Origin of the sequence: Halogeometricum limi, assembly GCF_900115785.1 — an archaeon.
Taxonomy (GTDB): domain Archaea; phylum Halobacteriota; class Halobacteria; order Halobacteriales; family Haloferacaceae; genus Halogeometricum; species Halogeometricum limi.
Genome location: NZ_FOYS01000005.1, coordinates 342,071 through 387,304, shown reverse-complemented (window position 1 = coordinate 387,304; position 45,234 = coordinate 342,071). Strand labels below are relative to the sequence as shown.

Below are 45,234 nucleotides of genomic sequence, written 5' to 3'. Positions count from 1 at the left end.
CCCACCCCACGTTTCCGTCGTTCTCGGTCGGAGGAGGGGGGGTCCGTCGTCGGCGGAGTGAGTCGAGGGCCGGAGAACGGTGGGCGTACGGGGAGACGGCGTGACCCTCGGGTTTCGTTCAGACCGCTTTAAGACGGTGTTTGGACCCGTTGAGACGACGTTTGGAGCCATTCAAACAACGTCCATCGACGATTCACGAGGCCGCGGCATCGACTACTCCAACATTCTCCGACGACACCTCCACTCGCATCGCCACCTGAATCTTCACTCGAACCTCTACCCCTAGTAAGTCGGAACCTATACCTAGCAAGTCGAAAGCCGACTCTAGCAATATTCAGACGCACTTTCACAGAAACGTTTATTGCTCTTCCGTGGAAAACAGTCCAGTAGCTGCCTTATGCTAAAAAGAGAAGCACTCTGTGCTTCTCACCCCCTCCCCCTCTCTCGAACTGGAACGACGGAAACGCGGGGTGTGTGTGTCACCCCACCCCGAAAACGACGGAAACGTGGGGTCGACTCGTTTACGGGACTGGACGATTCTGTGACGCGTTCGAACGAAGAACGACGGAAATCCGGGGTGTCTGACGGACGAACCGAGTACGTTACGAGGTCGCTTCCAACAGTTCGACCAAGTTCCCTTCCGGGTCGCGGACGAACAGGATTCGACTCCCGCTTTCGGTCGTCTGCGGTTCGCTGAGTGTCTCTACCTCCGAGGGAAGGCCCTCGTAGAACGCGTCGACGTCCTCGACGGTGAGACCGAGATGTGTCGCGCCCGGACGGTCGACCATGAGGTCACCGACCGCTTCGCCCTCCGGGTCGTACTCGACGAGTTCGACGCGGACGTCGCCACCGTCGAGGTGTGCGAATCGCCCCGTCGCACCCGCGACGCCGACAGCAGTCGCGAAATTCTCACCCGACACGGAGAACCGGTCGAGTACCGAGAGGCCGAGCGTCTCGTCGTAGAACTGAACGGCGCGGTCGAGGTCGGCGACGGTCACGCCGACGTGGTGAACGGAGAGGTCGGTCACGTCGGACGCTACGGGGAGGACAGGGGAATAGCCTCCGACTCGCCGTCTGTCGGAAGACTGCGGGCGACGGGTAACGCTCGCTCGAAACGCATCCGGAAATCGTCAAACCATTCGGGAGACCACGTCGTCGACGAACCCGTTCGTCGCGTACTTGGCGCAGGCGCTTCGACGAGACGACCAGACGCACGGGCGAGACGAGTAATCGACGGACGGAGAGAATCGAGACGCTCTCGCCCTCCGCCCTCGTCTCCGTTGGCCGTCTGGTTCGCTGCGGTCGCTTCAGCGACCCGAAACTACTCCCCGCTTCGGTTGGTTGTCTCTCACATGCAGACGCGCGCACTCGGACAGACGGGACACGACAGCACGATAACCACGTTCGGTGCAATCGCGCTCAACTGGCTCACGCAGGAGGGGGCGAACCAACTGGTCGAACTCGCTCTCGACCACGGAATCAACCACTTCGACGTCGCTCCGACGTACGGCGACGCCGAACTCAAACTCGGCCCGAAACTCCGACAACACCGCGACGACATCTTCCTCGGCTGTAAGACGCAGGAACGCGACTACGACGGCGCGCGCCGAAAACTCGAACAGTCGCTGAACCGACTCGGCGTCGACTCCATCGACCTCTATCAGGTCCACGGCCTGGAGTACGAAGAGGAACTGGACGCTATCACCGCCGACGACGGGGCGCTCGCGGCGTTCCGCGACGCGAGAGACGAGGGCCTCGTCGACCACATCGGCCTGACCAGCCACGGGTCGCCACAACTCATCCTCGACGCCGTCGACCGCATCGACGACATCGAATCGTTGATGGTCCCGATGAACCCCGTCGTCGCCGGGAAAGACGGCGACGAGTACGACTACGAAGCCGTCCTCGAACGGGCCGACGAGGAGGACATCGGCACGCTCGGAATCAAAGCGTTCGCGAAGGGGTCGTGGCCGGCGACCGACGAACTGGCCGAAGACGACCGTCCGTACGCGAACTGGTACGAACCGGTGGACCGCCCCGAAGAGATACGCGAGCGGTTCGACTTCGCGGCCGCACAGGGGTTGACGAGCGTCGTCACGCCGGGCGACCCGAAACTCGTCGCGATGGTGTTCGACGCGGGAAGTCGCTACGACGGGATGGACGAGGCCGAACAACGGTCACTCGTCGAGCGACTCCGGCACGAGGACAGCCCCGTCCCCGAGCAACTCCACCACTGAGGCGCTCGAGCGCTCACTCGAATTACATCCAAACCTTCGGGCGATGTATTGCTGTATCAGCAAACTTCGTCGGGTACTGTTGGCTTTATCTCGCTCGAACGAGACACGGGCACCGTTCCCAACAGATGACACACCGAACGTCCTCCACCTCGCCGCCGGGCCGGTCTACGGACGAACGACTCAGAACGTGGGGTATCATCGTCGGCTTGAGTCTCGTCTCTACGGGCCTCGCCGCGTACGAAATCGTCCCCGCGAGCGTGACGCCGATACTCCGCGACTCGCTTCAGATCAGCCCGACGAAGGCCGGACTCGTGGTCGGTGTCATGTTTGGGACCTCCGTCGTCGCCAGTCTCCCGGCGGGTGCGGTTCTCGACCGAACCGACTCCCGGAAGGTCATTGCCGTCGCCGTGTTCGCACTGTGCGGCGTCGGCGTCTGGGGCTGGTACGCCGCTCGGATCGGTGACTATCGCTCTATCATCGCGTCGCGCGCTGTCGGTGGCGCGGCGTACGTCGTCGTCTGGAACGTCGGTATCGACCTGGCGAGTCGGGCCGTGACGCCGGACCGTCGTGCGACGGCCGTCGGCATCTTCACCGCGAGCGGTCCCGTCGGTTTCGCACTCGGTCAGGGGACTGGTCCACTCGTCGCCGAATCGTTCGGCTGGCCCGCGATATTCCTCGTGTACGCCGCGCTCGCACTCGTCGGACTTCTCGTCTTCTGGCCGTTGAGCCACGGCCTGGGCCGCACGGAAAGTAACGCGCCGTCGCTCTCCGAGTTCGGTGCCGTCCTCAAAAACGGGGCCGTCTGGCAGGTCGGATTGCTGGGATTTCTCGGCTACTCGCTCTATCTCTTCGTGAACAGTTGGGGCTCCTCGTACCTCACCGAAGAGGTCGGTCTCTCGCTGGGACTCAGCGGACTCCTCGTCGCCGTCTTCCCCGCCGTCGGTATCTTCGCGCGAGTGAGTAGCGGCGCGCTCTCCGACCGGGTGTTCGGCGGCCGACGTCGCCCGGTCGTCCTCGGGTCGTTCGCCGCCGCGGCCCCCTTGCTCGTCGCCTTCACGCAGTTCGACTCGCTCTTCGTCCTCCTCGCGTTCCTCCTGCTCTCGGGCTTCGCGGTCCAACTCACGCTCGGACTGTCGTTCAGTTACGTCCGCGAGTTGGTCGACCCGAACGTCGCGGCGACGGCGGTGGCGTTCCAGACGAGCATCGGACTCGCGGGTGCGTTCATCGCCCCTATCGCGGGTGGAGGCGTCGTCAGCGCCGCCGGATTCGACGCGGCGTTCCTTCTCGCGGGATGCCTCGCAGTCGCCGGTATCGCACTCGCGTGGCAGGCACCCGAACCGGCCTGAGACGGCGAGAGAGGCCGGACGAACACCGTGTTGTTACTGGCTGCAGTGCGATAATTCTCAACCGAACATCACGTCGTCCGCGTTTTCGACGCCCCGAACCGACGCGGGCGCGATTACCTCGACTGCGGCGTCGAACTGCGTCTGCGTGACCGCTCTCTCGGCATCACTCCCTGTGGCTATCTCGGCGTCGACGGCCCGCATCGCCGCCTCCCGACAGACGGCCGCCAAGTCGGCTCCCGAGTAGCCGTCGGTCGCTTCGGCGACGGTACCGAGTGAAACGTCCGCCGCCAGCGGCGTCTCCCGCGTGTGGATGGCGAGGATGGCTTTCCGTGCCTGTTCGTCGGGAAGTCCCACTGCCACTTCACGCTCGAACCGGCCGGGACGGACGAGGGCGTCGTCGACCGCGTCCGGTCGGTTCGTGGCCGCGAGGACGAACACGTCTCCCGTCGGCTCGACGCCGTCGAGTTCGGCGAGCAACTGCCCGACGACTGTATCTCTCCTCGAATCGCCGCTCCCGCGAACCCCGGCGAGGGCATCGAGTTCGTCGAAGAAGACGACACACGGCGCGTTCTCGCGGGCTCGTTCGAAGAGGCCGCCGATAGCCTCGACGGCCGACCCGACGCCACCGGCGAGGAGTTCCGAGCCCTTCACGGAGAGGAACGTCGCCTCGGCCGCGTTCGCGACGGCCGTCGCCAACCGCGTCTTCCCCGTTCCCGGCGGGCCGTGCAGGAGCACTCCGCTCGGCGGCGTCACCCCGTACGTCTCGAACGTCTCGGCGTACTGGGCGGGCCAGACGACCGCCCGTTCGAGGACGTGTTTCGCTTCGGCCTGTCCGCCCACGTCGTCGAATCCGACGTCGGGGACGGCGACGCGGAACTCCCGCATCGACGACGGTTCGATGCGGTCGAGTGCCACCTCGAAGTCCGCGCTCGTGACGCGGAGCGGTGACTCGCCGACGCGAACGTCGATTCCGCCGTCGACGCGGCGGGCCGTCACGCGCGTCGCTTCCGTCACCAACTCGGCGAGATCGGCACCGGTGAACCCGACCGTGCGCCGCGCGATGTCTGCGAGGTCGACGCTCTCGTCGACCGGGGTGTCTCGGGTGTGAATGCCGAGAATCTCCTCGCGACCGGTCTGCGTCGGCGGTCTGACCTCGATTTCGCGGTCGAACCGGCCGGGACGGCGGAGCGCACGGTCGATGTCGTCGACGCGGTTGGTGGTCGCGACAACCATCACGTCGTCCTCACCTTCCAAGCCGTCGAGCAGGGTGAGCAGTTGCGTGACCACCCGGTCCTCGGGGCGTTTGCGGCCACCCCGCGAGCGCGCGATGGCGTCGAGTTCGTCGACGAAGACGATGGCGGGCGCGTTCCGCCGCGCTCGCTCGAACACCTCGCGGACGTTCGCTTCGGACTCGCCGAACCACTTCGAGAACACCTCGGGACCTCGGATGGACTCGAAGTGTGCGTCGACCTCGGTGGCGAGGGCTCTCGCGAGCATCGTCTTCCCCGTCCCCGGCGGGCCGTACAAGAGGACGCCGCTCGGCGGCGTCGCACCGAGGTAGTCGTACAGGTCGGGGTTCCGAAGCGGTCGCTCCAGCATCTCTCTGACCTGTTCGACGGCGTCGTCGATACCACCGAGGTCGGCGTACGTCACCTCGCCGTCGGTCTCTGCGTCCCGTTCGGACTCGACGTCTTCGAGGTCGACGAACTCCGTGTCCGTGTACTCGCGGATGGTCACGAGTTCCTCGCCGGGGCAGTCGACGACGGTGACCGCGACGGAGTCGCGCACGCCCGCAGAGAGCGGGATTCGGAACGACCAGTCTTCGCGGACGGCGCGTCCGGCGAGGCGGCGACGGAGTTCCACGCGGACGACGGGGTCGCTCGGGACGCCGTCGACGACGGCGACGGTCACGCGGTGGGCGGCGTCGAGCGACACCGGTTCGACCGTGACGGTGTCGCCAGCGTCCAGACCGAGCAACTCCCGGGTCCGGGTGTCGAGCGCGACGATGTCAGTCTCGTCCGCGTCGACGGTCGGGCGGATGGCGACGACGACGGACTCGCGGTCGTCGTTCGTGACGCCGAGGTGGTCGTCGTTGTGGACTCCGAGGTCGGTCATCTGGCTCTGCGGAATCGCGGCGATGGCGAACCCTTCGAGACGCGGCGCGAGACGCTTGACGGTGAGTTGCATAGGTGTGGCTGTGTCAGGAGTTGTTTCGGTACGGTTCGACCGATAGCCGACTGGAGTGACGCCGATACGGAGTCGAGACTCAGTCCGTCGCGGGGACCACGTCGCACGTCGCGACGTAGTACATCGCTTCCGTCTCGTCCACTCGGAGGCGGTTCGGCGCGAGGCGAACCGGGTCGAACGAGAGGCGGACCACTCGACCGGCGTCGTCGACGCCGACGACGTCCAGCGAACGGAGGGCGGTGGGTACCTCCTCGTGCGAGATGCCTTCCTCGAACGTAATCCGCGCTTCGTCACCGTCGACGCCCGTGCTGTCGACGCCGCCGCAGTCGGCCGCGGCGTCCGAGAGTGCGTCGGCGAGCGATTCGAGCGAGTCGGGGACGGAGACAGTGTGGGATGTGTGCTCATGGTGGATTCGGCCACGGAACGCGACCGATACGACACGCTTTCGCGGGAGGGACCCTCGTTCTCCCGGTCGACCGTCTGGATAGAACAGACGATATAGACGATTCAGACAATCGTTCGGAAGCGTTCGGGTGTCGGAAGAGAACGAGTCAGCGCTGCACCGACCGGGTGAGGGTGAAGACGAACACTCCGACGAGGAACACGCCGAGGAACCCCTCCATCTGCGCGAGGAGGTGCAGACCGGGCGTGAGTCCCGCGGGTCCGTTGAGGACGAGCGTGACGAACGACTCCATACTGAGGATGACGTACCCCGCGAACCCGGCCCCGTACGGCCCGTTATCGAACCCGACTCCCGGCGGGAGGACGACGGTGTCGTAGACGTAGTAAGCGGCGGTCCACAGCGAGACGATGAACAGCGAGACGCCGACGACGCGTTGTGGTTTCTCGCCGTAGCCGGTGACGAGCCACAAGAAGACGTTCGAGAGCCAGGCGTAGAGATTTCGGCAGAGTCGGTACGAGTGTTTCCCGACTTCGGGCCAGCGGCTCTCGGCGTACTGGCGCTTCAGAGTCCACTTCTGACTCACGCCAGTATCGAGACCGGACAGAGGATTAGCTTCAGCATCGATGGACTTGTTTTTTTGAGGGGGTCGAGGCCCAGTCGCCGCCTCTGGTATTTTCCCGTTTTGTCCACGTTCGCTAGCGCCGTCGTTCCGCTTAGCATCTCTCTTATTCACGCGTGGGTCTGAGACGTCCGCATCGACGAACTCTTGACTGTGCTCTTCGTGTTTCGTCGTTGTCTCGCCACCGTTCGGTGCTTTTGGGACCGATCTTTTCGGAGAGCCGTCTGACGAATTGTTTGTTTTGCCACCCCACGCGATGCGTAGGTCGGCAGCCGAAGCGAGCACTCGCTGCCAGTGCTGGAGGCGCGCATACTTCATTTCTCGGATGAAGAAACTAGCTGCAGCGGCGTTCTCGCCCTCGCCTATTGCTCCTTTCTTCGCTTTAGCGAACGTCGCCTCTAGCGTGTTTAGATCCAGTCTACGTTCTTCGAGTGGGGTTGAACTGGCGTTGTCGAGAATCGCATCGGCGACGGCGACTGTGAGTTGCTCGAAAATAATCCGTGCCGCTTCTCCTGGTGGATAATCGTCACGGCCGGTGTTCAACTGGTACTCCAGGGCATTGGCAAGACCCGCAGATCGCTTTCGAGAGTTGGCGAAACTGACGGAGGACGGCCGGTCAGACGGGTCATCACAGAGTGAAAACCAGAGTCGCCGAATAGGCTGCTGCACGTCCTCAAGCGCGTTCTTTTCTATTCGGACGCTGGGGGCGTCTGCGAGTTGTTCGAGAATGTCCGTGCTCTCTGATTTCCACGACTCGTTAGTCCGGTGAGTGAGAAGTGCAGACACGATTCGACGAATAACTGATTCTTTCTCAAAACAAATATGGTCGGATTCTTCAATAGCGTCTGCGAGACGTTCTCGATGCAGTTGCGCGCATCGACCAAGTGCTGGCCAACCATTCGGCGTTGTCTGAGGATCGGACCACAGTTCGAGGACGAGGCGAATCTGGCTCCAGTCGGAATTTGAGAGGTATAATGCACTCTCACCGTCAACCGGTCGACTAGACTTGACAGCCGCACCCGTTTCCACTGAGACATCGCACGTCCACTGCTGAATAGTTCTTACTGCATTCGAGAGGGGGTCGTCTATCCAGTCCGTGGGGCTGTTGTTGGTGGTAGGTCTCCCACCTGTGTCTTCGAGATGTGCACTAACGAAGTCGGACACGAGTTCGACCGCACCAGACATATCATTTGAATGTCTCATCTCTTCGCAGAACTTTTCGAGCGAGGCGTCCTGTTCGAGGAGGTCACTAAGAACCGACCGCGCGACGACGACGGCTGTCCCCTCGGGGACGGTCGACTCACCGAGCGACGGAGAGCGTCCGAGTATTGTCGCCGCGCGTCCGATAGACCGTTCTCCCTGATCGCGGAGTCCGACCAAATCCCACCCGACATTGTGAAACGACTGCCTGTTTTTGGAAAACTGAAATCCGTCGAACTCCGTTTCGACGAACCGGACGTACTCGAATGTCTTTGCACCCGGTTGTGGTTCTTTGACGTTCACCTTCCCGAGGGTCGCATCTCGAAGATCGTAGACCGTTCTCTCGGTCGAGCTAACGCCGGACGTCTCCGATATCGACTGAGCAAATCTTCCGGCCGTGACCGACGCCCCTCGGAGAAGAACGGTCGTCCCGGTGGGGTATGTCGATTCTCTCAGATCAAGCGTTAGCTCTCCCTGTACTGTCGAGTGAGAGAGGTCGATTGGCCCTCGAATTCCTCGCCCACCAGTAAACCGAACGGAGTCAATGGCCAGATCTTCTTTAAAAACGGTATCGATGAAAGAACACGGACCTCCAACTGTCACTGGTGCGAACGAGCAATCGCTCGCGTGAGTACTACCAGAGACTGTAAACGGCCCGTTGATTCGAGTTCTGATGATTGCTAGGTCTCCGGCCACACTCACTTCTTTAATAGAAGTGGGCCCTCCGAAATCAGCGTTCATCGCGATGACGTCTTCTTCTATATCAACTTTCGAGAGACGAACTTCTGCTCCAGAATCTGTGCCCGCTAGATTCACGCTCCCTCCAATGCTAGAGCGAGCGATACTTATGTCCAGTTCGATACTCGCCCCAAGCAGTGACACGTAACCCTCGATGGTCGTTTCCACGAGAGAAACCTCTGCTCCAACGTCTGTACCGAGCCTCACGTCACCCCCCACGTTCGAACTAAGGATTCGTACTCCTTCCCCGACTGTTCCTTCGTCACAGACTACATTATCTGCGATTTCTGCATTACCGAGCCGTAAAGCACCTCTGACAGTTGCACTCCAGAGGTTGATTTCCCCGTCGATTTTGACGTTTCCGAAGTTAGCATCTCCCCCGATTTCCGCCTCTCGAAGTTCGATGTCTCGGTTGATTAGGGCCGATTGCAGGTTGAGGTCAGAGCCGACGCGAACGGCTTCGAGTGTTAGCCCTCCGCTCAGCGTTGCATGCTTCAAAACCAATTCGTCCACGAGAGCCACATCCGCCTTGATGTCGTGGTTGACGAGTGCGTTCGAGAGGTCCACTATTCCGGCCTGGCAGCCTCGGATATCTATTGGATATCTGTTCGTAGCATCGAGGCTTTCGTACGTTAAGTTGATATCACCGAACTGGGCACCAATGAACTGTTTCCGACGCCGCGAAACCGAGTCTCCGTTAGTTGCTTCGGAGTTTGGCGGAGCGGTTTCACAGATCGGGAGATCGGTCTCGTCTGATGGACCGCCGTCGAAATCAGGAGGTGATTGTTTCGATAGCGACCCGTTCACCGCCGCGAGAAACAACTGCGCGACGCCCGCGTCGTCGACGTCACACTCCGCTGGTGACTGGTGGAACAGACATTCGTCTTCGCCGCTCCGAGTCCGCCGGTGACACCGCCAGACGTAGTCCGCGTCGGCGTGCCGTCCGTTTCGGTCCGGTTTCTCGAGCAACCGTCGCTCGTCGTCGCCGAACGTGAACTCCCGGTCGGAGTCGGGGACCTCCGCACGAAGACGCTCCTCGTCCTCGTACACGGGCACCTCGAACGAACAGACGCGTGCGGCGGGCGAGAGGACCGGTAAACCCATTCACTGTGCGGTCGTCGATTGCACGTATAACGGTTCGCCTCTGATTTTCACCTTCGAGAATCAACGCCAATGGAGGAACGCCGGTCGGTATCGCCTCCGGCCGAATCCGGCCTTGATGGCGTCGAACAGCTGTTTTCAGTTTTTAACTGCTTCGGACGAATCAGTGCGACCAACGTGGCGAAAGTATAATATCTAGTAACTAGAGACGTATAGAGAATGAAGAACATCGTCGAGGTCCACATCATCCCCATCTGGGACGGGTTCGACGAAGCGCTCGCACCGGTCGAGAAGCACCGACCGGACGTGGTCTACCTCTTAGAAGACGAGAACGCGGAGATGCCCGCGAGATACGATGGGCTCCGACGAGACATCGCCGCGAACGTCCGCGAACTCCACGTCGGGCGACTCGACCTGTTCGACCTCTACGACGTGATGGGGTTCGTGACGACGCTCGCGGACGGCCACCGCGGCGACACCGTCCGGGTGAACATCTCGGCGGGGACGGCCGACTCCGCCCTCGGTGCGACGATGGCGTGCATGGACGACCGAACCGAGGCGGACCCGTTCCGCGTCCTGCCGGCGGACCCGACGCCGGGCGAGGAAACGGGCGAGACGAGACTCGTCGAGGGCGACGGATTGAACGTCTTCCCCATCGACTCGCCGACGCGCGACCAACTCATCGCCCTCGCCGTGATAGAGGCCTGCAACACCGACGGTCGACAGACGAAACTGAAGACAATTCTCGAACACGGGCGGACGCACGGGATGGACTGTCTGCAGGGCGTCGAGGGGAAGGGTCGATACAACAAACTCCGCGCGTACGCGACGGACTTCCTCGAAGAGAAGGGCTACGTCGAGATTACGGAGGTTTCCTCGCAGACGAAACACGTCGCGGTAACGGAGACCGGACTCCAGACGCTTCGGGCGTTTCGGCACCGTATCGAGGACGTCATCCGCGCCCTGGAGAACAGCGACGACGAGCGAATTCACCTCGACCTCGACCACCCGGCCGAGACGTTGGAACGGTGGACTCCAGACGGTGGGGCGCGACGGCGTGCGTCACAGTAACGAGGTCGAATCGTCTCGAACTGAGTCGGAAAAAGCGCGGAGGAGTCCGTTACCGACGAGCGACGACGGCGGCGAGCAAGACGACCAAGAGGCCGCCGATGACCGACTGTTCGAGCGTCACGCCGCCGAACGAGTCGTCGTCAGTGTTGGTGTCTGCGTCGGCGTCCGACGCGGTGGACTCCTCCGTCGCGGGGAGTTCTTCGGAGGCCGACTCCACGTCGAACGTGAACGTCAGCCCGTCGAACTCCTGTGCGAGTTCGGGGTGGCCCGCGGGCCAGTAGCTGATGTCGGCGATGACGGTGCGCTCGCCGGTGTTCGTGCTGTAGACGTTCGCTCGTACGTCCTTGATGCCCGAGGACTGGTCGACGGTGAACGTCCCGGAGACCATCCCCGCGCCACCGCTGATGGCGTCGGACGCTCCGGAAATCTGCATCCCCGAGGGAACCTGCATCGTCACGCGGACGACGACGTCGCAGTCGACGCCAGGAGCGACTTGGAACCCGCCGGCGACGTGCCCCGGCGACCCCGTCTCGACGACCTGTTTCTGGGCGTACAACCGCTTCTGCGAGAGCAGGTCGGTGTCGGCGTCGACGTTGCAGACCGACGCGTCGTCAGCGTCGGGCGTCGCGGTAGCGGTGGACGCTTCGGTCACGGTGGGGGTCGATTCGGGCGTGGCCGTCGGTGCCTCGGTAGTCGCCGGCGTCGACGTGGGAGTCGCCGTCTGCTCGGGCGTGGAGGTCTCTGTCGCCGTCGCGGTCGGCGTGGCTGTCGACGGCGCGACCGTCGTGGTGTTCGTCTCGGTGGTCGTCGCCGTCTGGTTCGTGTCCGCGGCGGCCGCGGGCACGGCGAGCAGACTGGTCACGACGACCAGCGTCAACAGGAGCGTACTGGTGGAGTTGGACTTCATGGCTGCGTCTGAACCGACGGCGGACCACGCATTGGCGACTCTTCCGTGACCGTCAGCGGTCGGTTGACCGGTTCGTTACCGACCGAACCGGTTCGACGAGAGAGGACCGGTCTGTTACCGGGCTGACCACCGTGACTGTCACGGAGGAGTCCCGAATACCGGACACTCCGTCGCTTCGAGTATGCAGAACGCTGTCCAATCGAGCGAGAACGGAACCGAATCGCGTGGGAGGACGACCGGAAGTGTGAGCCACGGCGAACTGCACACGGCGAGACGCCGTCTGCCTGCCATCGGTCGCCGTCTGACCGCCGCGGGTGGCCGTCTCGCAGTCGTCGTGTGTGTGGTCGTCCTCGTTCTGTCGACCCTGCCCGGCGGTGTGGTCGCGAGCGAACCGCCGACGGCGTCGTTCACCTACACGCCGTCGACACCGCACCCCGACGAGACCATCACGTTCGACGCCAGCGGCAGCAGCGACCCCGACGGCGACATCGTCGACTACGACTGGTACGTCGGCGGCGGCCGCTACGCCGACGCCGACGGCGAGACGGTCACGTGGACGTTCGACGAGGGTGGTTCGCACACCATCACGCTCGAAGTCGAGGACGAGCGGGGGAACGTCGACCGGTACCAGGAGACGGTGACCGTCGAGAACCCCGCGCCGGAGGCCGACGTCGACGTCACTCCCGCGTCGCCCGCACCCGACGAGACGGTTCACTTCACCGCGAGCGGCTCCACCGACGCGGACGGACGCATCGTCGACTACGACTGGTACGTCGGCAGCGACGACTACACCGACGGCGACGGCGAGAACTTCGAGACGTCGTTCGACACCGCGGGCACCTACACGGTGTCGCTGGAAGTCGAGGACAACGGCGGGAAGACCGACCGCGTCTCGGAGACCATCGTCGTCGAGAACGCGGCCCCGAAGCCGTCGTTTTCGGTGTCGCCCGCGACGCCGCATCCCGACGACGAGGTCACGTTCGACGCCAGTGAATCGACGGACGAAGACGGCCGTATCGTCGACTACGACTGGTACGTCGGCAGCGACGACTACACCGACGGCGACGGTCAGACGTTCACGCACACGTTCGACGAGGGCGGCGTCTACGACGTTCGCCTCGTCGTCACCGACAACGGCGACGTGACCCGCGAAGTCGAGCAGGCGGTGAACGTGACGAACCCGGCCCCGGTTCCGTCGTTCACGACGCGGAGTTCGCCCGACGGACTCGACGTCACGTTCGACGCCAGCGAATCGACGGACGAAGACGGCCGTATCGTCGACTACGACTGGTACGTCGGCGACGACTACCGCATCGGCTCCGAGCAGACGTTCACCTACGAGTTCGACGAGAAGGGCACCTACGAAGTCCGTCTCGTCGTCACCGACAACGGCGACGTCACCCGCGAACTGACGCGGGACGTGGCGGTCAGCCAGCGTCCGACCGCCGCCGTCGACTACGCCGGTCGAGCGCTCCCCGTCGGCCACACCGTCGAACTGTCGGCCGTAGACTCCGTCGACCCCGACGGCAACCTCACGTCGTACGTCTGGACGCTCCCGGACGGCACCACGAAACACGGCGAGACGGTCACCACCGCCGTCGCAGAGACGGGCGAACACGACCTGACGCTCACCGTCACCGACGAGACGGGCAACAGCCACACGGTCACGCGGACCGTCGTCGCGAAGGAGGCACCGACCGTCGCCGTGACGTGGTCGCCCGACACGCCGCGAGACGACCTCGACGTGACGTTCGGGGTGAACGCCTCGAAACCCGTCGAGACGGCCTCCTGGGACTTCGATGGCGACGGCGCGTTCGACGACGCCACCGGCGAGGTGGCTGTCCACGCCTTCGAGGATACCGGTAAGAAACAGGTCGGCGTCCGCGTCGTCTCCACCGACGGCGTCGCGACCACGCACACCGACGTCGTGCCCGTGCAACAGAGCGCGGCCTTCGAACTCACGTCGGTGAAAACCGACGTCGCCGAGGGGGAGACGGCTGTCGTGACGTTCAGCGCGAGTAACCTCGTGCGCGACACCCCGATGGACGTGAAACTCGCGCTCGACCTGCCCGACTCGGGGGCGTCCATCACGAGCGTCGATGGTGCCTCCGCCGCCGGACCGGGCGAGACGACGTTCGTCACCGTCGAACCGGGCCAGAAAGAGGAGGTGCGCGTGCGCATCCAGTTCACCGAGGCTGGGAGTTACGAAATCGGCGGTGACGCCGTCTACTACTTCGGCGACGACTCGTCGGCCGACCGCCGGACCGAAACCGTCGACACGATTGCCGTGACCGCGACGGGCGACGAAGCGTCCAGTGAGTCCCCGGCTTCCTCGACGCAATCGGAGGGCCTCGAAATCCCCGGTTTCGGTATCCGTGATGTCGGTATCGGCGTCGTCGCACTCCTCGTCGTCGGCACGATTCTCCGGCGGTTGTAGTCGGCAACAGCCAGAACGTGCAGTATTTTATGATAGTTGTAGAGAGCGATACGTTTAGAACCCGATACGAACGATTCGAACCAACTCGCCACACCACATTCAATGACGACTACTGAATCCACCCAAACCTGCGCCTACGTCGCGAAGAAAGACGAACCAAAGAACTGGAACGGTGAGAGCCCCAGTGACTGGATGCTCGATGAGGAGTCGTGGTCGTGTCCACACGAGGTGTTCGAGCACGAAGATGTCGAAGACGAGGAACACTGTGTCTTCCACACGGACCCTGAAGACCTGCCGGACGATGTGGACGAAGCGGCAGCGTTCGTGGAGGCTATCGAGGACGCGAACGACGGTGCCGAGCGAAAGACGGAGTTCGTGGGGGCGATTTTTGGAGCGTTCGAACTCGAACTGAAGACGGAGATTCACGTAGAGAGCGACTCTCCTATTCGGCTCGATCATACGGTTTTCGAAGAAAATGTCAAAGCGGATGGATTGGTCCTTCGTCACAGTGAGGTCTCTTTCAGTCGAGCTAGATTTGAGAGGGAAGTATCGTTCTTAGATGCCGAGTTCACAGGTGACGGTGATGTGTCGTTCAGCGAAGTCGAGTTCACAGGTGACGGTGAGGTGTCGTTCAGCGGAGCCGAGTTTACAGGTGACGGTGATGTGTTGTTCAGCGGAGCCGAGTTTACAGGTGACGGTGATGTGTCGTTCAGCGGAGCCGAGTTCACAGGCGGCGGTGATGTGTCGTTCAGCGGAGCCGAGTTCACAGGCGACGCTATTGTGTTGTTTAATGGAGCCGAGTTCACATGTGACGGTGAGGTGTCGTTCAGCGAAGTCGATTTCACAGGTGACGGTATTGTGTTGTTCAGCAGAGCCGAGTTCACAGGTGACGGTGATGTGTGGTTCGACGGAGCCGAGTTTACCGGAACTGTTTCATTCAGAGATAGCTCTCTTGGAAATAGCGTTTCTTTCGCCGACGCACAGTTTGCTGAGTGTGAACTCGAAATCAGTTCGATGGCGGATATGGACCTCCATCTCGCGGATTTCACCAACGTTCAACTGCAAAACGTCGACTTCAGCGGCGCGAACCTCGAACAGGCAATCTTCTCGCGGTCGAACCTCTACAACACAAACTTCTCCGGTGCAAAGCTCAACGGTGCTGTCTTCGGTGACGCTCAAATAAATCAAGGAACCGATTTTGGCGAGGACGTCGACTTCCGTGTTCCGTACGACCCCGAGTTCGAACGCGCGACAGACGACTCAGCATCAGGGACAGGCCGACTCACTCGGGTCGTCTCTCGATATCTCCCGAGCCAGCCAAACTGGCCAGACGAGAACGTCGGCGACGATGCAAACAGTGATACCGACGAGGAAGAGAGCCGCCTCCTCAAAGCCGCCCGCACCTACCACACACTCGAAAAAATCGGCCGCAACAACTCGCTCCCGGAGTTACAGCGAATCGGGTTCATTCGTCGTCAGGAGATGCACCGACTCCGGCAGGCAGAAGAAGCATCGACTGCGGATTCGCTCGGTGCAACGCTCAGTTGGTGGGGGAAGTGGATTCGCTCGACTGCTGCTCGCCTCACCCTCCTCTACGGCGAGAGTCCGTGGCGAGTCATCGGTGCGTCGCTGTTCGTCATTCTCAGCTTCGGGATGAGTTACCCCCTCGGTGGGTTTCGGGCCGCGAGCGGCAACAACACCGAATTGATCCGAGCGACGTCCTTCGGTGAGTGGCTCACGATGCTCCCCGACGGCATCTACTTCAGTATGCTCACCTTCACGACGCTCGGGTTCGGTGACTTTCAGCCCGCTGGCTGGGGGAAGCTCTTGGCCACCAGCGAGACGGCACTCGGAGCAACGCTTCTCGCGTTGCTCGTATTCGTCCTCGGTCGGCGAGCAGCACGATAGACGACCGAGGAACCGTTTACAATCTCACGCCCGTTACGACGAACTCGGCGGTTGAGGACATCTACTGCTCGGCCGACAGAGCCCGAGCCTACTCGCCGAGGAGGTGGCCGAACGCCGCGAGGATGTTCCGCCCGGAGTCGGTGATACTCACCTTGTCCGAGCGTCCGCGTTTCTCGATACGAACGTAACCGGTGCTCTCTAAGTCGTTCAACACGTCGGCGTCGAGCCTGTTGTACCGCGCACTCCAGGCTTTCTCCTCGGTGCCGAGCAGACAGTCGAGTTCCGCGTCGCCCGCCGCGCCGTCGCCCCCGAACTCCCGGATGATGTTCCGCTTGTTGACCGTGTAGTTCTGCTCGGCTATCTCTCTGAGGTAGTCGAGAACCGCGATTTGGTCCCGCGTCGGGCCGTCGATGGGATGCAACGGGATGTCCGTCGTCTCCGCGACGCCCGTACTCGCCGGACTCGACTTCACGTCGTGAGCGCGGTTCTCGGGTTCGACGCTGTACGGACGGGCACCGACCGCCATACACCCGACGGCCGCGGCGACGGCCGCGACGTGCGGTCCCGTCGCGACGTTCACGAACAGGCTGTCGCCGTCCGCCCCGCCGACGCCGTGATGCTCGGCTATCGTCGTGACGACGCCCATCACGTCGTAGAAGTCGGTGAGTCGGACCGGGACGCCGCGAACCTCCGCGAATCCGTGAATCACGTCGCGAACCTCCCGTTGGTACGCCGTGGTCTCGTGCCACGACGCCGCGTCGGTCTCGTGGGAGTCGCAGGCGGCGTCGAAGTCGACCCGACCGGTCTCTGCGGGCCGCCGCGTCGAGTCGTCGACGAGGAGGTAGACGAGGTCAGCCTTCCGACGCAGTGGTTCCACGATACGGTCGAACTCGTAGCCGAGGGGGACGACGTGAACGCGCTCTCGGTCGAGACTCGGCGCGAGATTGTCCATGCTCCGAGTACGAGCGAAGGGAAATGAAGTGTTGGCTCTGATTCTCTCGAACGATAACTATCACACCGACTCTCGGGTACATCTCTACCCCTACTCCGACGTATCGAGATGTCTCCGGAGATATGAGAACGAGGACACAGAGCGACGCCGAGAGTTCGGCGGGCGAAGTGGTTTAGTGAGAACCGGCTGAGAGTGAGTTGTGGGAGTAACGAAACACGACATTCGGAACGGAATCCGTGATGGAGTCGGCCGGTTCAAGCGAGAGGTCACCGCGTCGTTCACGAAAGAGGAACTCGGGGCTCTGTGCTCGGAGTTAGACGTCACTGCGACCGATTCCCCGGTTGCATCGACCACGAAGATGCGTCAGCAGATACGCGTCGCTGTGGGTGTCGCCGAGGCCGTTTCAGAGGCAGAGACGGGCAGTTTCTCGAAGCAGGAACTCGAAACGATAGCCGAAGCGATTGGCGTCGTCCCTGTTGCTGGTGACGAGCCTGACCCGCTCTTTTGAACGTCCTCAGACGAACACGGGGTCGAAATCACGCCATTCATCCTGCTCGCCTTCGTCCTGAGACTGTGACCGAGACCATCCAAGGCGACGTCCTGCACGTCATCCCGCCTGCCGAACTGGGCGAGCACGACCTGACGGATGATCTGCAGGAGCTAGCCGAGTCGCGCTACGTCGTCGTCCTCCGGAAAGGCGGCCATCCGTCGATACTCGACCTTCTCTGGGCGTTCGTTCGCCGCACCCCCGTCGAGGCGGTGACTGTCGTGACCGACCGTTCCTACGAAGAGGGCGACGAGATTGCGCTGACCGTAGAGAGCACGGAGCTAACTGGCGTCTACGTCACGGCCGCCTCCGGGCGAGACGCATAGCTGGTGCGGTGTTGTGCGCTGTCTCGCGACGAGGGAACGAACGGCGACCGCTCGAAGTCGGGTTCGAGATGTCGCCTCCTCTCGACGACCTCTCACGCCGGGAATCCCGCTCTCCATCTCTCGATTCCGGTGAGTCAGACCCGCGCGAGTCCGACCCACACGAGCACCGCGACGTGAAAGAGGATGAACGGGGCGAACACGAGACCGAGAGCCATCGCGAACTCGGTACTGACGTCCGGGTCCAGTACGACTCCTGCCGGGAGTATCGAAAAAAACAGAAACAAGAATCCGACGGCGGCGACGACGCCGAGGTCCCCTTCGGGGCGTTCGGTCTCCCGCACGGGTAGCCCGAGCGTCTCGACGGCCCGTTCGATATCGACGACGGGGCCGAACTGGACCTTCGAACCCTCCACCCCTTCGACTCCGGAAATCGTGAGCGTCCCCGTATCGAGCAACCGGTCCGCGATCGCGTTCTTCACCGAGAACGACGACCGCGCGACGTCGGCCGTCCACTGCGGGGCCTCGAGCAACGTGTCGTAGGCGACGAGCATCTCACCGCGGCGCTGGTACTCGACCGTTCCGTAGCGAAGGTAGTAGCTGAGGATACGGACTCCGGCGATACAGAGGATGATAAGCGCCGTGATTGCAATCCACGAGAGCTTCCCGGAGATGAGTGCGAGGGCGAACAGACAGAGAACGAAGAGTCCGGGCCGACTCGCGAAGCCGAAGGCGATGTACGGCAGACTCGTGAGTACGACCGGCGTCCGAGCGACGCGAACACGGCCGTCGATGGCTGCGTCCGGAAGTTCGATTTCGGGCGGGGGTTCGCGAAACTCCTCCTCGTCGAACAGGCGGTCACCGAGGCCGAACAGCGGGTTCTCGACGCGCTGTGCGTAGAACCCGAAGACCGACACGAGCGTCTTCGAGAGCACGGCGAGGACGAGGAGGAACAGACTCGTGTCCGAACCGCTGCTCCCGACCGTGAGGAGGCCGACGCAGACGAGCGAGAACGTGAGTAACGTCGGCGTCCGCAGTATCTCTCGTGCCGACACCTCCCGATAGCGCTCGTCTCGAACGTACTCGGTGACGAACTCTGCAATTTGTGTCACCACCAACGCGAGGACGCCCGCGACCAGTCCGACGGAGAGAACAGAGCCCAGAGACGGCGACCAGAAGAGGAGGGTCATCGGAACGAGGAACACGGCCCAGAAGCCGAGTATGGTGACTGCGAGCGGGACGTTACGCGGATAGATGAATGGCCAGTCCGGACGAGGCTCCCACCCTCCCCGTTTCTCGCGGAGTTCGTGAAGCGGTTCGATGCCGCTCGTAATCTCCGGTGAACCGTGCTCTGCGAGGAGGGCTTTCACCGCGGCGACGAGGACGGTCACGAACGCTTCGACCCAGTAGAGGACGAGTAGCGAGGTGAGATTCCAGTCCCAGACAGTGACGCCGACGAGCGGAACGAAATTCACGCAGGTGACTGCGAGCATCCCGACTAACAGCGTCGCAGCGGAGGTGAGACGGTGGCGGACCGGACGGTCGTTCACGGTGGGACGACGGAATGGCCGGTTATCGATTTGTCGGTACAGTGTCGGTATTCTCTCTCGCTACTCCGAGTCCCCACTCGGAGAGGTCGACGACCCTCGCGGACCTATCCGCTCCTCTCACCAGTGTCTCGTAACTGTCGGCCGTCGCGACGGTGTCGGCTACGAGATGTCGGTCGCCACCGAGGCCATCGACAACGCGATTTCCGGCTACGGCGGTCTGTTCGATTACACCACCTCTGCAAACGAGTTGCGGGACGCGCGTGAGAGTCTCACCGCGGCGTACGTCGCCCTCCAACTCGGTCCCACCGAACTCCTGAATCGCTACGAACACGCGGGGTTTAACCGGGTCGTAGTGATCGTCGACACGATTCGGAGGGCCTGCTCTCTCCCTAATTTCACACTCATATTTGTAGTATACTACATCAAAAATCAGATTATGAATACAAAAATACGAACTACAAATGTATGCTATGCCGCTTAGATTATTTGCGTCTGATAAAGAGGATAGTATATACTAATGAGGATTCACTTCGTTCTTATCTAATACTCTATCTTCGAATAGCTGGCTGATTCACTGATGACGCTGTCGTGTGCAACCCAAACTAAATAGTACTGTGGCGCTTGCGTCTCTGTATCATGTCCACATCGGCACTCACGCAGTTCGAGGCTGCGTTGGACGAACTCGGCGCGTCCGCCACGCACGTCGAACGAGACGCCTTCGGCGACCACGTCGAGGAACTCCTCGATCCTCCCGCTGTCGGTGTCACACTCGAAGAGACGCTCGGCGACGACGCGCTCTCGCTCGACGGAACGTCCGTCAGCGTCGACCCGACGCCGGTCGAACTCCGCGAGGCGACGACCGGTGTCACGGCCGCGACGCTCGGTATCGCCGACTACGGGTCAGTCGTCCTCACGCCGACCACCCGCGGCAGCGAACTGGTGAGCCTGTTCGTCGACCGGCACGTGGTGGTCGTCCGCGCGTCGGACGTCGTCGACGACATGAAGACTGCCGTCGACACGCTCGCGGTCGAGTTCCGAGAGACCGGTGGGAGCGCCATCGTCGCGACCGGACCCAGCGCGACGGCGGACATGGGCGAACTCGTGCAGGGTGCGCACGGCCCGCGCGAGGTACACGTCGTCGTCGTGGAGGACGAGTGATGTCGAAAGCCGACGACATCCGACGGCTGATGCGCACCGAGGGCGCGGCGGTGGCGGCGAACGCGCAGGGATTCAACGAGGGTCGATACGCCTCGGTCGCCGAGTTAGACGACTACGAGGGTCTGAAAGCGGAGGCGCGGGCGATAAAGGAGGACGCCATCGAACGCCTCCCCGAACTCCTCGACCAGTTGCGCGAGAGCGTCGAGTCGAACGGCGGGACGATGTACGTCGCCGAGGACGCGGCGGACGCGAACGACTACATCCGTTCTGTCGTCGCCGACAGAGACGCCGACCGGGTCGTGAAGTCGAAGTCGATGACCTCAGAAGAGATAGAGGTGAACGAGGCACTGGCGGCGGACGGCGTCGACGTGGTCGAGACCGACCTCGGCGAGTGGGTGTTACAACTCGCGGACGAGGCTCCCTCGCACATCGTGGCCCCGGCCATCCACAAGTCCCGCGAGGCCATCGCCGACCTGTTCGCGGAGCGGTTCGACACCGACGAACCGCTGGAGACGGCCGAGGACCTGACGCACTTCGCGCGCGAACGACTCGGCGAGCAGATAGTCGACGCGCAGGTGGGGCTGACGGGCGCGAACTTCCTCACCGCGGACACGGGGTCGATGGCGCTCGTGACGAGCGAGGGGAACGCCCGAAAGACCGTCGCCGCGACGGACACCCACGTCGCCGTCGCGGGCGTCGAGAAGGTGGTTCCGACCGTCGAAGACCTCCGCCCGTTCGTCGAACTCATCGGCCGGTCGGGGACGGGACAGGACATCACTTCGTACGTCTCGCTCCTCACGCCGCCCGTCGATACACCGGTCGTCGACTTCACCGACGACGAGACGCCGCTCTCGGCGTTCGACGCCGACCGGGAGTTTCACCTCGTGCTCATCGACAACGGCCGGATGGGGATGCGCGAGGACGACCAACTCAGAGAGACGCTGTACTGCATCCGGTGTTCGGCCTGTTCGAACTCGTGTGCGAACTTCCAGAGCGTCGGCGGGCACGCCTTCGGCGGGGAGACGTACTCGGGCGGCATCGCGACGGGGTGGGAAGCGGGCATCGAAGGCTACGACACCGCCGCGGAGTTCAACGACCTCTGTACCGGGTGTACGCGCTGTGTGAACGCCTGTCCGGTGGGTATCGACATCCCGTGGATAAACACGGTCGTTCGGGACCGAATCAACCGGCGAGACGACGAAGCGGCCGAGTGGCTGGTCGACGGACTGACGCCGGACGAGGAAGACGAGGGCGCACCGCTCCAGAAACGCTTCTTCGGCAACTTCGAGACGGTGGCGAAACTCGGGAGTCTGACCGCGCCGGTGTCGAACTGGCTGGCGAAGACTGACGCGTCTCGGTGGGCGATGGACCTCGCACTCGGTATCGACCCGCGCAGGGAACTCCCCGAGTTCCAACGGGAGACGCTCGTCGACTGGTTCGCCGGCCGCGAGTCGCGGGTGGCCGACCCGACTCGCCGCGTCGTCCTCTACCCGGACCTGTACACGAACCACGTGCAGGTCGAACGCGGGAAGGCGGCAGTGCGCGTCCTCGAAGCCCTGAGCGTCGACGTCGTCGTCCCGCCGGTTCCGTCCAGCGGTCGCGCCCCCTACTCGCAGGGGATGGTCGCGACGGCGACGGACCACGCCGAACGCGTCTCCGACGCCCTCGCACCCCACCTCGACGACGGCCGCGACGTGGTCGTCGTCGAACCGAGCGACCACGCGATGTTCACGCGCGAGTACGCCCGCCTCGTCGACGAGGAACCGTTCGCCCGACTCTCGGCGAACAGCTACGAGATTCTGGAGTACGTCTACGGCCTCTTGGAGAACGGTGCCGACGAGAGCGCGGTTCGCTCCGGCGACGGAGCCGAGATAGCGTACCACAGCCACTGCCAGCAACGGACGCTGGGGCTGGAGACGTACACCGTCGGCGTCCTCGAACGCCTCGGCTACGACGTGGCAACGACTGACGTGGAGTGCTGCGGGATGGCGGGGAGTTTCGGCTACAAGTCGGACTACTACGAACTCAGCATGGACGTCGGTGAACGCCTCCGCGACCAACTCGTGGCTGACGACGTTCGCGACAGACCCGTCGTCGCCAGCGGGACGTCCTGTCTCGAACAGATAGACTCGCTCCTGGAACGACAGCCTCGACACCCGGTCGAACTGTTGGTCGAGTAATTGATTCGTTCAACGCCGTCCCATTACGCCGATATGCTTGTAACGAAATGCGTGATTGGTTCGCCCCCTTCTCTCGTAGTCGACTGACACATTTGCATCTCCCTTCCTCGAATATCGTCGCGTGATGGCGGTTCTGTGTTCCTGAATCGAACGTTTGGAAGCTGTACCGTCAATTCACACTGAAACAGAGCGCTTTAATGGCCTCAATTGCAATTACGTTTCTATACCGCTCATATTTGACTCTATATATCTGGAATAGAGTGACTTATTTGTCGTTCACTCGTTCGATGTACTTCGGTGGCACGCGTTCGGCCGTGAACGTCCCGCCACCACGTCTATCCACCGAGATACCGTCCCGTTCCATCGAGCGGGCGTCGACGGCGAGTAGTACCGGGTCGTCGGCGTGGCGTCGTCCGACGGCACGCGCCTCCTCGCGCGTCTCCGAGAGGTGGACCGACTGGCGAGACATCGGTCTGAGTCCTTCGTCGCGTATCGCGTCGAGCGCTCTCGGAGCAGTTCCATGGTACAGACGGTCCGGCACCGGTTCGTCGGTCGGTTCGAGTTCGACGTCGATAGAGTGCCCGTACGCGGCGCGAATCCGGTCTCCGCGACGCTCGAATCGGCCCTTTGGGTCGGTGGCGACGACGGCATCGATGTGGTCGGCGTCCGCCCACGAGTACTTCTCCGTCCCCGCCTCGACGACGGCGTCGTAGTCGGCCCACCCGCCGCCGTCTACCGAGAGTCCCACGTCGTCCGGGTAGTGTCGAAGCGCCCCGCTCAGAAACTTCGATAGCCGAGTCCGTCTGTCGTCTCGGAGGAGGGGTCGCCCGTCGTTCCCGCATTCGGGACACGCCTCACCGTCGACGTAACCGTGGTCCTCACAGACGCGAATCACGCGCGAGGTTGGGTACGGAGTGACTACTGCGTTGTGGGAGAGCAGGACCCTTACGACTTCGCCGACAGCACCGTCTGCCCGTCGCCCGACACGTGCTCTCGCGCCGCCTCGCAGATGACCTCCTCGGGACCGACGACGCAGTCGCGGCGGATGTCGGGGTACGTCCCCTCCAACAGGTCGTCGACGTAGCCGTCGAGTTCGGCGACGTCTTCGAGCGACATCCCCGCTAACCGTTCGCTCAGGATGCTCGCGACGGCACTGCTGACCGCGCAACTCTCGCTCTCGAACGCGATTTCTTCGATAGTTCCGTCCTCGGCCACGTCGACGTGGAACTCGCCGTCGTCGCCGCAGGACGTCTCCTCGGAGTGCTTCGTGAACGTGGGGTTCGAGAGGCCGCCCGCGTTCTGGGGATTCTGGTAGTGCTCGTAGACGAGTTCGTGGTAGTTCGACTCGAGGTGGTCGTCGAGTTCGTCGCGAGCGTCGTCGACGGCGTCCAAGAGCAGGTCTATCTCCTCGGTCGTGTTGTAGAGGTAGAACGACGCGCGGACGGACCCGGGGATGTCGAGTCTGTCGTGGAGCGGTTGCGTGCAGTGGTCGCCCGCGCGGACGGCGATACCGCGTTCGTCGAGCAGTGCCGACAGGTCGTGACCGTGGAGGCCGTCGACGTTGAAGGCGACGAGACCCGAACGGTCCTCGCCGAGAGACGGGCCGTACGTCTCCACGTCGTCGCGTTCTGCGAGGCGTTCGAGGGCGTACTGCGCGAGTTCGTGTTCGCGTTCTTCGACGGTGTCCATCCCCACCTCGTCGAGGTAGTCCGCGGCGGCGGCGAGAGCGATGCCCTCGGCGATGGGCGGCGTTCCCGCCTCGAACTTCCACGGCGGGCGGTTCCACGTCGAATCCTCGTAGGTGACGTGGCGAATCATCTCGCCGCCGTAGAGGAACGGTTCCATCGATTCGAGGAGGTGTTTCTTCCCGTACAGACAGCCGATTCCCGTCGGTCCGGCCATCTTGTGCCCCGAGAAGGCGTAGAAGTCGGCGTCTATCTCCTCGACGTCGACGCGGCGGTTCGGGACGGCCTGCGCGCCGTCGACGAACACCAGTGCGTCTCGGTCGTGCGCCACCTCGGCGAGTTCGGCGACGGGGTTGACCGTCCCGAGCACGTTCGAGATGTGGACGACAGACAGGAGTTGCGTGTTCTCGTCTATCAGTTCGGCCGCGTGGTCCATGTCGAGGTGGCCGTCCTCGTCCACGCGGATGAACCGCACTTCCGCGCCAGTTCGCTTTGCGACCTGTTGCCACGTGACGAGCGAGGCGTGGTGTTCCATCTCCGTCGTGACGACGTTGTCGCCGGGACCGAGTTCGTTCAGGCCGACACCGTAGGCGACGAGATTGATGCTCTCGGTGGTGTTCTTCGTGAAGACGAGTTCCTCGCGCCCGCCGGACGCGCCGACGAACTCGGCGAGTCTGTCGTGGGCCTCCTCGTACGCGACGGACGCCTCGTGACTCAGCGTGTGGATACCGCGGTGGACGTTCGCGTTGTACGTTCCGTAGAACTCCTCGAACACGTCGTACACCTGCGTCGGCGTCTGCGTCGTCGCGGCGTTGTCCAGATAGACCAACTGCTCGTCACCGACGTGCCGCTGGAGGATGGGAAAGTCCTCGCGTACCGCGGCGATGTCTTCGTTCATACCCTCGCCAACCAGTATATCTACTTAAATTTTGGGCTCAGTCTCGAACTCGGTCCGGACACGTCGGCCGATATTCGGTTCTGGTCGAATCGCACGACGGGCACGCGGCGGTGTTCGGCGAGAAGGAGCGGCGTCGTGGTTCGGGTCGCGGGAAGGCGTAGCCGAGTCGGTCTCAGTCGGTACTCTTGCGCTCTTGCGTCGGGTGGTCGGCGACGAACACCTTGGTGTGGTCGGGGACGTCCTCTGAGACCCACGAGTTCGCGCCGATGCTCACGTGGTCGCCGACGCTGACCGCGCCGAGGACTTTCGTGCCCGCACCGATGACGACGTGGTCGCCGATGTCGGGGTGGCGCTTGTAATCTTTCTTCAGGGCGTGTTCTTCCGACTCGTCTTTCTCGAAGTGAAGCGCGCCCAGCGTCACGTCCTGGTAGAGACGGACCCACTCTCCGACCGTCGCCGTCTCGCCGATGACGACGCCGGTGCCGTGGTCGACGAAGAAGTACTCGCCTATCTCCGCGCCGGGGTGGATATCGATGCCCGTCTGCGTCTTCGCGAACTCGGTGAGTTCGCGGGCGTACTCGGCCGCTCCCGCCTCGTAGAGCGCGTGTGCAACCCGTTGGACCAGTATCGCGAGAAAACCCGGGTACGACCGGATTATCTCCATGTACGTCTTCGCCGCCGGGTCGCCTTTGTACGCGGCCTCGACGTCGCGTTTCAGCGTCTTCCGTATCGAAGGCAGTTCGTCGAGTATCCCCTCGACCGTCTCTGAGGGGTCGCCGTCGGCGTACGGACACATCCCGGCGTAGAAGAGCGTTCCGAGGTCGTCGAGGTGGTCGAGCACCGCCAACTCGTCGCGGACGAGGTCCGCCGCGTTCCAGCAGTTCGGGAAGAACAGCCGTTTCAGGATGTCTACCTCCTCGCGTCGGTACCGCTGTGTCGGGAACTCCATCGACGCCTGCGCCGGAAACGGCTCGGTGTCCTCTCGGTACGAGGCGTTCAACCGTTCGTGGGCGTTGCCAGAGTACCTGTACTCCATACGTGCTGTTTACCCTCGGCTGTCTTATTAGTGGCCGATTCGAGGCTGTCGCGTCGTGTGACGAGATAGATATATAACGAATCATCACGAATGTCGCACCATGGACGGTGAGTGCTACTTCTGTCACGGACTGGTTCTCCCGGACGAACGAGAGGACATCCTGCTCACAGAACACGCGGACCACGACGTCTACCTCCACGAGCAGTGTGCGAGAGGGTACGAACTCGTCGAGGAGTCGGTCGATGCGGGCGGCAGTCTCGAAGTGACGTGCCCGGAGTGCGGCGCGGTCGAAACGCACTGACGCCGCCCGGCGGTCGAAACTGCCGGGAGGCGGTCCCTAAGGCAGGTCCACGGGGACGCCCGACTGCAGACTCGCACCCTTCACCGTGTTGTACATGAGCATCGCGATGGTGAGGGGACCGACGCCGCCGGGAACCGGCGTGATGGCACTCGCCTTCTCTTTGGCGCTCTCGAAGTCCACGTCGCCGACGAGTTCGTAGCCTTTCTCGTTGTCCGCATCGACGCGGTTGATACCGACGTCGACGACGGTCGCTCCTTCGCCGACCATCTCGCCGTCTATCATCTCGGGGACGCCCGCGGCGGCGACGAGGATGTCGGCCTCGCGCGTCTTCGCCGCCAGGTCGTCGGTCCGCGAGTGACACACCGTCGTCGTCGCGTTGCCGCCGTCGTCGCGTTGGATGAACAGGTTCGCCATCGGCTTTCCGACGATGTCGGACCGGCCGACGACGACGGCGTCTCTCCCCTCCGTCTCGATGTCGTACGCCGCGAGCATCTTCTGGACGCCGTGGGGTGTACACGGTTTGTACCGCGCGTTCCCGGCGACGAGTTTCCCGACGTTCTCCGGGTGGAAGCCGTCGACGTCTTTCACGGGGTCGATTCGCTCGAGGACGGCCCGTTTCTCGACGTGGTCGGGCACCGGCATCTGGACGAGGATACCGTGAACGGCGGGGTCCTCGTTCAACTCGTCGATGCGGTCGAACAGGACCTCCGCGGGTTCGTCGGGGTCTATCTCGTGGTGGAAGCTCTCGATGCCGAGTTCCTCGCACGTGCGCTGTTTCATCGACACGTACGTCTCGCTCGCGCCGTCGTCGCTCATCAACACCGTCGCCAGTCCCGGCGTCACGCCGTCGTCTCGCAGGGTGTCTACGCACGTCGATACCTCCGACTGAATCTGGTCTGCGACCTCGTTTCCGTCGATTATCGTGGTCATGGTGGGGTTGACGGTGGCGCACGACCGGTCGACCGAGTCGAACTTCTCGTCTGCACGCGCCTCCGCGGCCGACGCTGTGCCGTGTCTCACCTTCTTCCAGACAGACTCGGTATCGCACGTCATAGCTTGTCGGGCGGAATAGTACACCCGTTGAAGTCGGCTCGGGTCCTTCCCTCTCGGTCGTCGAAAACGGCCGCATTCAGCGCTATCGTGGCAAGTTCTTTGCAAAACGAAAGTCTGACACCGCTACCAGTGTAACACTCTGTTTCAAATAGCCGACACGACGAGGCTGCGAGAGACTGAACACCGTTCCACCCGTACGACCGATTGATGCATCGACTGCCGACTCGCGGCCGACCGCACGGCGCGTACGCGCGAACGTACCAGTCCTCTTCGGGAGGTGTCTCTCGGTGAATCCGGCCATCCTCTTCGGAGTCGGGACGATGATTTCGTGGGGGTTCTGGATAGTCTTCGGCGACATGGCCTCGAACAGCATCGACCCCGAGATGGCGGCGTTCGTCTCGTACGTCGCGGCGGCCGTCCTCACCGGTCTGTTCGTCGTCGTCTCCGACGCGTCGTTCACCGTCACGAACCGCGGCCTCGCCTTCTCGGTCGTAGCCGGCATCGCGGCCGCAATCGGCGTCGTCTCGACGTTCATCGGCGTCACCGTCGGTTCGGCGTCGGTCGTCTCCACCATCGGCGGGATGTACTTCGTCACGACGGCGGTCATCAGCATCGTCGCTCTCGGCGAACCGCTCTCGCTGACGAAAGTCGCGGGCATCGGTCTCGCCGTTGTCGCCATCGTCGTCATCAACATGTGACCGACTCCACGACCGGTCGGACTCTCGACACGACGTGCGAGGCGGCGGTGACGTCGCCCGATTTTAAGGAACGCGACGCAGTACTCCCGCGTGTGAAACGAACCATCAGCACCGACGACGCACCCGCGGCAGTCGGCGCGTACAGTCAGGCGACGACCAACGGCGACGTCCTCATCACCGCCGGTCAACTTCCGCTGACGACCGACGGCGAACTCCTCGACGAGGAGTCGGTCGCAGACCAGACGAGACAGTGTCTGAAGAACGTCGAGGCGATTCTGGAGTCGGAAGATCTCTCGCTGGACGACGTGCTGAAGACCACCGTCTTCCTCGACGACATCGACGACTTCGACGAGTTCAACGAGGCGTACAGCGAGTTCTTCCAGAACGACCCGCCGGCGCGAAGCGCCGTCGAGGCCGGCGCGGTACCGAAAGGCGCGGCGGTCGAGATAGAGGCCATCGCGTCCACCGAGTGAGGTCGGTGCGAACCGTCTGTCCCACGTTGCGGTAGCGGTTTAGCGTCGAGACTCGAGTCGCGCGAACTCCGCGCGGAGTTCTCGTCGCTTCATGAGGAGGAAGCCGACGACGACGACGGCGAACCCGGCTCCCATCCGTGCAGAGATTGCTTCTCCGAACAGTAGCCATCCGGCGGCGGCGGCGACGACGGGGACGAGGTAGGTGACCAGCGTCACCTCTATCGCCGGGTGACGGTCGAGGAGCGTGAAGAACAGGACGTAGCCGACGACCGTCGCGCCGACGCTGAGGTAGAGCAGTGACGCGAGACCGGTCGTCGTCACCGTCGCCGACCACTGCTCGCCCGCGAGGACGCTGAGAACGTGGATGAAGGCCGCACCGACGAGCGTGGCCCAAGCGGTTCGCGGAACGCTCGCGAGCGATGTCGACGCCCAGCGCATCAGGACGCTCCCGACCGCCAGTCCCGCGACGCCGACGAGCAAGAGGAGTTTCCCGACGACCGCAGCGGTGAGCGTCGCCGGTCCGGTCGGCAACACGAACAGGAGTGCGCCGCCGAAACTGACGAACAGACCGAACAGCGAGACGACCGTCAGGCGGTCTTCGAGGAGGACGACCCACGAGACGGCCGCCGTCGCGATGGGCGTCAGACTCGTCATCAACCCAGAGAGCACGCTCGACGTGAGTCCTTGCCCGACGAACCAGACGCCGTTGCCGACGGCGATCCAGAAGACGCCGCCGCCGAGGATGGAGACGGCGTCGCCGCGCGTGGTCGGATACCAGTCGTCTCTCGTCGCGGCGACGTATCCCAAGAGCAACGCTCCCGCGATGTCGTAGCGAAACGCCGACAGCAGTAACGGCGGGAACGATGCGAAGCCTATCTCTACGGCCGCGACGCTCAGGCCCCACAGACAGGCGAGCGTACAGAACGCGAGGAGGTCTCTGAGACGGGACACGGGGGCGGGTCGGTGGTCGGTTCTTCGAGAGGGTCTGTTCGCGTGCCCGGACGACCGTACTCACGTCTCCTCACGGGCACCGCGCGGGAGGGCGGAGTCGGACGGGGCCGTCCGTTCTATCGGTTCAGAACAGGCCGGAGATGTTGCCGTCGGCGTCGATGTCCATGTCGGCGGCGGCGGGGTCCGCGGGCAGACCCGGCATCGTCAACACGTCGCCGGTGAGGGCGACGAGGAACCCGGCCCCGGCGGACGGGTAGATTTCGCGCACTTCGAGCGTCCAGTCCTCCGGCGCGCCCTTCTTGCTGGCGTCGTCGCTGAGGGAGTGGAACGTCTTCGACAGACAGACCGGGAACTCCTCGAACCCGAGTTCTTCCATGCGCTCGATGTCGTCCTCTGCGCTCCCGGTGTAGTTCACGCCGTCCGCGCCGTACACCTCGGTGGCGACCGTCTCTATCTTCTCTTTGATGGAGGCCTCGTCCTCGTAGAGATGCGTGAAGTCCTCGGGGTCGTTCTCGTCGACTGCGCCGACGACGCGTTCTGCGAGGTCGACGCCGCCTTCGCTCCCCTCCGCGAAGACGGTGGACTCCGCGGCCCGAACGTCCAGGTCGTCGCGGCAGTGGTCGAGGACGGTCTGTACTTCTTCGTCGCTGTCCTCCGGGAAGCGGTTGACGGCGACGACGACGGGGACGCCGAACTTCTGGAGGTTCTCGACGTGCTTGTCGAGGTTCTCGAACCCGCGTTCGACGGCGTCGATACCCGACTCCTCGATGGCGTCGAAGTCCGCGGGCCACATGTCCTGCCCGTGGTACTTCAGCGCACGGACGGAGGAGACGAGGACGACGGCGTTCGGCGTCATGTCGCCGAGTCGGCAGACGATGTTCATGAACTTCTCCGCGCCGAGGTCGGAACCGAACCCGGCCTCGGTGACGAGGTAGTCTCCCATGCCGAACGCGGCCTTGTCGGCGATGAGCGAGTTCGTCCCGTGCGCGATGTTGGCGAACGGACCGCCGTGGACGAACGCGGGCGTCCCCTCGATGGTCTGGACGATGTTCGGCTTGATGGCGTCGCGAAGCAGCATCGTCACCGGGCCGGTGGCTTCGATGTCGTCGACGGTGACCGGTTCGCCGTCGTCGTCGTACGCGACGATGACGCGCGCGACGCGTTCTTTCAGGTCGCCGAGGTCCTCTGCGAGACAGAGGACGGCCATCATCTCGGAGGCGGCGGTGAGGAGGAACCCGTCCTCGCGGGGCGTGCCGCCCGTCTTCCCGCCGAGACCGATGACCGTCTCTCGGAGGGCGCGGTCGTTCATGTCGAGTGCGCGGGGCCACGATACCTCGTTTACGTCCATGTTCAGTTCGTTGCCCTGCGACAGTTTCGCGTCGAGCATCGCCGCGATGAGGTTGTGCGCGGAGGTGAGCGCGTGGAGGTCACCCGTGAAGTGCAGGTTGATGTCCTCCATCGGGAGCACCTGCGAGTAGCCACCGCCGGCGGCGCCGCCCTTGACGCCGAAGACGGGTCCGAGCGACGGTTCGCGGATGGCTATCATGGCTTCCTCGCCGATGTGGTTGAGCGTCTGGCCGAGACCGACCGTCGTCACGGTCTTGCCTTCCCCCAACGGCGTCGGCGTCATCCCGGTTACGAGAACGAGGTTCTGCTCTCTGTCTTCTGCGTCCTCACGGAGGCGTTCGACCGCGTGGTGTTCGACCTTCGCCTTGTACTCGCCGTAGTACTGCAGGTCGTCGTTGCCGAGGTCCCACGGTTCGAGAAGGTCCCATATCGGTTCCATCTCGGTGGACTGTGCGATCTCGTAGTCGGTCGGGAACGAGTCCTGATCGTCGTCGGGTGAAGCCATCTCACACGAAAGTCCATCTGGATACCGTAAGAACGTTTGTATAGATGCCAGCCGTAGGATACGACGTGTTTCTCCGCGCCGATACGACCGTCTCTCTCCCTCATTTATTCAACTCAGCGACACGAAGAGTTTCGTCCGAACTCGGTTCCTCACTCTGCCTTCACGTCGAAGCGGCGATACGGACTCTACGGGCGTATCGGGGGCTCTGAGGGCCGCTCGGCGCTCCTTCGCCGACAGCTTAATGGGCGGACCAGCGAGGATATATGTCATGCACTATCACGAGGCGGCGGACCGACTGAACGGTCTGCAACGGCGCCGTCCGAAACTCGGGACGGAGACGACGGCACGGATGCTCTCGCACCTCGGCGACCCGCAGGAGTCGGCCGACTGCGTTCAAATCGCGGGCTCGAACGGAAAGGGAAGTACGGCCCGTATGCTCGACAGCGTCCTCCGAACCGCCGGACTCGACGTGGGGCTTTTCACCTCGCCGAAGCTGAACGACTTCCGCGAACAGATTCGCGTGAACGGCCGGAAAATTCCGAAGGAAGCGGTCGCGTCCTCGTTCGAGGAGCTAGTTCCCTGTCTGGAGACGCTCCGCTCGGAGGACGACATGCCGACGCACTTCGAGGTCATCACCGCTCTCGCGCTTCATCACTTCGGGACCGAGGACGTCGACGTGGCGATACTCGAAGTCGGTATCGGCGGCCGGTACGACGCCACGAGCGCCGTGGACCCGGTGGCGAGTGCCGTCACGAGCGTCAGTCTCGAACACACCGAGCTGCTCGGCGACACCGTCGAAGAGATAGCGCGCGACAAAGCGCAGGTCGCCCCCGCGAACGCGCCGCTCGTGACGGGGACCGACGGGGCCGCACTGGAGGCGATTCGCGGCGTGTCGGACGTCGTCACCGTCGGCCCCGCCGGCGGCGACGCGGACGTGGTCGCCGCGGAGAACGGGATGCGCTCTCCCGTCGAGAGCGAGGTATCCATCACCGGTCCGGACTGGTCGCTGGAGACGGCGCTCTCGTTGCTCGGGCAGCACCAAGCGACGAACGCCGGGGTCGCGGCGACGTTGGCGCGGCAGATGGCGTCCGTCGACGAGACGACGCTCGCCGACGGTCTCAGGAAGACGACGTGGCCCGGGCGGTTCGAAATCGTCGAACGCGACCCCACCGTCGTCCTCGACGGGTCGCACAACCCCGGGGCCGCCGCGACGCTCCGAGACTTGCTCGGCCGCTACGAGTACGACGACCTCCACGTCGTGTTCGCGGCGATGGCCGACAAGGAGTACGAGGAGATGATAGCGGAGTTCCCGGCCGTCCGCACGGCGTACACCGCCTCCCCGAAACTGGACCGCGCCGAGGACGCGGCGACGCTCGCCGACGCCTTCGAGGGCCACGCGACCGACGTGCGGGCCGTGCCGTCGGTTCAAGAGGCGGTCGAACGCGCGGTCGACACGGCCGCGGACGACGACTTCGTGCTCGTCACCGGGTCGCTGTACGCCGTCGCGGAGGCCCGCGACCGCTGGATACGACAGGTCGTGCCGAAAGACGGGCCGCGAGGTGCCACCGCGGACGCGTTCGACGACCGCACCTTCGCCGACGCCGACCCCGAGACGGTCGAGACGCGCGTCTTCGAGACGCTGCTTCGCGGCGAGCAAGCCGAGGTCGTCACGGACGAGTTCGAACGCCTCGGCGGGCGATGCGTCACGTCTCGTGAGGGGACGCCGGAGAAACTCGTCCGGACGGTGCTCTCGGGGTCGGTCGCCGACGTCCGCTCTCTCGTCGGCCGCCTCCGCGAGTCAGGACTGGGGCTCGCGCACGTCGCGAGACAGTTGGAGACGGCGCTCGACGGGCCGCCCGCCGGCCCGTTCGAGGGAGCGCACCCCGCCGTGATGGGCATCCTGAACGTCACGCCGGACAGCTTTCACGACGGCGGCGAGTACGACCGCCTCGACGCGGCGGTCGAACACGCCGAAGCGATGGTCGACGCCGGTGCCGACGTTCTCGACATCGGCGGGGAGAGCACGCGCCCCGGTGCCGACCCCGTCTCCGCGGAGACGGAACGGAACCGCGTCGTCCCCGTGATCGAAGCGCTGTCGTCGCTGGACGTTCCCATCTCGATAGACACGCGGAAGGCGACCGTCGCCGACGCCGCTCTCGACGCGGGAGCGGACGTCGTCAACGACGTCTCAGGACTCTCAGACCCCGAGATGCGGTTCGTCGTCGCCGACCACGACGCGTCGCTGGTGCTGATGCACAGTCTCTCCGCGCCCGTCGACCCGAGTGAGACGGCGACGTACGACGACGTGGTCGAGGACGTGCGGACCGAACTCGCAGAACGGGTGTTGCTCGCGGAACGGGCGGGTATCGACCGCGAGCGGATGCTCGTCGACCCCGGGTGCGGGTTCGGCAAGTCCGCCGCGGAGTCGTTCGAACTCGTCGACAGACTCCACGAGTTCCACGCGCTCTCGTGTCCCGTCATGCTCGGACACTCCCACAAGTCGATGTTCGAGGACGTCGCGCCGGAGTCGGGTGCGCGACTCGTCCCGACGCTGGCGGCGACGGCGATGGCGGCCGAACGAAGCGCCGACGTGGTCCGCGTCCACGACGTCGCGGAGAACGCGGCCGTCGTTCGGACCGTCGACGCGGCGAACGGTTCCGACTGAACCGCTCGTCTCGGCGATTGGACCGTTCGTCTCGTGAACTGAACCGGGTGGCCCCACGTCTCACCCGCGTCTCGCGTCCGACGCCGTCCCCACCTCTTTTGTCCCCCTTCGTGCTACAGAGTGCCATGTCGCTTCCGTTCGCCGAGTTCGCCGTGACCGAACTCTCCGTCTCTGGCTGGTCGGTACCGATGCAGGCCGTCGACCCGGCGGCGCTGACAGACGCTCCGCGGACCGTTCGCGCGGGCGTGTCGTTCGCCTCGACCATCGTCTTCGGCGGCGCGACGCTGTACTGGTTCGGGGGCACCCTCGACGAGGCGGTGACGGCGTCGACGGAGAGTCCGCTTCTTTCGCTTCTCTACGGCGTGCTGGCGTACGGGTTCGCGTTCTTCGCGGTCGGATACACGTACAGTCAACTCGCGCGAATCGGCGCGGCGTCGCCGCTCTTCTCGTCGGTGCTGGTCGCCGCTCTCGCCGTGTTCGTCCTCTCGCTCACCGGGTACGGTTTCGCCGTCGTCGGCGCGTGGGCGGGCGAGGCGTTCGGCCTGTCGAGTCCGTGGCCGGGACTCGTTGGGGCGGCCACGCTCGGGGCCGCCGTGTGGCTTCTCGCCCCCTTCGCGGTCGGACTCGTCTGTTGGGTCGTCCTCGCCGCGTGGGGTCTCGGCGGTCCGACGCGGCGGTGGGTCCACGAGAGCGAAGCGCGGCCGAACGCCGAGTGACCGACCGTGGCTCCCGATACCCTCGCTGCGACCGCTCACGCGCCGATTGCATCCCTCCAGACGGGAGTCGACGGCGGACTCTTCGACGCGCTCGTCGGCGTGATTCCGCTCGTCGGCACGCTCCTGTTGTTCTCGCTCGTCCTCGCGTTCGCGGCGATTCTCTACCGGCACCTTCGCGGCGGTATCCGATGGCCGGAGAGCGGAGGGGATGCATGGGGTGACGAAGACCGGGGCGACGCGGGACACGACGACGAGAGTGACGAGGGCCCGAACGGCGACTCCACCGTCCGGCGAGGAGGCGACGACGACGAGTGGGAGTTCTACTGACGCGACGAGAGCTTTCCCCGGATACTGTTCGTTCACCCACTCAGAGAGGGCTTGTACCGCACGCTGGCTACGCTGTCTCTCGCTTGCGGGTTCCCTCTATTTCAGAGGTTTTCGACGGAGCCCGTTCGTCGATTCGCCCTCCTTGACAGGCGAAGGGAGAGTCAATTGCGACGCAAAGCCGGTGGCCGACTCAGTCGTTACGCGGAGATTCGAAGAGAAAGCCCCGTGCTTTAGGGCGGGGCTGAACGTGCTATCGCGAGGTTGTCGGGCGTCGTCGGTCGACACGGAAGATACGTTCCGCAGAAGCGGTCTCTCCGCGGTGCTTCCGTACACTCGAACCTCGGTTCCCCCTCCGGAACGGCGAGATAGAGGGCCGAGTCAGTAATGTTTGCAGTCGTCGTGGAGGTGTTGTTGGACTGTTTTCTTCTCGAACTCGAACAGCGTCGAGATCGCTTCTACCGTGTACCCCAGTTCGGCCGCGCGGTTCATCTCGGTACACTCGTCGGCGTCTACGGGCTCGCAGCCGTCGTCGAGTTCCTCTTTCGTGTACATACTGGTACATCAGACCCTGCGCGGATGGGACCTCTGCATAGATACATAGCTACTCTCGGTTTCGGTCACTATGTACGAACACCGACACGAATGCCGGAACTTCGGCTCCGAAACACATACCGGACAAGCGGAACGTACGAGGAGGGATTTTCCACGACAGGGGCGAGGGCGTCTCCGAGAATGACGTCGTTCGAATCGAAAGTCGGTGCTAGTCGCGTCGGGCCGCGGCGTCGGTCAGTCGCTTCCCTCCGCGTCGGCACCTCCTTTGATGTCCGTCACCATCTCGTCTCCCGACGTTACCACGTCCAGGTCTCCGTCCGCGGTCATGTCTTGGATGCGCTCTGCGAACTGTTCGGACGAGAGTATCTCGTACTCGTTCTTGAGCCCTTGATACACCGTGAAGCACATCAACACGAGGATGACTGCGAACGGGAAGCCCGTCGCGATGGCCGCCGTCTGGAGTGCGCCCAGGCCGCCGCCGTACAGCAGGAGCGCCGCGACGGCGCCTTCGGTGACCGCCCAGAAGATACGCTGGGCCTTCGGCACGTCGTGCTTGCCGCCGGAGGTGAGGTGGTCGATGACGAGCGACCCCGAGTCCGAGGAGGTGACGAAGAACGTGACGACGAGGACCGTCGCCAAGATTCCCGATATCGCACCCAGCGGGAACTGCTCTAAGAGCGCGAACATCGCGACGGTCTGACCCAGTTCGTTGTACGTCGCGAGGGCCGCGCCGTTACCCTGCAGCGAGTTGAACAGCGCGCTCCCACCGAACGCCGACAGCCAGACCGTCGAGAACAGCGAGGGCAGGAACAGCACGCCCAGGACGAACTCCCGGACGGTCCGACCCTTCGAGATGCGCGCGATGAACATCCCGACGAACGGCGACCAGGCGATCCACCACGCCCAGTAGAACACGGTCCATCCCGAGACGGTCGCCGCGCCCTCGCCCATCGTTCCGGTGAAGAACGACAGCGAGAGCAGGTTTCCGAAGTACGTCCCGAGACCCTGTACCCACGCGCCGAAGATGTAGGCGGTGGGACCCACGATGAGGAGGAATCCGAGGAGCGTCAACATCAAGTAGAGGTTGACGGTGCTCAGACGCTTCACGCCGTTCTCCAGACCCGCCGCGACGGACGCCGTCGCGATGAGCGTGATGGCACCGATGAGGATTATCTGCGGGATGGTCCCCGTCGGCACCTGAACGAGACCGAGCATGTCGCCGCCGACGTACGAGATGCCGGTGTTGACCTGCGCCACCCCGAGTCCGAGCGAGGTGGAGAGACCGAACAGCGTCGCGAACACGGTCACCAGGTCGATGACGTGCCCCGGCCAGCCGTAGATTCGGTCACCCAACAACGGCCAGAATATCGACCGGAACGTCAGTGGGAGGCCGCGGTTGAACGAGAAGAACGCGAGTCCGAGTCCGACCAGTCCGTAGATGGCCCACGGGTGGAATCCCCAGTGGAAGAACGTCTGTGCCATCGCGACGGACGCCGCCGCGCCGGTTCCGGCCTCCGCCGAGAAGAAGCCGGGAACGTTCTGGAAGTAGTACAGCGGTTCTGAGACGCTGAAGAACATGAGTCCGATACCCATGCCCGCGCTGAACAGCATCGCCATCCACGAGAAGTCGCTGAACTCTTTCTCGGCTTGGACGCCGCCGATACGAATGGTCCCGTACTTACCGAACGCGAAGTACAGGATGGTCACGATGAACATGTTGACCGCGAGGAGGAAGAACCAGCCGAAGTTCCCCTCGAAGAAGCTCCGAACCGCGGAGTACGCGTCCGCGGCCTGTTGTCCCAACAGGAGCGTCGCGGCGACGAACATCCCGATGAGTAACAGTGCGACCGGGAAGACGACCGGATGGATGTCGAACCCATACCCCTGGATGTTGGTGTCTCCCGGCTTCCTGTCGGAGTCCGGGTGGAACAGTTCGACCTGCAGTCCGTTGGACATCTGCCCGGCCGTATCGTCTCTATCTGACATACGCTACCCCTCCGTCCGACACTGCCGCCGTTGATTGCTGTCTCTCATAATCGTCGATAACCGCTCAGGTTTGCTTCGTTCGGGGCGTATCTCTACGGGAGCGGACGGATCCAACTCCCGTCTCAGACGCCACGGGGCGTCTTCGCGCCACGAGACACGACGAACGATACGACTCACCGTCACATCGCTGCGCCACGGTTCGAGTTCGTGCACGCCACAGTGACATGGCACACAACCTCACACCTACACTATTATTGATTTATCTTAAAACTATGCGATGATTGCGCCTAAAGCGACCGTTATCCGGCGGATGAGACCGTGTGTGACGCCGCTCTGACCGCCAATACGGCTCAGGTCGCTCGCGGACGACTTATCCACCACCGCGTCTCCAATTCGTTCTCCCAATCTGATAGTCCGTGTTACGAGGCTCGAACTATCCCTCTACTGACCGTTACGCGGCGCGAGACGTGTCCGCCGACCGAGAACGTCCCGATGGGGAGGGCTTACCTTCACGGCCGCCGATGCGGCGCGTATGGGACGTTTACTCGCGACGGCCGCCGCGATACTCGCCGCGTTGCTGATGCTCGTCGCCCTCGCACTGGCGGCGAACGGTAACCTGATGATCGCCGGACTCTCGTTTCTCGGCGCGAGTCTCGTCATCTACTTTCGCGAGACGACGCTCGTCGACGACTGACCGTCGCGGGCGCGCGGTCCGGCGGCGTTCGCGTTCGGAACGCGGTGGGTCGCAGGCGCGACTTACAGGTCGTTCATATCCATCCGTTGGGAGATGACCGGCACCGTCGCCGTCCGGACGACTCTGTCCGTCGTTCCGCCGATGAGGTTGCCGAGCGTTCCTCTGTACGCCGACCCCATCACGATGACGTCCATCCCCTCGTCTTCGGCGAAATCGACTATCTGGTCGCTCTGGGACCCCGTCCGGATGTTCGTCGTGCACTCGACCCCCTCGGATTCGGCGGCCTCGCATATCTCCCCGAGTATCCGCTCGCCGTACTCGCGGTACTCCGCTCGGAGTTTCTCCTCGTCGTCCCGCAGTGAGAGCGCTCGGGGGACCCCCGGAAGGTCTATCACGTACAGTGCGTGCACTGTCGAACCGAGTCGCTTTGCCAGTTGTATCCCGTGTTCTGCGCCCCGCCGAGCCTCGTCGCTCCCGTCGTACGGTATCAGTATCTGTTCGTACATGACCGTGGTTGCCAGTCTCTCTCATGGACAAAATATGTTTCCCGTGACTGACTCGTCCGAGAACCACTCGCACCGCGTCAGATGGTCTGTGCGATGTTCTCGACGGAGTATCCCGCGTCGCTGAGTGCGTCGAGTATCGACTGGGCGTGTTCGCTCCCGCTCGCTTCGACGCGGAAGACGAGGTACGCCTCACCGATCTCTAAGTCGTCGACGGAGCGGTCGTGACGGACGTCGTGGATGTTCGCGCCGTGGTCGGCGATGATGCCCGACAGGTCCTCCATCACGCCCGGTTGGTCGTCGATGCGGACACGGAGACGCAGGAGTTGCTGGCGTTTCGTGAGTGCGTGGACGAGAACCGTCTGAAGCTGTGTCATGTCGAGGTTCCCGCCGCAGAGAAGCGGCATCACCGTCTCGCCCGACACGTCCAGGTCGTCGCTCAGGATGGCGGCTACCGACGCCGCGCCCGCGCCTTCGACGGCCTGCTTCGCGCGTTCTAACAGCAGGAGTATCGCCTCCGCTATCTGCGTGTCGGTGACGGTGACGACTTCGTCCACGTTCGCCTCGATGGTGCGGAGCGTCCGTTCGGAGATGCCGCCCGTGGCGATACCGTCGGCGATGGTGTCGACTTCGTCGAGAGTGACCGGAATTCCTTTGTCGAGGCTCTCGTGGACCGTCTCGGCGCCGGTCGCTTGCACGCCGACGACGCGCGTCTCCGGCGAGAGATGCTTGATAGCCGTCGAGATACCGCTGATGAGACCGCCGCCGCCGATGGGGACGACGACGGTGTCGACGTCCGGCACGTCGTGGTACATCTCGGACCCGAGCGTTCCCTGCCCCGCGATGATGTCCGGGTCGTCGTAGGCGTGAACGAACTCGGCGTCCGTCTCCTCGACGGCCGACTTCGCGTGCGACATGGTCTCTTGGAAGTCCTTGCCGACGAGTTCGACCGTCGCGCCGTAACTCCGGGTCGCGTTCACCTTCGCCTGCGGCGCGTTCTTCGGCATGAAGATGGTCGAGTCCGCGCCGCACTTGGTGGCCGCGAGGGCGACGCCCTGAGCGTGGTTACCCGCACTCGCGGCGACGAACTCCTCGACGCCGTCTTCGACCGATTGGACGATTTTGTTGTACGCGCCGCGCGTCTTGAACGACCCCGTCCACTGGAGATGCTCCATCTTCAGGTACACCTCGCCGCCGACGAACGCGTCCAACGACGAACTCCGTTCGACGGGCGTCTGTTTGACGACGGTGTCGTCGTCGAGGCGTTCGCGGGCGCGTTCGATGTCGGCGTACTGGACTGGAAGTTCGTCTGATTCGGTCTGGGTCATAGTCTCGATGTCGAAGCGGGGTGTCGGTGGTCGGGTGTCTGTTCTCTGTCTGGCGGTGTTCTATCGGAGTATCTTGTCTCTTCCGGCGTCGAACAGCGGTTCGTCGCGGACCGTCGCGTCGTAGCGGTTGCCCTCACACAGCACTTCGACGGCGGTGCCGGCCTCCGTGTACTCTGCCGGAAGGTACGTGTACGCGATGGACTCGCCGATGCTGTAGCCGAAGTCGGCCGCCTGTACGTAGCCGATTCTCTCGCCGTCTTTCAGCACGGGACGACCGCTCAGCAGGATGTCGTCCGAGTCGTCGAGCGTGATGGGCGTGATGCGGGAGTCGATACCCTCGTCCTGTGCGATTTCCAGTGCCTCCTTGCCGACGAAGTCGGTGTCCATGTCGACGGCGAACGACAGTCCGGCCTCGAACGGGTTCGAGTCGGTGTCGATGTCGGTCCCCCACAGGCGGAAGCCTTTCTCCAGTCGCATCGACTCTAACGCGCCGCCGCCCATCGGCCGCACGTCGAGGTCCTGTCCGGCCTCCCAGAGCGTCTCCCAGAGGCGGTGTCCGTACTCGGAGGGTGCCCACAGTTCCCAGCCGAGTTCGCCCACGTAGGAGACGCGCAGGGCGACGACGGGCACTTCGCCGACGTACATCTGCTTCGCGCGGAAGTAGCCGAACCCGCTCTTGCTCACGTCGGCGTCGGTGCATCGCTGGAGGAGGAGTCGAGATTTCGGTCCCCACAGGCCGATGGTGGCCTGCCCGCCCTCGGAGATGTTCACCGAGACGGTGTCGGGAGCGCGCTCTTTCAGCCAGTTGCCGTGGATGCCCGGCGAGTTGCCGCCGCCGGTAGTGACCATGTACTCCTCCTCGTCGAGTTTGACGACGGTCACGTCCGCGAGGATGCCGCCGCCCTCGTTCAACAGCAGCGAGTAGCGGACCTGTCCGACGTCTATCTCCATGTCGTTGCTACAGACGCGCTGGAGGAACGCCTCGCTGTCCGGCCCTTCGACCGAGATGGAACTGAACGAGGTCATGTCGAACATCGACACGTTCTCTCGGGTGTGGAGATGCTCGGCTCCCTCGATGGCGGAGCGATTGATGGACTGCCAGCCGTCTTGGTCGGGAATCTCTTCTTCGTAGCGGTCGACCAAATCCTCGTTCGAGTCGTACCACTGCGCGGACTCCCAGCCACCGCCCTGGACGAAGTTCGCGCCCAACTCCTGCTGTTGGTGGTAGAACGGACTCGTCCGCAGGGCGCGGTGGTCGTCGGGTTGCCAGCGCGGTTCGACGATGGAATACACCTGTTCGTACCGCTTCGCCCCTCGGTCGACGAAGTAGTCCTTCTCGCCGGCGTGCGGTTCGAAGCGTCGGACGTGGATGCCGCCGGTGTCGACGGGGCCGGACGGGAGACGCGGAACGCCGTTCTCCATCCACTCGGCGACTATCTTGCCGTACCCCGCAGAGTGCGTCCACCAGATGGCGAGGGCGGTCCACAGACCGTCCACCTGCGCCGTCTCGCCGACGGCGGGCATCCCGTCCGGCGTGAACACGAAGATACCGTTCTCGGTGACGGCGTACTCCTGGTCGGCGGAGGCGGGGAGGAGTTCGCCGAACGCCTGCTTCGCCGATTTGTCTCGGTTGGGGTGCGTCGGACGCTCCCAGTGTTCTCTCGTGAACCCGCGGACCGATGCCTGTCGGTCCTCGGAGTTCTTCCCCATGTCGTCGGGGTCGATTGGGAGGGGTTCGTGGTTGTACGACCCCATCCCGAGGGCGTCGCCGTGGGTTCGGAAGTACAGCGAGTGGTCCTGGTCGCGGCCGACGGGTTGCGTCGGTCCCTCGCTCATGAACTCCTGGATGTCGCGGTTGCCCGGGACGTCCATCCCGTCGGTGTGTTCGCCGACGGACGAGTCGGCGTCGGCCAACTCCTCCATCGGTTCGGTGACGACGTACTGGTGTTCGACGGGAGTGATGGGAAGGTCCAGACCGGCCATCTGGCCCGTCTGGTAGCCCCAGTTGTTCGTCGCGACGACGCAGCGTCCGCACTCGATTCGTCCGCGGTCGGTGACGACGGCGTCGATTTCGCCGTTCGACACCTCCAAGTCGAGCACTTCGGTGTCGCCGTAGAAGTCGGCGTCGGCGTGTTCCATGTACCACTGCAGGGCTGCGATGCCGTCGACGCGGCCGTCCGTGGGAGAGTAGTAGCCGCCGAGAATCTCGTCTTCGTCGACGAGGGGGAGTTGCTCTGCTACTTCCTCGGGAGAGAGCAGTTCCGGGTCCGGGAGTCCGTACGACGTGGCCCACTCGACGCGTCGGCGGAGGAAGTCCATCCGCTCTTCGCTTCGAGCGACCTCTATCCCGCCGACTTCGTCGTAGGCGTCGATGTCGGAGAGGAACCGACTGGTGTAGTACGCCGCCTTCGTCTGTATCTTCGACGGCGACGTCTGGAACATGATGCCCGGCGCGTGGACGGACGACCCGCCGGTTACCGGGAGAGGGCCTTGGTCGACGACTGTCACGTCCTCTGCGCCGAGTTCGGTCAGGTGGTACGCCACGCTACATCCGACCGCGCCCGCGCCGATGACGACGGTATCCGACTCTGATGGGAGGTCCGGTGTGCTCATTTCACTCGTGCCGGTGTCCATCTGTCACGGTCTTAAATACACCGGTGACTCCGACGAACTCTCACGCTGAAACGGTCGTATGGGGGCTCTACGGGGCTGTAAATCGACGATTGTGAATCCGGGGTTTTCGTCGGAACTCGCCCCGTCACGGCGACGGTGACGGCGAACCACAACTCACCAAAAAAAGGACACGAATTGGATTCCGCGCGCGGTCGGTCGCCTCGCGTCTTCAGACGAGGGGTTCCTCTCGCACCGTCGCGTCGTACCGGTCGCCCTCGTACAGTATCTCGAGTTCGGTGCCGGGTTCAGCGTACTCCGGTGGGAGGTAGGTGTAGACGACGCAGGCTCCTTCCGTGTAGCCGTACTCGGCGCTGTGGACGTAACCGAGCGTCTCGTCTCCGTCGAGGACCGGGCGGTGCGCCATCACCATCGCCTCCTCGTCGTCGAGCGTCAGGCAGGCCACCTTGTGGTCGATGTTGTCGCCGGCGGCGGCGGCTTCGACGGCTTCCTTCCCGATGAACTCCGTGTCGAGGTCGACGGCCCATCCGAGTCCCGCCTCGTACGGGTTGTGTTCGGTGTGGAGGTCGGTCCCCCACAGGCGGAAGCCCTTCTCGATACGGAGGGCGTTCAGCGCGCCGTTGCCGTACGGCCGGATGTCGTACTCCTCGCCCGCTTCGAGGACGTGCTCCCAGAGGCGTTCACCGTACTCGGAGGGCGTGTACAGCTCCCACCCGAGTTCGCCCGCGTAGGAGACGCGGAGCGCGGTCACGGGCACGTTCTTCACGTAGAACTGCTGGCTGGTGAAGAACGGGAAAGCGTCGTCCGAGAGGTCGACGTCGGTGACCTTCGAGAGTACCTTGCGGGCGTTCGGTCCCGTACAGACCATCGCGGCGAGACTGGAGGTCACGTCGTTGACGACGACGCCGTCGGGCGCTTGGCTCCGGACCCACGCGACGTGGTTGTTCCCGACTTCCCGGCCCGTCGTCAACAGGAGGTACCGGTCCTCGTCGGTGCGCGTGACGGTGATGTCCGCGCGGACGCCGCCGCCCTCGTTACACATGAGCGTGTACTTGACCGACCCGACGTCGATGTCCATGTCGTTCGTACAGAGGTACTGCACGAACTCGCCGGCGTCCTCGCCGACGACTTCCATCTTGTTGAACGAGGTCATGTCGTGCAGACCGACGTTCTCGCGAACGTTCAACGCCTCCGCGCCCTCGATGGGCGACCAGTAGACGGCTTCCCAGCCCTCTCTGTCGGGTATCTGGTCGCCGTACTTCGCCAGCAAGTCCGCGTTGGACTCGAACCACTGTGGCGCTTCCCACCCGGCCTCCGCCCAGAGTTCCGCGCCGTACTCCTTGTGCGTGTGGTACATCGGCGTGCGCCGGATGTCTCGTTGCTTGTCGGTCCACACCCACTTCGGATGCATCACGTTGTAGACGATGCGGTACTCCTCGCCGCCGATGTCGCGGGCGAAGTCCCAACTGCCCTCGTGGGCGTCGAACCGGTTCACGTCCGCGTGTGCGAGGTCGATGGGGCCGTCGTCCAGTCGGGGGACGCCCGTCTCCATCCACTCCGCCAGTGCCTTGCCCGCGCCGCCGGCGTGCGTGACCCAGATACCCGCGGCCGTCCAGAGGCCGTCGTACTTCTCGACGGGACCCATCGCGGGGAGGCCGTTCGGCGTCTCCGAGAACATCCCGTTGTACTTGAACTCCAACTCCTCTCCTTCGGTCGCGGGGAGGAGTTCGTCGCTCGCGCGGCGCGGCGCTTTGTCCGGCCGGTCCGGGTGCGTCGCGTTCTCCATGTGGTACTCGGTGAACTCGTGGACAGAGCCCTGTTCGCCGTCCGGGTCGTTGCCGCCGAGTTCCCGCGGGTCGGGCACGATTGGCTCGTGATTGTACGACCCGATACCGTAGGAGTCCCCGTGCGTCCGGTAGTACATCGCGTGGTCCTGGTCGCGCAGGATGGGTCGGTCCGGCCCGACGAGGAGTCGCTTCGCCTTGTCTCCGGAGACGTTGTGGTAGTTCTCGAACAGGGGA

General features: G+C 63.7%; 35 protein-coding genes (1 of these 35 running past the window's edge). 17 read left to right on the top strand and 18 right to left on the bottom strand.

Features of this window, described 5'->3' with window-relative positions:
- Positions 1–602: 602 nt before the first annotated feature.
- Positions 603–1,028, bottom strand: coding sequence for a VOC family protein (locus BM282_RS15765; RefSeq protein ID WP_089882780.1), 426 nt, complete (start codon positions 1,026–1,028; stop codon positions 603–605).
- Between the two features lie 324 nt (positions 1,029–1,352).
- On the opposite strand from BM282_RS15765, the gene BM282_RS15760 reads away from it, so the two are divergent.
- Both BM282_RS15760 and BM282_RS15755 read left to right on the top strand, forming a co-directional pair.
- Complete coding sequence (locus BM282_RS15760; protein ID WP_089882778.1) at positions 1,353–2,237, top strand: aldo/keto reductase; 885 nt, start codon at positions 1,353–1,355, stop codon at positions 2,235–2,237.
- A 125-nt stretch (positions 2,238–2,362) separates the two neighbouring features.
- The gene (locus BM282_RS15755) at positions 2,363–3,583 is read left to right on the top strand and encodes an MFS transporter (RefSeq protein WP_089882777.1); all 1,221 of its coding nucleotides are present in this window, start codon (positions 2,363–2,365) and stop codon (positions 3,581–3,583) included.
- Positions 3,584–3,640: 57 nt separating this feature from the next.
- On the opposite strand, the gene BM282_RS15750 is transcribed toward BM282_RS15755, so the two are convergent.
- Positions 3,641–5,770, bottom strand: coding sequence for an AAA family ATPase (locus tag BM282_RS15750; RefSeq protein WP_175501581.1), 2,130 nt, complete (start codon positions 5,768–5,770; stop codon positions 3,641–3,643).
- A 55-nt stretch (positions 5,771–5,825) separates the two neighbouring features.
- On the opposite strand from BM282_RS15750, the gene BM282_RS18655 reads away from it, so the two are divergent.
- The gene (locus BM282_RS18655) at positions 5,826–6,272 is read left to right on the top strand and encodes a hypothetical protein (RefSeq protein WP_175501580.1); all 447 of its coding nucleotides are present in this window, start codon (positions 5,826–5,828) and stop codon (positions 6,270–6,272) included.
- A gap of 49 nt (positions 6,273–6,321) precedes the next feature.
- On the opposite strand, the gene BM282_RS18265 is transcribed toward BM282_RS18655, so the two are convergent.
- Entirely contained in the window at positions 6,322–9,834 is a 3,513-nt protein-coding gene (locus BM282_RS18265; RefSeq protein ID WP_139229741.1) for a hypothetical protein, read from the bottom strand.
- Positions 9,835–10,050: 216 nt separating this feature from the next.
- Between BM282_RS18265 and BM282_RS15735 the strand changes: the two genes are divergently transcribed.
- Positions 10,051–10,902, top strand: a complete 852-nt coding sequence (locus BM282_RS15735; RefSeq protein WP_089882770.1) for an HFX_2341 family transcriptional regulator domain-containing protein — start codon at positions 10,051–10,053, stop codon at positions 10,900–10,902.
- 49 nt (positions 10,903–10,951) lie between these two features.
- Here BM282_RS15735 and BM282_RS18650 read toward each other — a convergent pair whose 3' ends face one another.
- Positions 10,952–11,809 carry a hypothetical protein gene (locus BM282_RS18650; protein ID WP_089882768.1) on the bottom strand — a complete coding sequence of 286 codons (858 nt, stop codon included), beginning with the start codon at positions 11,807–11,809 and terminating at the stop codon, positions 10,952–10,954.
- Between the two features lie 244 nt (positions 11,810–12,053).
- Between BM282_RS18650 and BM282_RS15725 the strand changes: the two genes are divergently transcribed.
- The gene (locus BM282_RS15725) at positions 12,054–14,246 is read left to right on the top strand and encodes a PKD domain-containing protein (protein WP_175501579.1); all 2,193 of its coding nucleotides are present in this window, start codon (positions 12,054–12,056) and stop codon (positions 14,244–14,246) included.
- Between the two features lie 102 nt (positions 14,247–14,348).
- A complete protein-coding gene (locus BM282_RS15720) occupies positions 14,349–16,154 on the top strand; it encodes a pentapeptide repeat-containing protein (RefSeq protein WP_089882765.1) in 1,806 nt (601 codons plus the stop codon).
- Between the two features lie 88 nt (positions 16,155–16,242).
- On the opposite strand, the gene BM282_RS15715 is transcribed toward BM282_RS15720, so the two are convergent.
- Positions 16,243–17,106 (bottom strand): HFX_2341 family transcriptional regulator domain-containing protein, encoded by an 864-nt coding sequence (locus BM282_RS15715; RefSeq protein WP_089882764.1) that lies wholly within the window; start codon positions 17,104–17,106, stop codon positions 16,243–16,245.
- A 199-nt stretch (positions 17,107–17,305) separates the two neighbouring features.
- Here BM282_RS15715 and BM282_RS15710 point away from each other — a divergent pair, with 199 nt between their 5' ends.
- Together BM282_RS15710 and BM282_RS15705 are read left to right on the top strand one after the other, a co-directional pair.
- Entirely contained in the window at positions 17,306–17,614 is a 309-nt protein-coding gene (locus BM282_RS15710) for a hypothetical protein (RefSeq protein WP_089882762.1), read from the top strand.
- Between the two features lie 65 nt (positions 17,615–17,679).
- Positions 17,680–17,979 carry a DUF7526 family protein gene (locus BM282_RS15705; RefSeq protein WP_089882760.1) on the top strand — a complete coding sequence of 100 codons (300 nt, stop codon included), beginning with the start codon at positions 17,680–17,682 and terminating at the stop codon, positions 17,977–17,979.
- 134 nt (positions 17,980–18,113) lie between these two features.
- On the opposite strand, the gene BM282_RS18885 is transcribed toward BM282_RS15705, so the two are convergent.
- The gene (locus BM282_RS18885; RefSeq protein WP_245758390.1) at positions 18,114–19,526 is read right to left on the bottom strand and encodes a DUF6498-containing protein; all 1,413 of its coding nucleotides are present in this window, start codon (positions 19,524–19,526) and stop codon (positions 18,114–18,116) included.
- A 636-nt stretch (positions 19,527–20,162) separates the two neighbouring features.
- On the opposite strand from BM282_RS18885, the gene BM282_RS15690 reads away from it, so the two are divergent.
- Together BM282_RS15690 and BM282_RS15685 are read left to right on the top strand one after the other, a co-directional pair.
- Positions 20,163–20,684 (top strand): LUD domain-containing protein, encoded by a 522-nt coding sequence (locus BM282_RS15690; protein ID WP_089882757.1) that lies wholly within the window; start codon positions 20,163–20,165, stop codon positions 20,682–20,684.
- Complete coding sequence (locus BM282_RS15685) at positions 20,684–22,864, top strand: LUD domain-containing protein (RefSeq protein WP_089882755.1); 2,181 nt, start codon at positions 20,684–20,686, stop codon at positions 22,862–22,864. Before BM282_RS15690 ends, BM282_RS15685 begins: the two co-directional genes overlap by 1 nt.
- A gap of 265 nt (positions 22,865–23,129) precedes the next feature.
- Here the strand turns inward: BM282_RS15685 and BM282_RS15680 are convergent, their stop codons facing one another.
- The 3 genes from BM282_RS15680 to epsC form a co-directional block, all read right to left on the bottom strand.
- Positions 23,130–23,759 (bottom strand): RNA 2'-phosphotransferase, encoded by a 630-nt coding sequence (locus BM282_RS15680; RefSeq protein WP_089882753.1) that lies wholly within the window; start codon positions 23,757–23,759, stop codon positions 23,130–23,132.
- A 50-nt stretch (positions 23,760–23,809) separates the two neighbouring features.
- Complete coding sequence (locus BM282_RS15675) at positions 23,810–25,447, bottom strand: SufS family cysteine desulfurase (protein ID WP_089882751.1); 1,638 nt, start codon at positions 25,445–25,447, stop codon at positions 23,810–23,812.
- Positions 25,448–25,619: 172 nt separating this feature from the next.
- Positions 25,620–26,483 (bottom strand): serine O-acetyltransferase EpsC, encoded by an 864-nt coding sequence (gene epsC, locus BM282_RS15670; RefSeq protein ID WP_089882749.1) that lies wholly within the window; start codon positions 26,481–26,483, stop codon positions 25,620–25,622.
- 100 nt (positions 26,484–26,583) lie between these two features.
- On the opposite strand from epsC, the gene BM282_RS15665 reads away from it, so the two are divergent.
- Positions 26,584–26,784 (top strand): hypothetical protein, encoded by a 201-nt coding sequence (locus tag BM282_RS15665; protein ID WP_089882747.1) that lies wholly within the window; start codon positions 26,584–26,586, stop codon positions 26,782–26,784.
- A gap of 36 nt (positions 26,785–26,820) precedes the next feature.
- On the opposite strand, the gene BM282_RS15660 is transcribed toward BM282_RS15665, so the two are convergent.
- Complete coding sequence (locus BM282_RS15660; RefSeq protein WP_089882827.1) at positions 26,821–27,714, bottom strand: bifunctional methylenetetrahydrofolate dehydrogenase/methenyltetrahydrofolate cyclohydrolase; 894 nt, start codon at positions 27,712–27,714, stop codon at positions 26,821–26,823.
- Positions 27,715–28,124: 410 nt separating this feature from the next.
- Between BM282_RS15660 and BM282_RS15655 the strand changes: the two genes are divergently transcribed.
- Both BM282_RS15655 and BM282_RS15650 read left to right on the top strand, forming a co-directional pair.
- On the top strand, positions 28,125–28,535 hold the full coding sequence (locus BM282_RS15655) for an EamA family transporter (RefSeq protein ID WP_089882746.1): 411 nt from the start codon (positions 28,125–28,127) through the stop codon (positions 28,533–28,535).
- Positions 28,536–28,627: 92 nt separating this feature from the next.
- Positions 28,628–29,008: a Rid family detoxifying hydrolase gene (locus BM282_RS15650; protein WP_089882826.1), complete on the top strand. Its 381-nt coding sequence runs from the start codon at positions 28,628–28,630 to the stop codon at positions 29,006–29,008.
- A 39-nt stretch (positions 29,009–29,047) separates the two neighbouring features.
- Here the strand turns inward: BM282_RS15650 and BM282_RS15645 are convergent, their stop codons facing one another.
- Positions 29,048–29,959: a DMT family transporter gene (locus BM282_RS15645; protein WP_089882744.1), complete on the bottom strand. Its 912-nt coding sequence runs from the start codon at positions 29,957–29,959 to the stop codon at positions 29,048–29,050.
- A 124-nt stretch (positions 29,960–30,083) separates the two neighbouring features.
- Positions 30,084–31,811 (bottom strand): formate--tetrahydrofolate ligase, encoded by a 1,728-nt coding sequence (locus BM282_RS15640; RefSeq protein WP_089882743.1) that lies wholly within the window; start codon positions 31,809–31,811, stop codon positions 30,084–30,086.
- 268 nt (positions 31,812–32,079) lie between these two features.
- On the opposite strand from BM282_RS15640, the gene folP reads away from it, so the two are divergent.
- From folP to BM282_RS15625, 3 genes are all read left to right on the top strand, one after another.
- Positions 32,080–34,476 (top strand): dihydropteroate synthase, encoded by a 2,397-nt coding sequence (gene folP / locus BM282_RS15635; RefSeq protein ID WP_089882741.1) that lies wholly within the window; start codon positions 32,080–32,082, stop codon positions 34,474–34,476.
- A 125-nt stretch (positions 34,477–34,601) separates the two neighbouring features.
- Positions 34,602–35,192, top strand: a complete 591-nt coding sequence (locus BM282_RS15630) for a hypothetical protein (protein WP_089882739.1) — start codon at positions 34,602–34,604, stop codon at positions 35,190–35,192.
- A gap of 6 nt (positions 35,193–35,198) precedes the next feature.
- The gene (locus BM282_RS15625; RefSeq protein ID WP_089882737.1) at positions 35,199–35,519 is read left to right on the top strand and encodes a hypothetical protein; all 321 of its coding nucleotides are present in this window, start codon (positions 35,199–35,201) and stop codon (positions 35,517–35,519) included.
- 378 nt (positions 35,520–35,897) lie between these two features.
- Here BM282_RS15625 and BM282_RS18645 read toward each other — a convergent pair whose 3' ends face one another.
- Entirely contained in the window at positions 35,898–36,071 is a 174-nt protein-coding gene (locus BM282_RS18645) for a hypothetical protein (protein WP_175501578.1), read from the bottom strand.
- Positions 36,072–36,305: 234 nt separating this feature from the next.
- Positions 36,306–38,057: a BCCT family transporter gene (locus BM282_RS15620; protein ID WP_089882735.1), complete on the bottom strand. Its 1,752-nt coding sequence runs from the start codon at positions 38,055–38,057 to the stop codon at positions 36,306–36,308.
- 532 nt (positions 38,058–38,589) lie between these two features.
- Here BM282_RS15620 and BM282_RS18640 point away from each other — a divergent pair.
- Positions 38,590–38,751, top strand: a complete 162-nt coding sequence (locus BM282_RS18640; protein ID WP_175501577.1) for a hypothetical protein — start codon at positions 38,590–38,592, stop codon at positions 38,749–38,751.
- Positions 38,752–38,813: 62 nt separating this feature from the next.
- On the opposite strand, the gene BM282_RS15615 is transcribed toward BM282_RS18640, so the two are convergent.
- The 4 genes from BM282_RS15615 to BM282_RS15600 form a co-directional block, all read right to left on the bottom strand.
- Positions 38,814–39,257, bottom strand: coding sequence for a universal stress protein (locus BM282_RS15615; RefSeq protein ID WP_089882733.1), 444 nt, complete (start codon positions 39,255–39,257; stop codon positions 38,814–38,816).
- A gap of 77 nt (positions 39,258–39,334) precedes the next feature.
- Positions 39,335–40,582 carry a threonine ammonia-lyase gene (gene ilvA / locus BM282_RS15610; protein ID WP_089882731.1) on the bottom strand — a complete coding sequence of 416 codons (1,248 nt, stop codon included), beginning with the start codon at positions 40,580–40,582 and terminating at the stop codon, positions 39,335–39,337.
- Positions 40,583–40,642: 60 nt separating this feature from the next.
- Positions 40,643–43,195, bottom strand: a complete 2,553-nt coding sequence (locus BM282_RS15605) for a GcvT family protein (RefSeq protein ID WP_089882824.1) — start codon at positions 43,193–43,195, stop codon at positions 40,643–40,645.
- A gap of 229 nt (positions 43,196–43,424) precedes the next feature.
- Positions 43,425–45,234 carry the 3' portion of a GcvT family protein gene (locus BM282_RS15600; protein ID WP_089882729.1) on the bottom strand. 761 nt of this gene lie beyond the right edge of the window, so 1,810 of the gene's 2,571 nt are visible here — the last part of the coding sequence; its start codon lies off the right edge, out of view; the stop codon is at positions 43,425–43,427.

What these genes read in the sequence shown, in the direction of transcription:
- BM282_RS15760 (WP_089882778.1), top strand. Translation starts at nt 1,353, where the DNA reads ATGCAGACGCGCGCACTCGGACAGACGGGACACGACAGCACGATAACC.
- BM282_RS18265 (WP_139229741.1), bottom strand. Translation starts at nt 9,834, where the DNA reads ATGGGTTTACCGGTCCTCTCGCCCGCCGCACGCGTCTGTTCGTTCGAG.
- BM282_RS15755 (WP_089882777.1), top strand. Translation starts at nt 2,363, where the DNA reads ATGACACACCGAACGTCCTCCACCTCGCCGCCGGGCCGGTCTACGGAC.
- BM282_RS15690 (WP_089882757.1), top strand. Translation starts at nt 20,163, where the DNA reads ATGTCCACATCGGCACTCACGCAGTTCGAGGCTGCGTTGGACGAACTC.
- BM282_RS15640 (WP_089882743.1), bottom strand. Translation starts at nt 31,811, where the DNA reads ATGGCTTCACCCGACGACGATCAGGACTCGTTCCCGACCGACTACGAG.
- BM282_RS15720 (WP_089882765.1), top strand. Translation starts at nt 14,349, where the DNA reads ATGACGACTACTGAATCCACCCAAACCTGCGCCTACGTCGCGAAGAAA.
- BM282_RS15715 (WP_089882764.1), bottom strand. Translation starts at nt 17,106, where the DNA reads ATGGACAATCTCGCGCCGAGTCTCGACCGAGAGCGCGTTCACGTCGTC.
- BM282_RS18645 (WP_175501578.1), bottom strand. Translation starts at nt 36,071, where the DNA reads ATGTACACGAAAGAGGAACTCGACGACGGCTGCGAGCCCGTAGACGCC.
- BM282_RS15735 (WP_089882770.1), top strand. Translation starts at nt 10,051, where the DNA reads ATGAAGAACATCGTCGAGGTCCACATCATCCCCATCTGGGACGGGTTC.
- BM282_RS18640 (WP_175501577.1), top strand. Translation starts at nt 38,590, where the DNA reads ATGGGACGTTTACTCGCGACGGCCGCCGCGATACTCGCCGCGTTGCTG.
- BM282_RS15660 (WP_089882827.1), bottom strand. Translation starts at nt 27,714, where the DNA reads ATGACCACGATAATCGACGGAAACGAGGTCGCAGACCAGATTCAGTCG.
- BM282_RS15630 (WP_089882739.1), top strand. Translation starts at nt 34,602, where the DNA reads ATGTCGCTTCCGTTCGCCGAGTTCGCCGTGACCGAACTCTCCGTCTCT.
- ilvA (WP_089882731.1), bottom strand. Translation starts at nt 40,582, where the DNA reads ATGACCCAGACCGAATCAGACGAACTTCCAGTCCAGTACGCCGACATC.
- BM282_RS15750 (WP_175501581.1), bottom strand. Translation starts at nt 5,770, where the DNA reads ATGCAACTCACCGTCAAGCGTCTCGCGCCGCGTCTCGAAGGGTTCGCC.
- BM282_RS15605 (WP_089882824.1), bottom strand. Translation starts at nt 43,195, where the DNA reads ATGAGCACACCGGACCTCCCATCAGAGTCGGATACCGTCGTCATCGGC.
- BM282_RS15615 (WP_089882733.1), bottom strand. Translation starts at nt 39,257, where the DNA reads ATGTACGAACAGATACTGATACCGTACGACGGGAGCGACGAGGCTCGG.
- BM282_RS15675 (WP_089882751.1), bottom strand. Translation starts at nt 25,447, where the DNA reads ATGAACGAAGACATCGCCGCGGTACGCGAGGACTTTCCCATCCTCCAG.
- BM282_RS15620 (WP_089882735.1), bottom strand. Translation starts at nt 38,057, where the DNA reads ATGTCAGATAGAGACGATACGGCCGGGCAGATGTCCAACGGACTGCAG.
- folP (WP_089882741.1), top strand. Translation starts at nt 32,080, where the DNA reads ATGCACTATCACGAGGCGGCGGACCGACTGAACGGTCTGCAACGGCGC.
- BM282_RS18650 (WP_089882768.1), bottom strand. Translation starts at nt 11,809, where the DNA reads ATGAAGTCCAACTCCACCAGTACGCTCCTGTTGACGCTGGTCGTCGTG.
- BM282_RS15685 (WP_089882755.1), top strand. Translation starts at nt 20,684, where the DNA reads ATGTCGAAAGCCGACGACATCCGACGGCTGATGCGCACCGAGGGCGCG.
- BM282_RS15665 (WP_089882747.1), top strand. Translation starts at nt 26,584, where the DNA reads ATGGACGGTGAGTGCTACTTCTGTCACGGACTGGTTCTCCCGGACGAA.
- epsC (WP_089882749.1), bottom strand. Translation starts at nt 26,483, where the DNA reads ATGGAGTACAGGTACTCTGGCAACGCCCACGAACGGTTGAACGCCTCG.